Source organism: Candidatus Thorarchaeota archaeon (genome assembly GCA_021498125.1).
Lineage (GTDB): Archaea > Asgardarchaeota > Thorarchaeia > Thorarchaeales > Thorarchaeaceae > B65-G9.
The window spans coordinates 57672-115342 of the sequence record JAIZWL010000005.1; the positions used below are offsets into that span (position 1 = coordinate 57672).

General features: G+C 46.2%; 60 protein-coding genes and 1 pseudogene (2 of these 61 cut by a window edge). 33 read left to right on the top strand and 28 right to left on the bottom strand.

The features are described 5' to 3' along the window. The 9 genes from K9W43_11190 to K9W43_11230 all read left to right on the top strand — a co-directional run. Positions 1 to 394, top strand: the 3' portion of a protein-coding gene (locus K9W43_11190) for a N(G),N(G)-dimethylarginine dimethylaminohydrolase (GenBank protein ID MCF2137785.1). 362 nt of this gene lie to the left of the window's left edge; the window shows 394 of its 756 coding nt (coding positions 363–756); the start codon falls outside the window, past its left edge; the stop codon is at positions 392 to 394. 221 nt (positions 395 to 615) lie between these two features. Next, on the top strand, positions 616 to 2253 hold the full coding sequence (locus tag K9W43_11195; protein MCF2137786.1) for an ABC transporter substrate-binding protein: 1638 nt from the start codon (positions 616 to 618) through the stop codon (positions 2251 to 2253). Positions 2254 to 2358: 105 nt separating this feature from the next. After that, positions 2359 to 3369: an ABC transporter permease gene (locus K9W43_11200; protein MCF2137787.1), complete on the top strand. Its 1011-nt coding sequence runs from the start codon at positions 2359 to 2361 to the stop codon at positions 3367 to 3369. 15 nt (positions 3370 to 3384) lie between these two features. After that, positions 3385 to 4650, top strand: coding sequence for an ABC transporter permease (locus tag K9W43_11205; GenBank protein MCF2137788.1), 1266 nt, complete (start codon positions 3385 to 3387; stop codon positions 4648 to 4650). Between the two features lie 5 nt (positions 4651 to 4655). Next, complete coding sequence (locus tag K9W43_11210) at positions 4656 to 5672, top strand: ABC transporter ATP-binding protein (protein ID MCF2137789.1); 1017 nt, start codon at positions 4656 to 4658, stop codon at positions 5670 to 5672. Then, positions 5672 to 6661, top strand: a complete 990-nt coding sequence (locus tag K9W43_11215; protein ID MCF2137790.1) for an ABC transporter ATP-binding protein — start codon at positions 5672 to 5674, stop codon at positions 6659 to 6661. The genes K9W43_11210 and K9W43_11215 overlap by 1 nt, the downstream gene beginning before the upstream one ends. A gap of 274 nt (positions 6662 to 6935) precedes the next feature. Continuing rightward, the gene (locus K9W43_11220; GenBank protein MCF2137791.1) at positions 6936 to 7466 is read left to right on the top strand and encodes a hypothetical protein; all 531 of its coding nucleotides are present in this window, start codon (positions 6936 to 6938) and stop codon (positions 7464 to 7466) included. Positions 7467 to 7634: 168 nt separating this feature from the next. Beyond that, complete coding sequence (tsaA, locus tag K9W43_11225; GenBank protein MCF2137792.1) at positions 7635 to 8072, top strand: tRNA (N6-threonylcarbamoyladenosine(37)-N6)-methyltransferase TrmO; 438 nt, start codon at positions 7635 to 7637, stop codon at positions 8070 to 8072. 162 nt (positions 8073 to 8234) lie between these two features. Continuing rightward, on the top strand, positions 8235 to 10055 hold the full coding sequence (locus tag K9W43_11230) for a PAS domain-containing sensor histidine kinase (GenBank protein ID MCF2137793.1): 1821 nt from the start codon (positions 8235 to 8237) through the stop codon (positions 10053 to 10055). A 41-nt stretch (positions 10056 to 10096) separates the two neighbouring features. Here K9W43_11230 and K9W43_11235 read toward each other — a convergent pair whose 3' ends face one another. Beyond that, positions 10097 to 10336, bottom strand: coding sequence for a sulfurtransferase TusA family protein (locus K9W43_11235; protein MCF2137794.1), 240 nt, complete (start codon positions 10334 to 10336; stop codon positions 10097 to 10099). A gap of 190 nt (positions 10337 to 10526) precedes the next feature. Here K9W43_11235 and K9W43_11240 point away from each other — a divergent pair, with 190 nt between their 5' ends. Next, positions 10527 to 10922, top strand: a complete 396-nt coding sequence (locus K9W43_11240) for a hypothetical protein (GenBank protein ID MCF2137795.1) — start codon at positions 10527 to 10529, stop codon at positions 10920 to 10922. 15 nt (positions 10923 to 10937) lie between these two features. Beyond that, positions 10938 to 11300, top strand: coding sequence for a DsrE family protein (locus tag K9W43_11245; GenBank protein MCF2137796.1), 363 nt, complete (start codon positions 10938 to 10940; stop codon positions 11298 to 11300). A gap of 45 nt (positions 11301 to 11345) precedes the next feature. On the opposite strand, the gene tusB is transcribed toward K9W43_11245, so the two are convergent. From tusB to K9W43_11300, 11 genes are read right to left on the bottom strand one after another with little or no spacing between them, the layout of a single operon-like run. Further along, positions 11346 to 11681: a sulfurtransferase complex subunit TusB gene (gene tusB / locus K9W43_11250; protein MCF2137797.1), complete on the bottom strand. Its 336-nt coding sequence runs from the start codon at positions 11679 to 11681 to the stop codon at positions 11346 to 11348. 11 nt (positions 11682 to 11692) lie between these two features. Further along, positions 11693 to 12058: a DsrE family protein gene (locus tag K9W43_11255; protein MCF2137798.1), complete on the bottom strand. Its 366-nt coding sequence runs from the start codon at positions 12056 to 12058 to the stop codon at positions 11693 to 11695. A gap of 4 nt (positions 12059 to 12062) precedes the next feature. Beyond that, a complete protein-coding gene (locus K9W43_11260; GenBank protein ID MCF2137799.1) occupies positions 12063 to 12431 on the bottom strand; it encodes a DsrE family protein in 369 nt (122 codons plus the stop codon). Positions 12432 to 12453: 22 nt separating this feature from the next. Beyond that, complete coding sequence (locus tag K9W43_11265) at positions 12454 to 12684, bottom strand: sulfurtransferase TusA family protein (GenBank protein ID MCF2137800.1); 231 nt, start codon at positions 12682 to 12684, stop codon at positions 12454 to 12456. Positions 12685 to 12703: 19 nt separating this feature from the next. Then, positions 12704 to 13744, bottom strand: coding sequence for a Coenzyme F420 hydrogenase/dehydrogenase, beta subunit C-terminal domain (locus K9W43_11270; protein ID MCF2137801.1), 1041 nt, complete (start codon positions 13742 to 13744; stop codon positions 12704 to 12706). After that, positions 13725 to 14981 (bottom strand): hypothetical protein, encoded by a 1257-nt coding sequence (locus K9W43_11275; GenBank protein MCF2137802.1) that lies wholly within the window; start codon positions 14979 to 14981, stop codon positions 13725 to 13727. The genes K9W43_11270 and K9W43_11275 overlap by 20 nt, the downstream gene beginning before the upstream one ends. Next, positions 14978 to 15379: a hydrogenase iron-sulfur subunit gene (locus tag K9W43_11280; protein MCF2137803.1), complete on the bottom strand. Its 402-nt coding sequence runs from the start codon at positions 15377 to 15379 to the stop codon at positions 14978 to 14980. The genes K9W43_11275 and K9W43_11280 overlap by 4 nt, the downstream gene beginning before the upstream one ends. Then, positions 15376 to 17358, bottom strand: coding sequence for a CoB--CoM heterodisulfide reductase iron-sulfur subunit A family protein (locus tag K9W43_11285; GenBank protein ID MCF2137804.1), 1983 nt, complete (start codon positions 17356 to 17358; stop codon positions 15376 to 15378). The genes K9W43_11280 and K9W43_11285 overlap by 4 nt, the downstream gene beginning before the upstream one ends. Further along, entirely contained in the window at positions 17355 to 18239 is an 885-nt protein-coding gene (gene hdrB / locus K9W43_11290; protein ID MCF2137805.1) for a CoB--CoM heterodisulfide reductase subunit B, read from the bottom strand. Before hdrB ends, K9W43_11285 begins: the two co-directional genes overlap by 4 nt. Beyond that, complete coding sequence (gene hdrC, locus K9W43_11295) at positions 18239 to 18781, bottom strand: CoB--CoM heterodisulfide reductase subunit C (GenBank protein ID MCF2137806.1); 543 nt, start codon at positions 18779 to 18781, stop codon at positions 18239 to 18241. The genes hdrB and hdrC overlap by 1 nt, the downstream gene beginning before the upstream one ends. Positions 18782 to 18806: 25 nt before the next feature. Beyond that, on the bottom strand, positions 18807 to 19163 hold the full coding sequence (locus K9W43_11300) for a DsrE family protein (protein MCF2137807.1): 357 nt from the start codon (positions 19161 to 19163) through the stop codon (positions 18807 to 18809). Between the two features lie 204 nt (positions 19164 to 19367). Here K9W43_11300 and K9W43_11305 point away from each other — a divergent pair, with 204 nt between their 5' ends. From K9W43_11305 to K9W43_11315, 3 genes are all read left to right on the top strand, one after another. Beyond that, complete coding sequence (locus K9W43_11305) at positions 19368 to 19886, top strand: Lrp/AsnC family transcriptional regulator (GenBank protein ID MCF2137808.1); 519 nt, start codon at positions 19368 to 19370, stop codon at positions 19884 to 19886. Between the two features lie 125 nt (positions 19887 to 20011). Further along, on the top strand, positions 20012 to 21772 hold the full coding sequence (locus K9W43_11310) for an ATP-binding protein (GenBank protein MCF2137809.1): 1761 nt from the start codon (positions 20012 to 20014) through the stop codon (positions 21770 to 21772). 69 nt (positions 21773 to 21841) lie between these two features. Next, on the top strand, positions 21842 to 23293 hold the full coding sequence (locus K9W43_11315; protein MCF2137810.1) for an ethanolamine ammonia-lyase reactivating factor EutA: 1452 nt from the start codon (positions 21842 to 21844) through the stop codon (positions 23291 to 23293). A gap of 3 nt (positions 23294 to 23296) precedes the next feature. Here the strand turns inward: K9W43_11315 and K9W43_11320 are convergent, their stop codons facing one another. Beyond that, positions 23297 to 24562 carry a hypothetical protein gene (locus K9W43_11320; protein MCF2137811.1) on the bottom strand — a complete coding sequence of 422 codons (1266 nt, stop codon included), beginning with the start codon at positions 24560 to 24562 and terminating at the stop codon, positions 23297 to 23299. A gap of 287 nt (positions 24563 to 24849) precedes the next feature. Between K9W43_11320 and sfsA the strand changes: the two genes are divergently transcribed. The 4 genes from sfsA to K9W43_11340 all read left to right on the top strand — a co-directional run bounded on the left by sfsA (position 24850) and on the right by K9W43_11340 (position 30160). Next, positions 24850 to 25617, top strand: coding sequence for a DNA/RNA nuclease SfsA (gene sfsA / locus K9W43_11325; protein ID MCF2137812.1), 768 nt, complete (start codon positions 24850 to 24852; stop codon positions 25615 to 25617). Positions 25618 to 26827: 1210 nt separating this feature from the next. Beyond that, positions 26828 to 27688, top strand: a complete 861-nt coding sequence (locus tag K9W43_11330) for a hypothetical protein (GenBank protein MCF2137813.1) — start codon at positions 26828 to 26830, stop codon at positions 27686 to 27688. After that, on the top strand, positions 27663 to 28577 hold the full coding sequence (locus tag K9W43_11335; protein ID MCF2137814.1) for an ABC transporter ATP-binding protein: 915 nt from the start codon (positions 27663 to 27665) through the stop codon (positions 28575 to 28577). Before K9W43_11330 ends, K9W43_11335 begins: the two co-directional genes overlap by 26 nt. A gap of 8 nt (positions 28578 to 28585) precedes the next feature. Then, positions 28586 to 30160 carry a hypothetical protein gene (locus K9W43_11340; protein MCF2137815.1) on the top strand — a complete coding sequence of 525 codons (1575 nt, stop codon included), beginning with the start codon at positions 28586 to 28588 and terminating at the stop codon, positions 30158 to 30160. Between the two features lie 3 nt (positions 30161 to 30163). On the opposite strand, the gene K9W43_11345 is transcribed toward K9W43_11340, so the two are convergent. Together K9W43_11345 and K9W43_11350 are read right to left on the bottom strand one after the other, a co-directional pair. Continuing rightward, positions 30164 to 32071, bottom strand: a complete 1908-nt coding sequence (locus tag K9W43_11345) for a cation-translocating P-type ATPase (GenBank protein MCF2137816.1) — start codon at positions 32069 to 32071, stop codon at positions 30164 to 30166. After that, the gene (locus tag K9W43_11350) at positions 32058 to 32363 is read right to left on the bottom strand and encodes a metalloregulator ArsR/SmtB family transcription factor (protein ID MCF2137817.1); all 306 of its coding nucleotides are present in this window, start codon (positions 32361 to 32363) and stop codon (positions 32058 to 32060) included. Before K9W43_11350 ends, K9W43_11345 begins: the two co-directional genes overlap by 14 nt. Positions 32364 to 32751: 388 nt before the next feature. Here K9W43_11350 and K9W43_11355 point away from each other — a divergent pair, with 388 nt between their 5' ends. The 4 genes from K9W43_11355 to K9W43_11370 all read left to right on the top strand — a co-directional run bounded on the left by K9W43_11355 (position 32752) and on the right by K9W43_11370 (position 36444). Beyond that, the gene (locus K9W43_11355; protein MCF2137818.1) at positions 32752 to 34506 is read left to right on the top strand and encodes a PAS domain S-box protein; all 1755 of its coding nucleotides are present in this window, start codon (positions 32752 to 32754) and stop codon (positions 34504 to 34506) included. Positions 34507 to 34696: 190 nt separating this feature from the next. Next, entirely contained in the window at positions 34697 to 35011 is a 315-nt protein-coding gene (locus K9W43_11360; protein MCF2137819.1) for a hypothetical protein, read from the top strand. 107 nt (positions 35012 to 35118) lie between these two features. Next, positions 35119 to 35661 carry a PH domain-containing protein gene (locus K9W43_11365; GenBank protein MCF2137820.1) on the top strand — a complete coding sequence of 181 codons (543 nt, stop codon included), beginning with the start codon at positions 35119 to 35121 and terminating at the stop codon, positions 35659 to 35661. Positions 35662 to 35775: 114 nt separating this feature from the next. After that, positions 35776 to 36444 carry a leucine-rich repeat protein gene (locus K9W43_11370; GenBank protein MCF2137821.1) on the top strand — a complete coding sequence of 223 codons (669 nt, stop codon included), beginning with the start codon at positions 35776 to 35778 and terminating at the stop codon, positions 36442 to 36444. A 2-nt stretch (positions 36445 to 36446) separates the two neighbouring features. On the opposite strand, the gene K9W43_11375 is transcribed toward K9W43_11370, so the two are convergent. After that, a complete protein-coding gene (locus K9W43_11375; protein MCF2137822.1) occupies positions 36447 to 36746 on the bottom strand; it encodes a hypothetical protein in 300 nt (99 codons plus the stop codon). A 147-nt stretch (positions 36747 to 36893) separates the two neighbouring features. Between K9W43_11375 and K9W43_11380 the strand changes: the two genes are divergently transcribed. Next, on the top strand, positions 36894 to 37553 hold the full coding sequence (locus K9W43_11380) for a winged helix-turn-helix domain-containing protein (GenBank protein ID MCF2137823.1): 660 nt from the start codon (positions 36894 to 36896) through the stop codon (positions 37551 to 37553). Here the strand turns inward: K9W43_11380 and K9W43_11385 are convergent. Then, complete coding sequence (locus K9W43_11385; protein MCF2137824.1) at positions 37516 to 38403, bottom strand: hypothetical protein; 888 nt, start codon at positions 38401 to 38403, stop codon at positions 37516 to 37518. The two genes, K9W43_11380 and K9W43_11385, sit on opposite strands and share 38 nt — an antisense overlap. Before the next feature lie 98 nt (positions 38404 to 38501). Here K9W43_11385 and K9W43_11390 point away from each other — a divergent pair, with 98 nt between their 5' ends. The 3 genes from K9W43_11390 (at position 38502) to K9W43_11400 (ending at position 40806) form a co-directional block, all read left to right on the top strand. Beyond that, entirely contained in the window at positions 38502 to 39071 is a 570-nt protein-coding gene (locus tag K9W43_11390; protein MCF2137825.1) for a TlpA family protein disulfide reductase, read from the top strand. A gap of 4 nt (positions 39072 to 39075) precedes the next feature. Then, positions 39076 to 39774, top strand: coding sequence for a hypothetical protein (locus tag K9W43_11395; GenBank protein ID MCF2137826.1), 699 nt, complete (start codon positions 39076 to 39078; stop codon positions 39772 to 39774). A 579-nt stretch (positions 39775 to 40353) separates the two neighbouring features. Beyond that, entirely contained in the window at positions 40354 to 40806 is a 453-nt protein-coding gene (locus tag K9W43_11400; protein ID MCF2137827.1) for a hypothetical protein, read from the top strand. 55 nt (positions 40807 to 40861) lie between these two features. On the opposite strand, the gene cofE is transcribed toward K9W43_11400, so the two are convergent. Together cofE and K9W43_11410 are read right to left on the bottom strand one after the other, a co-directional pair. Then, positions 40862 to 41617 (bottom strand): coenzyme F420-0:L-glutamate ligase, encoded by a 756-nt coding sequence (gene cofE, locus K9W43_11405; GenBank protein MCF2137828.1) that lies wholly within the window; start codon positions 41615 to 41617, stop codon positions 40862 to 40864. A 33-nt stretch (positions 41618 to 41650) separates the two neighbouring features. Continuing rightward, entirely contained in the window at positions 41651 to 42310 is a 660-nt protein-coding gene (locus tag K9W43_11410) for a hypothetical protein (protein ID MCF2137829.1), read from the bottom strand. Between the two features lie 134 nt (positions 42311 to 42444). Here K9W43_11410 and ade point away from each other — a divergent pair, with 134 nt between their 5' ends. Next, the gene (ade, locus tag K9W43_11415; protein MCF2137830.1) at positions 42445 to 44190 is read left to right on the top strand and encodes an adenine deaminase; all 1746 of its coding nucleotides are present in this window, start codon (positions 42445 to 42447) and stop codon (positions 44188 to 44190) included. A gap of 33 nt (positions 44191 to 44223) precedes the next feature. On the opposite strand, the gene K9W43_11420 is transcribed toward ade, so the two are convergent. Further along, a complete protein-coding gene (locus K9W43_11420) occupies positions 44224 to 45078 on the bottom strand; it encodes a hypothetical protein (GenBank protein MCF2137831.1) in 855 nt (284 codons plus the stop codon). A gap of 2 nt (positions 45079 to 45080) precedes the next feature. Then, a complete protein-coding gene (locus tag K9W43_11425) occupies positions 45081 to 46532 on the bottom strand; it encodes a hypothetical protein (protein ID MCF2137832.1) in 1452 nt (483 codons plus the stop codon). Between the two features lie 287 nt (positions 46533 to 46819). On the opposite strand from K9W43_11425, the gene K9W43_11430 reads away from it, so the two are divergent. The 4 genes from K9W43_11430 (at position 46820) to K9W43_11445 (ending at position 49200) form a co-directional block, all read left to right on the top strand. Next, positions 46820 to 47410, top strand: a complete 591-nt coding sequence (locus K9W43_11430) for a hypothetical protein (GenBank protein ID MCF2137833.1) — start codon at positions 46820 to 46822, stop codon at positions 47408 to 47410. A gap of 221 nt (positions 47411 to 47631) precedes the next feature. Next, positions 47632 to 47832: a hypothetical protein gene (locus K9W43_11435; protein ID MCF2137834.1), complete on the top strand. Its 201-nt coding sequence runs from the start codon at positions 47632 to 47634 to the stop codon at positions 47830 to 47832. Between the two features lie 313 nt (positions 47833 to 48145). Beyond that, positions 48146 to 48298, top strand: a complete 153-nt coding sequence (locus K9W43_11440) for a hypothetical protein (protein ID MCF2137835.1) — start codon at positions 48146 to 48148, stop codon at positions 48296 to 48298. 173 nt (positions 48299 to 48471) lie between these two features. Next, complete coding sequence (locus tag K9W43_11445) at positions 48472 to 49200, top strand: hypothetical protein (GenBank protein ID MCF2137836.1); 729 nt, start codon at positions 48472 to 48474, stop codon at positions 49198 to 49200. Between the two features lie 67 nt (positions 49201 to 49267). On the opposite strand, the pseudogene K9W43_11450 reads toward K9W43_11445, so the two are convergent. The 4 genes and pseudogenes from K9W43_11450 to K9W43_11465 form a co-directional block, all read right to left on the bottom strand. Further along, positions 49268 to 50186 (bottom strand): annotated as a pseudogene (locus K9W43_11450) (LLM class flavin-dependent oxidoreductase). Between the two features lie 90 nt (positions 50187 to 50276). Beyond that, positions 50277 to 50597, bottom strand: a complete 321-nt coding sequence (locus tag K9W43_11455) for a hypothetical protein (GenBank protein ID MCF2137837.1) — start codon at positions 50595 to 50597, stop codon at positions 50277 to 50279. Further along, positions 50588 to 51319 (bottom strand): FprA family A-type flavoprotein, encoded by a 732-nt coding sequence (locus K9W43_11460; GenBank protein ID MCF2137838.1) that lies wholly within the window; start codon positions 51317 to 51319, stop codon positions 50588 to 50590. The genes K9W43_11455 and K9W43_11460 overlap by 10 nt, the downstream gene beginning before the upstream one ends. Before the next feature lie 54 nt (positions 51320 to 51373). After that, positions 51374 to 52630, bottom strand: coding sequence for a hypothetical protein (locus K9W43_11465; GenBank protein ID MCF2137839.1), 1257 nt, complete (start codon positions 52628 to 52630; stop codon positions 51374 to 51376). A gap of 195 nt (positions 52631 to 52825) precedes the next feature. On the opposite strand from K9W43_11465, the gene K9W43_11470 reads away from it, so the two are divergent. Both K9W43_11470 and K9W43_11475 read left to right on the top strand, forming a co-directional pair. Next, the gene (locus K9W43_11470; protein ID MCF2137840.1) at positions 52826 to 53584 is read left to right on the top strand and encodes a site-specific DNA-methyltransferase; all 759 of its coding nucleotides are present in this window, start codon (positions 52826 to 52828) and stop codon (positions 53582 to 53584) included. Position 53585: 1 nt separating this feature from the next. Then, positions 53586 to 54185: a restriction endonuclease gene (locus tag K9W43_11475; GenBank protein ID MCF2137841.1), complete on the top strand. Its 600-nt coding sequence runs from the start codon at positions 53586 to 53588 to the stop codon at positions 54183 to 54185. A gap of 25 nt (positions 54186 to 54210) precedes the next feature. On the opposite strand, the gene K9W43_11480 is transcribed toward K9W43_11475, so the two are convergent. The 3 genes from K9W43_11480 to K9W43_11490 form a co-directional block, all read right to left on the bottom strand. Beyond that, positions 54211 to 55164 carry an amidohydrolase gene (locus K9W43_11480; GenBank protein MCF2137842.1) on the bottom strand — a complete coding sequence of 318 codons (954 nt, stop codon included), beginning with the start codon at positions 55162 to 55164 and terminating at the stop codon, positions 54211 to 54213. Between the two features lie 82 nt (positions 55165 to 55246). Continuing rightward, positions 55247 to 56575, bottom strand: a complete 1329-nt coding sequence (locus K9W43_11485; GenBank protein MCF2137843.1) for an amidohydrolase family protein — start codon at positions 56573 to 56575, stop codon at positions 55247 to 55249. Positions 56576 to 56625: 50 nt separating this feature from the next. Next, positions 56626 to 57671 carry the 3' portion of a hypothetical protein gene (locus K9W43_11490; protein ID MCF2137844.1) on the bottom strand. 382 nt of this gene lie beyond the right edge of the window, so 1046 of the gene's 1428 nt are visible here — the last part of the coding sequence; the start codon falls outside the window, past its right edge; it ends in the stop codon at positions 56626 to 56628.

The window sequence follows — 57671 nt, forward strand, 5'->3', positions numbered from 1 at the left end:
CGCTCATCGTCTGATCTCGGGGCTCTCTCAACGTACAAATCAACAAGGTGTGATGCAGATGAGTTCATGGTTAGGCGTGCCTGTTGATACGATTGAGGCGCCTCAGATCATGCATTTGAAATCATATCTGACTGCCATTGATGACACGACCTTTGTGGGGACTGGCAGGTTTCTTGACCATCCAGTTGTTCAGGATGCGAAAGTGATCTACGTTCCTGATAGCGAACATTATGCTGCTAACACGTTGATGATTAATGGGCGAGTGCTTCTTCCAGCAGGGCATCCAATCACAGCGGAATCGATTACGCGAGCAGGATACGAGGTAATAGAATTAAACATGAGCGAGTTTCAGAAATGTGATGGTGCCCTAACATGTCTCTCCATAACTTTTTAATTGGAATAATCACTAACCAATAGGTTTTTTGAACGCAAAACTGGCTTGATATTTGTGAAAAAAATGAGTTATGGATTTAATTCTTTTCTTTCCCGATTACGTTTCTGCAACGACTTATATACTGCGAGTACATCACTGTTGATTCACACTTGTCTTCATGCAAGTGATAAAATGAACGCGTGGAGGAATGTAATCTGCCTAGTAAACAAATTACCGCCATCGTGGTCATTGTAATCATTGCCATTGCAGGCGTTGGTATTTGGTACGCTACTCAAATGCCCGCCCAGGCCAAGGACACTCTCATAATGGGAACAACAGATTCCGTTGAGGTTAACTTGGACAATGCACGATCATATGACTACTTTGGTTGGGAAATCATAACTGCCCTGAGTTCGGGGTTGGTTGAAATCAAACCGGGTTCAAGTGCTGGACCAAATGACATACAACCTGCTCTTGCAGAGAGTTGGGAACAGAGTTCTGATGGTCTGACTTGGACGTTCACGCTACGTCAGGGTGTAACCTTTGATGGAGCGCGTCCGTTCAATGCATCAGTTGTCAAGTACACCTTTGACCGGAACTGTAACCTCACAGGCAATGGTCTATGGGAGCCTGATGGTCCACAATTGAACATTGGTTATGACTCAATTATCTCCAGTGTTGAGGTAGTTAGTACCTACGTGGTCGCATTTCATCTCAAGATGAAGTTTGCACCATTTTTGCAGCTTATGTCTTGTGCAGCATCCTACATGGTGGATCCAAAGTATGCACCAATGGACCAACTTGTTAACTACAAATCAGGTGATGCACGTGCAAGTCATCCGCTAGGACTTGGTCCGTACATTCTCACCAACTGGACTAGAACTGGATCGCACGACTCAGAGATGAGACTTGAGGCGAACCCATACTACTGGAATAAAGATGCTGGTCTTCCAAAGACAAAGACGATCATCATTAAGATGTTCAGTGATTCAACTGCATTGGGCACTGCAATCTCTTCAGGCCAAATTGACATTGCCTACCGACAGCTGACAGCAGCACAGGTGAACAGCTTCAAGAACAACGCAAAACTGCGTGTGTGGGAAGGTATTGGCGCTCAGATCCAATACATGTGCTTCCAGCAGAGAATTGCACCCTTCAACAATACTGAGGTCAGGAGGGCAATCGCTGCTGCTCTGAACAGGACTCACGTCACTGAGACCGTGTTCTTGAATATGGCTTCGCCATTGTATAGCATCATTCCTGCTGGAATGGCATACCACAAAGATTCGTTCAAGATCTATGGTGATGCCAACTACAGCTACACCCAGACGACCTTGGCAAAGTATGGATATACCTCATCGCACAAGCTCGTGGTTGATCTTTGGTACGAATCTAGTGGTCACTATCCTGAGAGTGCTAAGCAGGCAGCTGTCTACAAGAGTGATCTTGAGGCCAGCGGCGTCATAGAGGTCAATCTCCATTCAGCAGAATGGGGGACCTACGCAGCTAACCGGCGCGCAGGGACGATGGCAGTCTACATCTATGGTTGGTACCCCGACTACATTGATGCAGACAACTATGCATTTCTGCCATTTGCCTCTTGGATTAACATGGGCTACAACAGCACATACCCTGCTGGTGGTGTCCAACAGTACAACTTGTGGATGCAAGGTCGCAGTGCAGCGACTGATGCTGCGCGACAGGATGCATACTATCAGTTGCAGGATCTTCAGGCACAAGAGTGCTCGGTGATTCCGCTCTGGCAGAGTCAGACTACCGCAGTCACATCGACCAGTGTACACGGTGTCGTTCTCGACATTACTGTGAACTGGAGACATTGGCTGCTGTACTGGGGTGCACCTGCTACTACTGGGCCATAAACTCAGAAACTGGGTCTTTTTGGGGAATTCTTGGTAATTCCCCTTCTAAGACCCTTTTATATTATTTAGAAAATTGATGATTAATATATGGAAGGTTGATATCAGATGACACTTAGATCATACGTTGTCGGAAGGGTACTGTTAACAATCCCGATGATTGTCTTATTGTTCACATTTGTATTTCTCATCTTACGATTATTGCCGGGAGATCCGGTACTTCTGCATTTCGAGAAACCACCCGATCCCGCAACAATCGAATTATACAGGCATCAATTGGGATTAGATAAACCGCTGTACCAACAATATATTGACTATTTGATCGGCATATTTCATGGTGATTTTGGCAAATCTATGACTGGTGATTTCGAGCCAGTCAGTTATCAGATACAGGCCCGTTTTCCTGCGACTCTCGAGTTAACTATCTACTCTATGATATTTGCAGTTGTTGTTGGCGTATTTCTTGGTGTGCGTTCAGCAAAGACTTATGGTTCATTGCAAGATAATACAATTCGTATTTTTGGAACCATCACTTATGCAATTCCAGTGTTCTTCTTGGGGATGATTTTGCAGTTTATCTTTGCGATTTGGCTTGGAGTGCTTCCGCCCCTTGGTCGATTTGATATTGGACAGGCACCGCCTCATGTCACAGGTCTCTATACCATAGATAGTATTCTAGCAGGCGATCTTTATTCGTTTGTTACCGCTGTGAGATATCTTATCCTTCCTACTATCACTCTAGGTACCGTTCTTTGTGGTATTTTTATTAGATTAACTCGAACTAATATGTTGGAAACACTGAAACTTGATTTTGTGGATGCTGCGAAAGCACGAGGGCTTTCGGATAATGCCATTACATACCGCTATGCTCTCAAGAATGCGTTCTTGCCGATTCTTACCATGATTGGTCTACAGTTCGCCGCGCTTCTTGCTGGTGCAGTACTTACAGAAATCACTTTTAGCTGGGAAGGCCTTGGATCATTTCTTTTTGAGAAGATCTCTCAACGAGACTACACTGCCATTCAAGGGACTGTTGTATTTTTTGGCATACTTGTGACAATGGTCACATTGGTACTTGATTTGTTGTACGCATATCTGGATCCACGGATCCGATTCTAAGGAGGTCTAAATCAAATGGCGAAAAAATTAGTCAGTGGAATATTTTATAGTCTTGATGCGGCAGAAGGTACTTTCGCTGAAAAGTCTCGTAAGTGGCAAATTTTGGTCGTTTTGGCCATAATATTTGCTCTGATCGTTTTTTCAGGACTGATCTATCTTGCCTCTTTCTCACACAGTGGAATTGGACTTCCTGTGGTTGGAGCAACATTTGGTGCAGGGATTCTCATCTACATATTTAGGCGCATGGACTCTTTCTTCTTGAAGATAGAGCGAATTACAGCCAAGAATCTCACATTCTTTTACCTTGGGCTATCAGGTCTATTCTTGTTATTAGTTGGAGTGGTTGCATTTCTAGTGCTTCCTGTTGAAGGGTCCACCCTTCCTCTTGCCCTCATAATAGGGTCTCTAATGATTACAGCATATTTGTTTTTAATATTCGAGGTTTACCCTATACTGCAAGATCGTGGGGCTCCCGGACTAATAACAATGGCTGGATTAATTATCGTGTTCGCAATCGTCTATATGACAGCGATCTCGAAGTACATTGTGCCATATGACCCATTTACGTTGAATGTCGGACCTACTACCAGTCCGCCAACTTCGGAATTTATTTTCGGTACAACCGAACTGGGTCAGGACATGCTTAGCCGTGTCATAGCTGGCGGAGCAAATATGTTGCAGGTTGCCGTTCTTTCTGTAACTGTTTGTTTTTCAATAGGTGTTCCTATCGGTCTTATTGCTTCATATTATGGTGGGATTATAGACCGTGGGACTTCGTTGGTCATGGATAGTATTTTTGCACTACCGGGTCTGATCCTTGCGATTGCTCTTGCTGCAATGTTGGGGCCGGGGATTGTCAATATGGCTATGGCTATCGCAGTGATTTACATACCCTCGTATTTCAGAGTTGTACGAAGCCAAGTCTTAACAGTCAAAGAATTACCCTACGTGGAAGCTGCGATTGTGCTGGGTGCAAGAAACAGAGACATTCTCATTCGCTATATCTTGCCCAATGTCCTTCCATCAGCTGTTGTTGTTATGACTATCAATTTTGCAGATGCAGTTCTTACGGCAGCAGGTCTGACCTTTGTCGGACTTGGTTTTGGTATAGATGTTCCAGACTGGGGCTATGACCTCTCCAGTGGCCGGCCAATTCTTCTGCAAGTTGGTGCTTGGTGGGTGATCACGTTTCCGGGTCTAATGATCGTTCTACTTGCGATAGGATTTACCCTGACCGGAGAAGGTCTCAACGAGTTGTTGACACCAAAGTTGCAGGAGTGATGATTATGGGTGACTTGGTAACAATCGAAAATCTTTCAGTAGAATACAAAACGAGACGCGGAATCGCGCGTGCAGTAGATAATATTTCTTTATCTATTGCAGAGAATACTACACTTGGACTTGCAGGTGAGAGCGGTTGCGGAAAATCCACCTTAGGGCGATCGATAATCGGACTCGTACCGTATCCGGGTGAGATTGTTGGCGGTCGGATATTCTTTGACGTCGCCGAGCCACATGCATATGAAGGTGGTGAGATTCCGGCCGGAAAGATTGATCTTGTTGGTCTTTCGCCCGAAGAGATGAATGTGCTTCGTGGTGAAGAGATTGCATACATCTTTCAAGACCCAATGACTTCACTCAACCCACTGATGACCATTGGTGCACATTTCACCGAATTGATCCGTACGCATCATCCTGAGATCTCAAAGGAGGATGCTTTGGAACGTGCCGCTGAGGTCCTAGACGCACTTGGGATACTTCCCGAGCGGATGAGTGATTATCCTCACCAGTTCAGTGGTGGAATGCGACAGCGGGTAATGATCGGTCTTGGTCTTGCTTTGAAACCAAAGCTGCTGATCGCAGATGAGCCAACAACGTCACTGGATGTTATCGTTGAGGCTCAGATCATGAAAGAGATGACTCAGTTGAAGGACAAATTCAACCTCACCATGGTTCTGATCACTCATAATCTTGGTGTGCTGGCCCAACATGCGGATAATATTGCTATTGTCTATGCTGGGAGGTTGATGGAACTGGCCTCGACTGATAGTCTATTTGAATCGCCACAGCATCCATACACGCAGGCGTTACTTCAAGCTGTTCCTGATGTTCGCAAGCCTGACAAGACGCTGGCATGGATTCCTGGAAGTCCCCCAGATCTCACCGAACCGATGACTGGATGCATGTTCCGTCCGCGTTGTCCACATGCAAAAGAGATCTGTAAGACAGTGCAGCCTCCTCTTATTGAGCGTGATGGTGGAGGATATGTAGCCTGTCATTTATACTCGGAGGGAACGCAATAATGACAGTACCATTAATTCGTGTAGAAAAACTCAAGAAGTATTTCCCTGTGCAGAAGGGGTTTTTGGACGCTCTACTGACAAGAAATAAGCAGTTTGTCCGGGCTGTCGATGATATTTCCTTTGAGATCCAAAAGGGTGAGGTGCTTGGACTTGCTGGTGAGTCTGGTTCTGGTAAGACAACGACCGGTCGTCTTTGCGTCCGTCTTATTGAACCAACTGATGGTCACATCTATTTCAAAGGACGTGACATAGCTCAGATCAAAGGCAGCGCCCTGCGAATGCTTCGGAGGAAGATCCAGTTTACCTTTCAGGATCCTACGTCGTCGCTTAATCCGCGAATGACAATTGGTCAAGCCATTGCTGATGCATTGCGCCTTCAAGGAATTGGAAGCCCTTCGGACAGGCGAACCGCAGTCGAGGAGGTTCTTGAACGAGTAGGTCTGGCACCAGCCTCTACGTATTATGATCGACTTCCACATCAATTGAGTGGGGGTCAGAAGCAGCGTGTTGTATTTGGGAGAGCCATTATTCTTGGACCCGAGTTTATTGTGACTGATGAACCTGTGGCCATGGTTGATGTGTCGATTAAGGCCCAGCTCCTAGAGCTGATGATGGACTTGAAAAAGGCGTACGACCTCACATACCTGTTCATCTCTCACGATCTCTCTACGGCTCGCCATGTCTGTGATCGGATTGCTATCATGTACCTTGGTAAGATCATCGAGCTTGCAAGTGCTGATGTGATCTATGAAGAGGCATTGCATCCTTACACAGTTGGTCTCATGGGTGCGATTCCTATTCCCGATCCTAAAGCCGAGATGCCTGAAGCAGTACCCCAGGGTGAGATCCCAAGTCCGATCAATCCTCCTTCGGGTTGTCGTTTTCATCCCCGGTGTCCTAAGGCCATGGATATCTGCTCTAAGGTCGAGCCTGAGCTTGTGGATGTGGGGAATGGCCACATGGTCGCGTGTCATCTCTACGACAAATGAGTTGATGTCTTTTGTTACTGGTCCCTTATGGGACCACCCATTTATTTTTACTTAAATTGCTTCTCGATCCGAGTGGGTAATGATCCGTGTCTTGGTGCTCCGTCCAATGCATACTATAATAAGGGAAGAAGTACCAATTGATGTTGCAGGCAACACAACCACAACGCGATTTCCGAGACAGAGTTTAGTGAGGGAGACTACCCAACAACCAACATCCGCCAAAGAACACGCTAGTTTTGGAGACCTGCATATTCGCATAGCGAGTGTATTCGAAATGAGTTACGACAGAGAGCCTGTTGAGGCTACAGTGGCCGAGTTGCGGCCGAGAATGAAGAACGTCACCATTAGTTTCAAAGTTGTTGAGCTAGGTGAGGAACGCGAGGTATCATCGCGTCGAGATATGGAAACACACCGCGTATTGGACGCAACAGTCGGTGATTCCACTGGCACTGTTCAAGTACCATTGTGGGACGACACTATCGATCAGGTTCAAGAAGGACAGACCTACACACTGACCAACGGTTACACCGGACTTTTCCGAGGCAACCTGCGACTCAATGTTGGTAGGTACGGCAAACTCGAAGAGGCTGAGAGCCCAATCGAGGAAGTCAATACTGAAGTGGATATGTCTGCTGAAGAGCATGAAGATGATCGTCGTCGACGCCGAGATTATGGCGGTGGTGGCGGTAGCTACGGTGGTCGCAGTGGCGGCTATGGTGGCGGTGGCTACGGTGGTCGCAGTGGCGGTGGTTACAGCCGAGGCGGTCAGCGAGGTCGCAGTAGCGGCCGAGGCCGACGTTACTAGACTAAGTATTCTAAACTATACTTGAAATCGGTGCGGGCTCTTGCCCGTCACCCGACTTTGTTTTTTTCCTCTCTCTTTAAACTAATAATTTTCCCGAATTATACTTTTATTATGACCATATTACTGATAAGACTCGACACGTTGTTGTGTTTGACAAGTGAGAACAAAATGACATTCGTATTGCACGAGATCGGTCTGGTCAGAAAAACGCAGGGGCGCCTTCCTCAGATAGTGATCCACCAGAGTTTTTGCGAGGCGCTTCTAAATGTTGACAGGTTCTCGCATATCATCGTCCTGTGGTGGATCTCAGGTCGTGACACAGATGATGATCGTTCGACTCTTGTTGTTACTCCGATAGGTGGTCGTATTCCTGAACGCTCTGGTGTCTTCTCGTGTAGGTCTCCATCACGTCCTAATCCGATCGGTCATTCGATCGTTCAAGTCGTGTCAGTAGATATGGCCGCGTGCACCATTGTCGTGGACCAGATCGATGCAAATGATGGCACCCCCATTTTAGACATTAAACCCTATCTTCCCTCCTCGGATCGAGTGGAGAATGCAGTTGTTGCGCCATGGTTTTCTGATTTAGAACATCGATATGAATAGGTCATTAAGTCGGGTATTTGATTGTGTAACCATATTTTATGTATTGCAGTTTTTGAGACAATTCCAAAGCTCTTAAATCCCCGATTATTCCAGATTAATTCGGGTTTAGGGAGTCCCGATAGTGCGGGAAAACAAACCATTGTTCCAAAGTGCGTGAGGCCAGTGAATCATCATACTAGAGAGGCATCCCCAGACAGTCGGCTCACATCAGACGAATCCAGAGGCGGTCTTGCAGTCGTAAATAGTGATACACTGAACCCTCCATTACTTCAGGCAGCTTTGAGAAGCATATTACGTCAAGTGCCCTGTGGAGTTGCGATCTTGGACGCAACCGGGAGATTCTCATATTATAATAAACATTTCATTAAAATTATGAAATTGACCCGCAAGTACGTGGAACAGGTGAATATTGGAGCACCACTTCGTTCCAAGAAAATGCTAATTATTAAAAATGCCTATATACTTGCAAAGAATCGGCGATCCTCCGAACCTTCTCTGATTGAGATTCCTCTGAAGCGGACTCGTTTACGGTTCGTAACACGCGCCTTATTTGCCGAACAAGAGTTTCTTGGATTCATTCTAGTTGAGGATCAACGGTCTATGCGCACACTTGATCTTGCAACGTTCATTAAGAACGCCGCGACAAACGCGCTAGTCATCCATACAGTACAAGGAATCATTACTCAATGTAATAGTTCTCTCATATCTTCTCTTGGATATCATACAGTGCATATTATCGGCAAACCCATCTATGAACTAGAATACGATGTTAACGAAGCCAGTTTTAAGGAGCGGGTTGAGAAATTAAAAATAAAACGAGTTCTACAATTCACGACCAAGTACCGCAGCTGGGATGGTATTATTGTCCCTGCCAAGGTGCGATCGATCATTCTTGAAGATGGCGGCGCGGGTTATATTGTAAATTTAATTGAGTTTGATCAGAAAGCACTAGGAAAGGTCAGTGTTCATAGTCTCGATCAGTACTCTCATATTTTCGAGAGCATTCCAGTAGCGGCCCTGTTATGGTCACAATTAGATTCTAAATATATTCTGATTTCGTATAATGATGCTGCTGATATAGTGACTGGAGGTCGGATTAGGGCATTCATTGGGAAAACCGCCCGGGACATCTTTGAGGGTATGCCTGAGGTCGAGGCGGCCCTTGATGAGGCTTTGCTGTCAGGAGGAGTGATCCGTGGTGAGATTCCATGTCACTGTACAGCTATTGGTCTGAATGGTATCTTTCTACTCTCATTTTCGAGAGTTATGGGTCGCTCGATCATCATGACCATCACTGATGTCACAAAGCACGTGAATATGCAAAAGAAATTAAATAAGCAGACTGAGGAACTCAGTGCTTTCGCTCACGAGATGAGTCACGATATTAAGGGCCTCTTGCATAATCTGATGCTTACCCTTGAGTTACTTGAGGAAGAGGTGCGTCATCAGCGAATTGATGACATCCGTAATATTGTTGCGCACATTGACCAAATGCTGACTGAGTCTATTTTGCTTGCCGAAGCAGGCGAAACCATTGGCCATTTCCAGTGTTGTGATCTGAATCAGGTCATTGACAGTATTGTACACATGATCGCTCCCTCGACGGTTTCTGTGAGTGTTTCGTCTCTACCTATGGTGCGGTGTGATAATCACAAAGTGATCCAGATGTTTTTGAACATCATTCGAAATGCTATTGAACATGGGAAGGCTACAAAGATAGAGATCGAGTGTGTCAAAGACGAGAAATATTATAACATTATATTCCGCAATAATGGTCTGCCGATCCCTCCCAAGATTCGTAAGACCCTCTTTCGTAAACGGGTCTCATCAAAGCCGCATGGCGGTCGAGGCCTTCTCATTGTCAGGAGGCTAGTGGACGCTCATGGTTGGGGAATTGATCTTGTTCCCACCGAAAATCCGGCGTTTCGGATAAAAATACCGCTTGATTATGAGTGTACAGTTCAAGATTGTGCGGAACGATAGAAATGAGTCTCGCTCCGCATATATGATGTTTTTTCTTTGTTTTATTTATTCCGTTTAACAAACCAGATGAGTTTGTCGCCCTCTTCTCGCAGTTCGAGGATCTCATTTCCTGTTCGTTCTGCCCACGATGGAAAGTCCTTTTTCGACCCGACATCGGTCGCAATAACTTTGAGGATCTGACCAACTTCGATTTTTTGGATCTCTTTCTTTAGTTTCAAAACGGGCATCGGGCAACGTAGTCCTGATGCATCAAACTCTCGTGCAACTTCATAGTCAGTCATTTGAACTCACAGGCTGCGCAGCCGAATTTTCACTTATCAGTCTTCTCAACACGGAAGCCACATACTATCAAAATGCTTCTCATGTGGCCTCATAGAGTTACGGATTGAAATGTTGAAGCCTGCGAATTTATGCTGTTTCGGCATCTTTATTTGTTACACCGTGAAACTTTGCGCCTATAGGTGAATCTTCATGGCACTGTTTCAATTACTACTATTCATTCTGGCAGGCCTGGCAATTTCTGCCATGTTTTCGGGTTTTCTCTTAGCCCGCAGAATGGGAATGTATCTGATGATGCAAGTCATGATGCTCATGTTTGCGATGTTCGTCTCTTTGGGAATACTGGCTTTTGGAATGTTCAGTGCCTCGGCGACAGCAGCTCAATTCGACATCATGCATCTACTCATCATTGTGGATCTAGTACTGGTTCTCTTAGCAGTATTAATGGAATTTGTTCAAGTACTGCCTATTCTGATGAAGACTATGCAGGGCGCACCCATGCACAGCTCGCATATTACGAACCTTCTCGTGCTGTTCTTCTACCTACTAGGGCTTGTCCTGTTCTATGTAGATCTCGCAGCTATGTAAGGAGTTGATATCAAAATGCCTTCACTATACATAATTGGTCAATGGGGTCCAGAGGCTGCTGAACGCTGCTATGGACCATTCGTGACAGGGACTACCGCTCAGGCTCAGGACATCGATGTGACGATCTTTCTTATGATGGACGCTGTCTGGTTGGTCAAAAAAGGGATTCCTGAGAAGATCAAGGCTCCGGGATTTCCACCACTTCCCGAGCTTATCAACATGTTTCTAGAAGAGGGTGGAAAGATCCAAGTATGTTCCAATTCGGCGGAGTTTAGAGGACTCTCCGAGAAAGACTTCATGGACGAGAGAATCGAGATTGCTGGAGCAGCCACCATGATTGATGGTATCTTCAAGCACGACAGATATATTGAATTTTAAAAAATAGATGTAGGGGGAATTTATACCCCCTCTCATTTTTATTTATTATAACCATGAACACAGAGTGCCGCTCTCGACCACAAGTTCGATGAGTCGGTCATAGTCGATGCGTGTCACTTCGTTGCTGAGTGGCAAATCAGATAGTCCTCTCGCATCAAGATCTTCTCCTAAGACATAGATTTGAACGCCCATGCTAATGAGTGATTGAAGTGCGTCTGGCATTATGTTCTTAGGGGCGGTAGCCACAACAGCGTCTTGAAGAAGAATGATTGAGACCTCATGACCTAGCTTTGCTTGATGCTTGATCACATCGCTGAGGCGTTCTAGAGTGGTTCTCTGCTGTGGGGAAAAACCGTAGAGATAGAGTATCTTTGAGCTCATTAGTATCTCTCCTACATCCTGACCACAGTCGAATACTCGGTCATCATTTGAGCCAGCTTCTCCATTGTTATGACATGGAGATTTGGATATTCGACAAGATCGTCCGTTGTGAGACCTCTCTCCTGCAATGCCTCCTCCACGAGATAGATCTCGGCATCCACAAGATCGAGTAGTTCTAGCGGTTCATCAAGAGAGTCCACATTGAGACCTGAGGTATTCTGATTGTTCTTCAAGAAGTAGACCGCATCCCTGTCAAAGACTATGTCACAGGGGATAGTAGGTCCAAGACCAAGGAATCCCCCTGCGAGTCTGATCGCCTCAACAGTAATGTTCGTGCCATATGGCCCCTTATCACAATAGATCAGAATTGAGTCCATGCTGTCACACTCCTGGGCCAAAAAAGATGAGTTTGTCCGCCTCACAAACCAGTTCAGTCAAGGAGCCGAGACCCTCTTCTTGAACGGAGTCTATCCGATCCTCTTTCCAGACACCGCCCATTGATAACCATGCAGTACATCCAATGAGTGCGATGCCTTTGTCTGCTATTTCTTCTTTGAGTCTCTGGGGAATGTTGCGGACATTATTACCTGGGTCTACATGGCCATGCAGGGCATGGACACCGGAGCCAAAAAAGAAGACCCCAAGTATCTCGTGTCCCGCCCGTTCGGCTGCGCGGACCATGTTCAGGAGAGTGTCAATGGCCTCAAACTTGTATGGTTCTGTCTGAACGAGAAATGCAAGTTTGGCCATAGTCGTTCGCCCTGTTTTTTCTCTATTTCACGCATTCAAAGTAGAGGGCCCATTCATCGTCTTCCTCTTCTACTTCGAGAAACTTGCTCTTGGTCTTTGCGATCTCGCGCTTGACCGAATCCACAGCTGGTGGGTGATCAATGAGCACTTTGAGTATAGTGCCCGGTTTCATCTTCATCAGTGCTTTTTTGGTCTTTAGCGCGGGGTATGGGCAGACTTGCCCACGCACATCAAGTTCTTCATCATAGTCCATTTTGTATGTACCTCCTTTTTTACTGAATCACAGTCCACTTGAGTGAATAGGGGTCTGTTGGATTCTCTTGGCATTCTATCTCTCCAAGCTGCTGGAGCACCAACAGATGGTAGTGGACCAGAGCACTATCAGCATTGAGATCTTCAGCCAATGTCAATGTATCGGCCGAGCCCTTCTCTGATAAGTGTTCCAAGACCTTTTCACGGAGTGGCTTTTCGATCTCTGCTGGAACACGCTTGGCCTTTCTTGCCTGTGCTGCCTCTACCTTTGTGAAGTCGGGTTCTCCAACCTCAAAGATGCCAGCATCAAGCGCTTTCTGAAGGGCCTCTTTTCCTTTCTCGGTCAGGGCGATGACAGTCGTGAATCCCTTTGGACTTCCTGCGAAGCCACAGGAGATGTCAGCATGGACCCCGATGAAATCAGTGCAGTGATCACATGACCCCATCTTGCTCGTCTTTCCGTCTTCACCCTTCCGCATATTGTTCGTGCAGAAGAGTCCGATCTTGAGGACCTTCGTACTTAGTTTCTTTTCCCACAATGACACACCACGGAGTTCACATGGAAGGCCGATGACTGCCATATTGGCTCGTGTCTTCTTAGCGTATTCGAGGAACTTTGTCATGACTCCTGTGGGAGAATATTTTGTTCCAGCCGTCTTGATCATCTCATCAGGGTCGGTGACAATGACCGCCTCATGTTCGTACTTCTCGCCGACAACTGCCGGAACGGCTTTTATGTCGCCCTCTTTGAGAAGGAATGCGAGAAACGCCGGCACAAAACCACCATTCGTCACTCCCTCGAGAAACTTCTTGTCTTTAGCTCTCAGCGAAGTGATGACCAGAGGCTTCTCGATCTTTGCTGGTACCTTCTCCGGGTGTGCTTGCGGACAGATGTCATAGCACCGTCCACAGTTATCTGCGCCTCGTGTGAGAATACATTTCCCAACGAGTTTTGGCGTCCCGTTCTCCATAACAATTGACTTGCAAGTACCTGCGCAGAGACCACAGCCCTCACACAGGCCCTTGTCTATGACTTGCTCTTTAAGCAGATCGAAGCTCATATGTCCACTCCCTGATAATTCCTTCATCATCTGTAGTGAAGCTGACCTTGCTGAACTCGTCCTCAGCAGAGGCCTTCACCGCTTTTATCTCAAACTCACTACTGATCTGATACGTGTCAAAGCTCACCTGTGCAGCCTTGGCCGGGGTCTTGAACCCTCCAAAGTAGACGTTGGAAAGGACTTCATTCCCTCCGATTCCGCGGATGTCTGCAATGATCTCTTTGATGCCCTCAGCAGTAGGTGATTTGAGGGTCTCAAGTAATTTCTTCTGAATATTCCGTAATTCTGTTCGAAGGTCCTTGGTTTCCTTGGACACCTTGATTCCAGCAGCATCCTCGTATGCCTCTATGAGATTCAATGCCACTGAGATCCCATGGCGACCAAAGATGGTTGCTGAGATCTGTGGGGCCTCTTCAATCGCACGGGCAATCATGATATCTGATAATTGGTCTCCCGAGGACGGGTTCTTACCGGAGTATGCAAAGTGTGAAGCAAGATGGAACCGGAAAAAGGTGCCAACCACATCCACGAGACCCCGGGTCAGATCATCCGGCCTGTCACCAAGAGTATCAGTTGTCCATGTGGTCGAAGTAGTGTCAACTTCTATCTGAGCCGCAAGTGATCCAAAGTAACCAATCATTCTTCCCGGTGGGTCATCGGTCAGTGCAACACAGCCTCGACAGGGTGTGCCAAAGTCGATACATCTCTGAGCACAGGTTGCTGCGATCACTCCATTACAGGGGAGTCCTTGATTGTTAAAACAGGTCTCCTGGTTGTTCCAGTTCGGAACGCGGATGATACTGGTGATCTTCTCTTCGGAGATTGCTCGTGAGCATTCTTTGCATAGGGGTTTACGCTCGATCTCCTTGCCTGCTATGAGGGTGAGAAGTTCCTCTGGGTCCGGTGGGCAACCCAAGACCGCACCACTGGTTTCGATGAGTTTTGGCACTGGAATGACCTCGCCCGTGATCTTTTGATTTGCGAGGCCAAAGATTCCTCCGCTATATGGACAAGTGCCATAGAGAATGATCTTTTTGCCCTCGTATTTCTTGAGACGTTCTGCATCGGACTTGAGGGCGTGGCCTGTCAAAACTATAACATCCGCCTCTCCAGAACCTTTGAGGAAAGGATGTTCCACGATTTCAATGTTGGCATTGTCCGCCAGCGAGATCAGTTGCCATGCACACCTGTCACAGCCATTGAGGTGAACGACACTGACCTTGATCTTTGCCATCATGCCTCACCTCCCGGACAGGTCGTGTCTTCGGCATGAGCCCTTCGTTCGATGATGTCATCAAAATCTCCGACAACAGTGTCGCCCTCGGCAGCACGTGCTGTATACATTGTCACACAGTGATTACCATAGCCCATCTCCGCGAGGAATTTCTTGACAATCTTTACTCTTCGAAGAGTGATGAGGTTGGCATCATTGTAGTGGCATGCTCCAAAACAACAGCCGATGACTGTTACCGCCTCAGCACCTGCATTAAAGGCATGGAGGATCTCACGAGCCCCCACACGACCTGCACAGGGGACTCGCACGATATTGATCTCGTCACTATACTTCATTCGCAGGACACCAGCAGTGTTCGCGGCGCCCTGACCACAGTTTTCACAGAGATATCCTACAATCATTCGTTGCTCCCTCCTGCCTTCGCAGCTGAGAGTAGCGCTGAGACCTCCGCATTCAGTTGCCGGTCTCTAAAGTTGCGTATCTGGATGGCTCCTGTGGGACATGCTGGGACGCACGCGCCACAACTCTTGCATGCTGCATCATTGACCACTGGTTGTCCCGCCTCGCCTACGACTATTGCACCGATCGGGCAGGTGGCGATACACGCCATGCATGAAGTACAGAGATCCTTGTCAATGACCGCAGTGTCCATCCGTTTCTCAAGGTATCCACGCACAAGAGGTTGAGCTGCTGCTGAGGCAGCACCACCAGCATGTCCAACAGACTGAGTAATATCCTTTGGACCTTGGATCGCACCCGCAAGAAAGATTCCATCACGACTGCTCTTGACTGGTCCCATCTTGATGTGGTACTCCTTTGCGAAGCCCTCCTTCGCCCTGAGGAGCCCGAGTTTGCCGCCCAATTTGCCAAATCCTTTTGGTGGGACCATGCCCGCACTCAGAATGACCAGATCGGCCATGATCTCATAGGGGGTATGAGTGAGCGTGTCTTCCACATCAACGATCAACTTGTCAGAGAGCGGGTCGGGTTCAATTGAGGATGGCCTTCCGCGAATGAAGCGAATTCCCGTCTTCTGAGCTCGCTTATAGTATTCTTCGTAGTGAAGACCTGGTGTTCGAATATCGATATAGCAGAAGAAGACTTCTGTGTCAGGCAAGTGTTCCTTAATGAATCGGCTATTCTTGATGCCATACATACAACACACACCTGTACAGTATTCGTTTCCGACCTGATCATTACGCGAGCCGACACACTGGACAACAACTACCGTCTTGGGCACTTGGCCATTGGAGGGTCTCACGATCTTGCCCTTTGTGAGCGTGGTCGGAGAGAACATGCGTTCTGCCTGCATCTGTGTGATGACATCAGGATGCTCGTAGTGGTACGCCGTGATCTCTGTTGGGTCGTACTCTTCGTATCCGGTTGCTACAACAATTGTTCCAACCTTGAAAGTGCGTTTTTCTTTCTTCATGCTAAAGTCAATGGCTTCGACAGGACATGCTATAACGCATGACCCACAATCGATACAATGTCTCATGTCAATCGTAAAGACCGAGGGTAGTGCCTGCGGGAAGGGCTTGTATGCAGCCTTCCGCATTCCGAAACCATGATCCCATTCATTCTTTACCTCAACAGGACAGACCTCAGCACAGCGCCCACATGACGTACAATTGTCATGGACATAGCGGGGTTTGGTCGTGACTTCTACCTCGAAGTTGCCCATTGATCCTTCAAGATTTGTCACCTCGCTCAGAGTGAGCACCTCGATATTGGGATGTGACATCACTCCGTTGAGCAGAGGACTGAGCGTACACATAGGGCACTCATCTGTTGGAAATGTCTTGTTGAGCATGGTCATGTGACCACCGATGGAGGTCTCCTTCTCAACAAGAACGACTGGAATACCCAGTTCGGCAAGATCCATCGCGGCCCGTAGTCCGGCAACCCCACCACCAATCACCATTGATCTCTTTGTGATGGGAAGCTTTTCGGTTCCGACTTCTTCTTTTTGTGCTGCACGGGCCACTCCTGCGGCTACCATTCTCTTAGCCTTGGCCGTTGCTGCTTCTCTGTCATCTGTGACCCAAGAGTCCCACTCACGGATATTGACCTGAGTGTGCATGTGTGGATTCATGCCAAGATCACTGATGGCCTTTGCAAACGTGGGCCAGTGCTGTTCATGCGAACATGAAGCCACAACGGTTCTGTCAAGATTGTGTTCTTTGACCGCATCCTGGATAAGTTGAATGCCCTGTTTGGAACACATAAACATGTAGTCAGTGGAGAACTCTACATTCGGAAGTGTGCGAGCATATTCTGCGACGCTCTTCACATCGACCATTGCTGCAATGTTCTCTCCACAGTGACAGACAAACACTCCAATACGTGGCTTCTTTTTAGTATCTTCTTTTTTGCTCATAGTGGTCTGCCCTCCAGCTTGAAGTCAGGGGCTGTCGCCTGATATTTCATGCCAATATCATCCATGCCCATCGCAAATGCTGTTATCTGAGAGATATGGATGATCGGTATGTCAAAGTCAGTGCCGCGTTGTTTGTTAAGCGTCTGTTGTCCACCATCAAATTGTAGATGACAGAATGGACAGATGTCAAGAAGTGCCTGAGCTGGAACTTGTTTGACCGCAGCCATTTTCTCGTAGAGCATATCCATTGATGCCTCTATGTGCGCAGCACGTACTCCACCACCTGCACCACAGCAGGCATGTTTTCGTCGATAATCAAGTAGTTCGATGCCAAGTCCGTCAATGAAATAGTCTTCTAGAATGGTCGGGTCTTCTGGATCATCGATCTGTTTGAGCGTAAAGGGCCTCAAAAAGTGACACCCGTAGTGAATGACTCCCGTCAGAGCGACTTCTCGCTTAATATAGTCGCGAATCTCTGTTGGTCCAATGTCAAACCCCAAGACCTGTGCGATGTGCTTCACTTCGCCACTGGCCTCGACATGGTATCCGAGATCTTTCAGACGTGCATTGACCTTTTTCTTGAGTTCATCATCATGCTTGAGGGCATGATTGACCTCGAAGAGCGTTCCAAAGCACCCATTACAGACCGTCAGGATGTCCGCTCCATTGCTCTCGGCAATGGCTATATTCCTCGCCGCTGCGACCATCCAGTCTGGTTTGTTGAATGATCGAAAGACACCAGGCGCGGGGCAACACCCTGCTTTCTCCATCTCTTTGACTTCGATTCCGAGTTTGTCTAGGACAAATCGTGTTGTTGATTCTATAGCCGGGTATCTATTGGGCATGATACAGCCCAAGAAAAATGAATATTCTGTTGACACTATTGTGTGTCCTCCTCGTCCTCATGTTTAGGTGGCAGTATAAAGAGCATCTGCGCCATCTTACGTACTTCTTCGGGGTATGCAAAAGCTGTTGGTGGGATCTCTGGAAGGCCGAGCTCTTTTCGTATCGCCTTGATCTTATCATTAATTGGAACAGCGTGGCCCGTCTTGTGTAAGATATCGACGGTCTTTCGATGCTTGTCTGCTATGAACCCACGTTCGGATGCAATGTTTCTCAGAACAATGATCGCATCGGTCACTTTGAGGTCTCGTGGACATCTGTCATAGCAGGCATAACACGTTGTGCAAAGCCAAATGTCCGGGTCTGATAGTACTGACTCGTCCCCGAAGGCGGCCTTGCGCATGATTTCTCTGGTACGCATTGCAGTCCACCTTCCGGAGAGGCAGCTTGCTGTACACGTACCGCACTGCATGCAGAGATTCGGATCGAATCCTGCCTTTATGAGGGCCTCCTCTATTTCTGGATCCTTCTCCAAAGGAGTACGGACTGAGGGAGGGGCCTTGTATCTTGTCCCTGACAAAACGGGTCACCTCGTTCTGATGTATTTATGCTCCAAAGAAGACAGTCTGATTGCTGTCTTTCATTGCGTGGACAACACTATGAATGTCAACAACTTTTGCGCCATCAATAAGGTTCTCTTCTGGGATGCCACGCTCTTTGATACAAAGACCACACACAAGGAGCGTTCCTCCAGCCTCAAGAAAGTCCTGAAGCACCTCGAGAACTTGGAAGAATTGAGTAGAGTGCTGACCTTTGACTCCGCAATACACACCATCTTCCATCAGGATAATTGTAGTGTCGATCTCTTCCATGACTGCCGTTAATCCGATTCTGACTGCTGTAAAAGCACCGGTCTTGTCATATGGAGGAGTTGCGACCATGAATGTGAATTTCTTTGTCATTTACTTTCACCAATGTCAGTAGTATTCAAAGACCAGAGTATCAAGTAAATAAATGTATGGCCATAACCCCTTATAGTAAACGAATGTTTAGAAAAACCCTTGTTATGAATAGATTTATGAACAGAGCAATAAAAGCCAAAGTTGTTATTGATAACGCACGATTCATATGGCCGTATTAAAACTATAGTTGTGGAGATTAATCGCGTGAAAAAACACTGGCCTGAAATGCACAAGAGAAGCATTGATGAGATCAAGGCTCTCTTAGATCAAATGGACAATCTTGATGAGCTAGATATCAAGATAATTACACTGCTTCAGTTCGATGGCCGTGCGTCTTTTAACAAGATCGCGGATGTTTTGGGGACTACCGTGGCGACCATCAGCAAACGTGTGAAGAAATTAGAACAGCGCGGCATCATTCAAGGGTATGCTGCAATAGTGGCCTGTGATAAACTTGGTTTCCGCGAAAATCTTTGGCTGATGATCCATACAAAGCCAGGGACCGATGCGGAAGAGATAGGGAAGCAACTGTCCGATATGATAGGTGTCAAGTGCGTGTATGTTATCTACAGTGATTTTGACTTGCTTGTTCACATTTCCTGTGCAACTACTGACGAAATCAATAGGACAGTGCAGTCAATAGGACAGATCAAGGATGTGGTCCGCGTGACCAAGATGACCGTCAGTACTAAGGTCAAAGAGGACTTTCGGGCAATTCTCTAATAATTTCTATACAAATGCGATTAACTGTACGTATATTAGTACTAACGTTTCATAAAAGACCCGATATCGTACCTTATAGTATACTCATCACTATCTAGGTCACAGCACGGCAAGAAGATGGAATAATGTCAAAGAATGTTTCCGTACTAATTGCATTGGTCCACAACGATCTGGTCGCACTCGTACGCGATGTATTCCAAGAGATTGACTTAGTTGGTGATATCGATAATATTTCTACTATGCAGGAGTCATATGATAGCACGGTCATGGCTAATTACGATATCGTTGTGATTGATGACTCGTCAGTCATTTCTGTACTTTCTCAGAAGTCATTACCCTCGATGCCGTGTCATCCACAGAGTAATATAATATTAATTACTGACCTTGCAAATATACCCGATTCCTCATCACCGTATCAGGTTCAGAATCTGATATGGCTACAGAATCCCCTTGAGAGTTCAGAAGAGCTGGCTGCATTTAGGTCACAGGCGGAAGATATCGTTCAGGTGATCGCCGAACGCAAGAATCTCTTGTACCGAAAGTTATTGGACCTGATCGAGGCCTCGCCTATACCGGCGGGTATCTGGGTTAAGAACCACAAGGGGCGGATCTATCTCGAACGCTTTAACGACCCGCTAATTTTCCGGGCAAACGAGTTGGGATACTCTCTTGATGATTCTTCTCTCAAAAAGATGGCGCAGATAGGTCTCGAAAAGATCGGTGAGGCTATCCGTCTATCTCTTTCAGATGGGGTTCCACGATTTTTGGAGGAGCATCACGAATATCCACAACATGACGACGTGCTCACGTATTGGGAGATTATACCCGTCGGATTGAATATGGTTCTGGTGATGACTCATTATCTTACTTCAGCGGAGGCATTGCCTAGCACACGGGGTCTTCGGTACGTGTTCAATGCATTTCCAAATCCCTCCTTTCTCTTCGTGTATACTCAGAACGAATTTATTCTGCTCCGGATAAATCCGGCCGCGGTCGTTCAACGTGGTTTCTCCGATCCCGAGGCGATGGTCGGCAAGACCCTTCATGATGTCTATAGTAAAATGGATCGAATTGTAGAGATGGTCACGAGTACGTATCAGACGGGTATTTCGAATAAGGTTGAACTCGTACATCCATCCTATTTTGATTCTACAGTGACTCATACAAGTTTTCAGACCGTCCGTATTGGACTTGACGCAGTTCTTGTCATTGAGACCGATATGACTCCGATCAGAACAGTCCACCAGCAGTTAGCCCGTCAGAGAGATGAGATGATCTCGTTCCTTAACCAATTTGATCATGACCTGCGCAACTCGTTGCAGGTGATCGCTTCATATGTGGAACTATTGTCTGACGGCTCAGACTCGGAGATTGCTACAGGAATATCTTCCGCCCTTGAAAAAATCCAGCACACCCTTGAGAACTCCCGAGAGCTTGCTCAGTCCGGATTGGTCATCGGCGTCAAGAAGTTTGTGGACATTGAAGCGATCATCCGTTCTGTTGGCGAATACTGTATCCCTCCTGAGGTCTCATTCACGGTGGAGAGCATTCCACTGGTGAATTGCGATCAGATGAAAGTTTCTCAAGCAATAGAAAATATTCTTATGAATGCCATAGAACATGGGAATGCGACACGTATCCGTGTATCCAGCGAATCTACTGATGACGGGATAATTATCATAATATCTAATAATGGAACACGAATTGATCCAAAGCAGATTGACGACATTCTCTCAGGTACCTACTCATCCAAGGGCGGCACTGGTGGTCGGGGAATTACGATCACACAGCGGATCATAAAGGCGCATGGTTGGAGATTAGTCGTTGACACCGACCCTGAAACCGCCTTTAAGATCATCATTCCGCAGACGGAGACCGTCACCTGAAACTGAAATTGTTCCAAACAAAATTGCCAAAGCCTCTACAAAATAAAACAAATTTGAGTTGAACCACTGATGTTCGTGAGGACCGAGCGCAAGGAATTGACCAGTGTTGGTGTTGATATTGGCACCGCGACGTTTCATATCATTTTCAGCAAGCTTCTCCTTGAGAAGAGTCCGACAAAGAGGACCGAGAAGTTTGAGATCACAAAGCGGGAGGTCGTGTATGAAGGTCCTATTCATCTGACACCCATGATTAATGAGTCCACGATCGATTTTGAAAGCCTGAGAGATTTTCTCTTGGATGACTATGCATCAGCCGGTTTCTCTCTTGAGGACATTGATACTGGTGCTGTGATCATTACAGGCGAGAGTGCGCGACGAGAGAACGCTGAAGAGATAGTTCGCTCGTTGGCCGGTGAGGCTGGTAAGTTTGTTGCAGCCACTGCCGGGCCCAATTTCGAATCGGTTCTTGCAGCCTATGGTGCAGGTGTCGTTGAGAGATCTCGAACGTCTTGCAAAGTGATCATGAATGTGGATATCGGTGGAGGCTCTGCGAACATTGCGATCTGTAGTGATGGCCATGTGATAGACACCGCTGCGATCAATGTAGGTGGCCGGCTCTTAGCGCATGATGGCTCTGGGACTATCGTTCGTTTAGAGAATGCCTGTCGATCGACCGCTAAGACACTTGGTCTGAATCTGGCCAAGGGCGAGCATATAGATTCTGATCATCTCGAAAAAATAGCTGGGGCTCTTGCGGATGCACTTATGGAATTCATGACTGGGCAGGTGTCAACAGACCTCACTCGTGTACTCATGATGACACCACCACTTCGTTACAGTGACAAGGTTGATGAAGTCACTTTTTCTGGAGGCGTGGCCGAATTCATCTATGACCGTGAGACTAGGGACTTCAATGATCTCGGCCGATTTCTCGCAAGAGCAATCTTGGATCGGATGAACTCAGCAGGGCTCCATCTAGCAGTACCTAACCATCTGATCCGTGCAACAGTCATTGGTGCGGGTCAGAGCAGTCTACATGTTAGTGGCTCAACCACATTTCTGTCTCCGGGAATAGATCTCCCCATCCGGAACATTCCCGTTGTCGAACCACATCTGGTCATAGAGGAGTCGGTTGCGACCAGTGTGCGAAGATCGGTTCAAGAGGCCCTAAAACGATTTAATCTACATGAGGGCGAAGACGAGTTTATTCTGACGTTCAATGGCGCAGTGAAGCCTTCGTACACGTTCCTTGCTGATTTTGGAAAAGGGCTGGTCGAGGCACTTCCAAACACGATTCGGCAGAAGCGTCCCATATTATTATGTTTTAATGAGGATGTGGGGAATAGTGTCGGAAACGTGATGAAGCGTGAGACCAAGATCGACAGTGATGTTCTCTCCATTGACGAGTTGCATCTTCACGAAGGAGATTTTGTTGACATTGGCAAGCCCGTTGTAGAAGGTGTTGTCATTCCGGTCATAGTAAAGACTCTGGTCTTTGGGGATGCCTCTGCAAAATCATGATGCTCATACAATGATGTTTTGAAGCAAGTTCTGATACTTTGCCTCACATGATTTTCGTGCGTTGCGAAGTAGATTCTCAGCGGTTTCCGAGCTAATCAGTTCTGACAAGTTATTTGAGACCTCTTGAACCATATACTCGATTGCATCAGTGATCCCGTCGATATCATTTGGTGTGAGACCGGGGACTCGGGGATAGATGATATGATTGTCACTGGTCAGCTTCAAGAAGGCAATCCACGGGAATTGGGAAATGCCTTCTTTGACAATGCTGTCGAATAGGGAGGCTGCATTATCATTCCCAATATGTTCACTGATGGTCTTGAAGAAATGCGAACCGATGCATTCTGCAATTAATGCGAATCGTTCTTCTACAGATATCCGTTGTAGGAGTCCCTTGTTAAGAAGATAACCAAGCTCTAATAGAATGCTCTCGTCCCCTTGAATCCCAAGTTCACGTATTAGTTGGATTAGGGGGATACGACCATCCAAGGCCCCTACCACACGAAGTGTATTGTACGATATTCCTGTTGGATTTGACGGATTGAAGATGACCGTGAGCGCCTCAGCAGAGGGCATGAGCACATCATAATCACTGGGGACATGAAGCAGGGAGATGGCCCCTCCCCAATATGCTTGCGATACTATTTCGATGGTTTCATCCAAATCAATCCCCTGATTGACTGCCGCTTCGGCTACCGACTGCCAATCAACCGCATTTTCTAAAAACTTGACGATCTTAAATTTAATACTGGGCAGGGTGGGCCGGAATGCGCTTGGATCCTCGGTCACCTTGTAAATAAGAGTCCGTTCTGAGATTCGGTCTGCGGTGAACACACGACGCACGAAATTATCAAACTCGGCAAAGAGAGAGCCCTCTAGCTCTGCGGCATCCCGAAGAAATTGGAAGGTTTCCTCGAACTCGGCGACCACTTTTTTGAGTTTACTTCGGGTCTCAATAGTGTCGCGTGCTACTGAGATCACTCCCGAGGCCCACGTCCCATTCTCCACGATCATTGTCGAATCAGGCCCGTAGACGGTCTTCCATTGAGGGGCCTGTTGTCCTGTCATCTCACTCATGTAATTACTCAGGGCGGATATGAACCCCGACATGATCTGTGAATCTCTTCGTGAGGGTATGAATTCATGAGTGTATGGTGCAAGACCAATCTCTCTGTTGAGGATGAACAAAATTCTTTCATTTACAAGGGTCTCGTAAGCATCAATCTCTTTGAATTTCTCAAGTAGACCCAATGGACTGTCTTCGGACATTACTTTATTCCCCTGTCAAATACTTGCCATATGCTATTGGTCGCGGTCTAGTCTGTTCTCTGTCCCCTTAGAGATCAGTCGCAGCAACGAACCCCTTTACTTTGGTCTATATGATTGTTTTCCCGATTATGGCTCTGTGTGAAAAGTCGGTAACAGAGTGCGTATGAGGCGAATGAACACTAGGTTATGTCCGGATCCAAGAGCCTTCAGGAACCATTCTGACTTGAACGATCTATGTCTGTGGACTTTTCACACAGCTCCCCCGATTAGTATATTTCTTGTTGCCAGTGACAATATGTATTTTATTCAAACTTGGCACTGTGGTCCTGAGCGAGTTCATTATGGATCAATCAATTTTGACTGCAACATTTCTTCGCAGGCCAAACCGATTCCTTGGAGTGGTGGAACTTGATGGCGTGGAGACCTATGCGTACATTCCTAATCCTGGACGAATGAACGAGCTCATGATCCATGGCAGAACAGTCTATCTCCGGCCTGTAGATGATGAAACGCGGAAGACATCTTATGATATGTTGGCTATTGATCATAATGGTCTACTGGTTTCACTTGATGCCAATCTTCCGAACCGTTTTATTAAGCGAATGCTTCAGCAGCACGCTCTCCCACAATTCCATGATTATGATCGGGTCATTCCTGAACCTCCACTCTACGGCGGACGAGCTGATTTCAGGCTTGAAGGTAATGGTCTCACGACGATGATAGAGGTCAAATCGTGTACACTTGTGGAAGATCGCATCGCCATGTTTCCCGATGCAGTCACAGAACGTGGAGCTCGGCATATGCATCATCTTGCAAGAGCACTGAGAGAGGGATTAGTCGACAAGGCCTCCGTCATTTTCGTCATTCAGCGTCCTGACGCAGATGTTTTCACTCCTAATGAGCGAACTGATCCCAAGTTTGCAAGAGAGCTGGTTCTTGCACATCAAGGCGGTGTGAGCATATTTCCGCTTCTTACCGAACTTGATGAGTGGAAGTTGCGATTTATTAAAGAAATACCATTTTATTTTAATGATCCAGTAGATGGTGCACGATGACCTTTATCTTCTGGAGATCTGCCCAACAGGCCTCTTGTTTTTTCGTAAAGCGACATTTCATACTTTCTGTACTTGTTTCTTTTGTCTACCAACTGGAACCGATACTAATACTGATCCTTTTGGTGGGAGATAATACTGTGCTTTACATTGTACCATTGCCTCTTGTGCAAATGGTCATGCTACTTCTTTTGAAATTCGGTGTTTCTGGATCCGTTAAGACCGAGTCCGAATTTATTGAGCTTGGGATAGATAATATAATTATAACCGTGCCCACAGAAATATTCGTAGAAGTGTCGTTGAGGTATCGCTTATTATCTAAGATTAAAAAAATTCGAATCCAACGATATGGCCTTAGATGATAGATCCTAACGATAGGGGAATCTAAGATGCACAGAGCAATCAAGAACCGGAATAAGTAACAGACTCGCGAGCTAAATATTTTATATGACTTGGGAATGAGTCTTCGTAAAGCCTTCTAAGGATGGGAAATATAGTGAACTATGATATAGTCGAACCTTGAAGATAGATACTTGCTTTTATCGGTTTTTTAAATCCGGGATCTGTGTGAAAAGTCCACAGACATAGATCGTTCAAGTCAGAATGGATTCCGAAAAGTTTTGGATTCGATCGCAAAATGGTGTTCATACTTCTCATAATCACTATTTCACTGACTTTTCACACAGAGCCTTAAATCCGGAAAGCTGAAAAGCAATTTGAGTAATCAAGCGAGTGATTGACATGGGGGATATTCAGACGATCACTGATTGGACTTGTGCCGGACTGAGAAAGTATTCTGGCTTTGACCAGGTAGGCTCCGAACTATTGGGCGAATCACGTATTGTCGGTGAAATAGAGTTCTGCTACTGGGCACTCGAAAATCACATAGGTGATTGACTTGGCAATAATTCATGGAGTTACCCCCAGAAGAAACGGCGATATCAATATCCTAGCCGATGTACTGCTCAAGGCTTTATTATTATTAATGGTTCCAATAATGGCGAGTGTCTCCAATATCCTTGAGGTGGATGGACAATCGCAATTAAGAGTGGTAGGCCTGTTTTATACAATAGTGAATTCACGTGTCGTCTTTACTTCAAATCCCCTGCTAGTGATCTTTACGCTTTTTGCAATATCTCCAGTGGCCTATTATAAATATAAGATAAACATCCGCGGTCGAAAATTGGGTTCATTGAATCTTGTCTATCGATGTTTGGTAACAACGTTCATACTGGTCTTCGTTCTGGCCATTTTTAGTAGTAATTTTGGCGATTTTGGTTACGTCGTCCTCGCGGATCTATATATTTCAGGAAGTGGCTTAATCGGTTCATACGTGACCTTACTCGTGCTTTTTATGGTGGTCTATCCGGAAATATATTATCAATTTAATGCGATTGTCTTGTCTCGCAAGTTGAAAAAAAGCAGTGTACGACCCAGTGAGATCATATCCTTGGAAGATTCGGAGTCTTCAATATATATGCGACTAAAGACTGGCCTCTCAGGTCTCTTGATCATAGCGGCAATGGCTTTTATCCCACTAATTTTTATCGATCAGTTTCAGGTCAATGATTCTATTATTCAATCGCATGTTGGATTATTCATGCCCTTTATTTTTATTAGATATTCTGTTCTAACAGCAACCTTTGATATTGTGGCGTGGTCCGTCCTTCAGTTTCTGATTGTCGCTGTTGAGATGTCAGGTGATTTTCTCTTTGTACGCCAATTTATTAAATATTTGTTGAACGAGTCCACAAAGTTACGTCTACTATTGGTCACGATTATCTCTTATTGGGTGACGATAGCACAGATAGGATTTTCATTTGCAACAGCATCGTCAACTTCAGGTCCATTCTCAACGTACTCGTTTCTTGCACCTCTAGTACAGGTGGTCGGTTTTCTCCTTTTGCAGACCGGGATTCTGAAGAGAGCTGATTTCAAGATCGAACCAGATGTTGCACCCGAGACCGTGCCACCTACATCTACAACTGAGATCCTTGTGAGAGTTCCCATAACCTACTTGATCAAATCAAAAATATGGAGCTGGAAATATGGAAGACACAAAAGATCTGATTGAGAGTATGCCTCTGCCTGAGGTGTATCGATTAGCAGGAATGCTGAAAGTTCCACTGACTCAGCGGGTACTACGTCGTTCGATACTTATCGATAAAGTCGTCAGTGCGATAGACGAGTTGGACTTGTTCACTGAACGGCCGTCACTGAAAGATCCAGCTATTGAGATCACGAACTTGAAAAAGAAATTCGGAAAGACAATGGCAGTCCGAAACTTGGATCTTGTTGTCCATCCCGGAGAGATAGTCGGACTCGTGGGGCCTAATGGGGCGGGGAAGACCACATCACTGAGAATACTTGCGGGAATCATTCGGCCGACATCTGGTGCCGTAAAGGTAAATGGTATTCCCATGTCGGATAATGCAATTGATGCTAAGCGTGACATTGGCTATATCCCCGAGCGACCATCATGCTACGAGAGCCTACGAGTACGTGAGTACCTCTCATTTATTGCTAAGATCTATGGTGTCCCGCCAATCGAGGCGGCTATTCGTGTCTACGAATTTTCACACATGCTCCAGCTCTATCAGTATATTGACTCCTATATTGGTACGCTCTCAAAAGGGAATCTTCAGCGTACGTTGTTAGCTGGTATTTTTGTGCGGCCTGAACCGTATATTCTTGCATTTGACGAGCCCATTTATGGTCTGGACCCACGAGGTGCATGGAGCCTCAAACAGCATATTCGCCGTCTGAGAAATAGGGGGTCCGCCATCCTGATCTCCACGCATATTCTTGAGGTCGCTGAGGATCTCTGTGATCGGTTTGTCATTATGCATGAGGGACGAGTTGTTGGGCAAGGAACGTATGACGAGCTTCATGAACAGTTTCCCGACACTCAAAATCTAGAGGAGATATTTTTAGAATTAACTGGCGGCATACCACAGGAGTGATTGCAATCATGACGGCCCCCTGTCGTACAACTACTCTTCTACTTAACGAGATCCGTCTGATGTGGAATCAGTTCAAGCGAAGCTTGACCACTCCCAGTATGTTGATGTTCTATTCGATCATGCTGGTAGGGGCATTTTTCATTAGTTGGACGCTCTCGTTTCTTGGTACGGCTGTTTATTTAGAGGGGCATCTGGTGACCCTGCTGGTTGACCTGATAAGCGTAGAAAACGTACTGAGCATTTTGGGTTTCTTCACGGCTGGTGCAGTCATTGGTGGCTATCTCGGACTGGGGCCCGCGGCTGTGCTACAACCTCCTGATGAGTACATTCTCATGCCCGCCCCTCTCAGACCTCATCAGGTGTTTATGTCACGATATGTTCGTCGAGTCATCAGAAAGATCGTATATCTTGTTGTTGCATTGCTCATTCTTCAGCCAGTTCTGACAAGTCTTCAGGTCTCGTCCTTGTCATTCATTGCATTGTTTGGCACAGTCATAATATATCTCGAGACTAATTATATGCTAAGTGGAGTGGCATTCTATCTTCGAAGACTAAGCTATCGCATTCCTCAGCGGCCGCTTCGCTATGTACTTCTAGGTCTCCTGCCGCTTGTCTTGATTATAGCGACGCAGCCAATGTTCAATACAAACTCCGCGTCAATAATGCTGGTCTTTAGCAGTCTTATTGGTTTACTTCTCCTGCACATGTTAGGTCTGATCACAATTAATCCAATACAGGGAGTTGCACTCGGAGTTGGTATCTGGTTCATCAGTTTCTATCTGCTAGTGGCCACTTTCTCAACACAGGACTACTATGAGGCATTTACATCACGACAGACAAAGAATATTTCCGAGAGCCGTATCTGGCGGATCATTCATGGAGAGGTCGATTTCTCCAAGACACGATTTAATGATCCCATGATGTGGGTCTTTCTCAAAGACTTCTGGAGCCGGATGCGTATGTCAACGCAGTTTTGGAAGTATGTGACTGCACTTGTTGGCACGATCGGTGCGATTCTTCTCTGGATGGCCCCCATCGATATCTTGCCTTCCCTTAATGTGAACCCTGCCAGTATTGCACCAGCCTTCATGATCATTCTTCTTCTTATAATTCAGTTGGCAAGTCTCTCGGCTCTTCTCTCCTTTGTTGATGAGAAGGACAATATCTATCTCTTGAAGGCCAGCCCGTTTAAGCGAACAGATATTGTCTTGGCCAAATATGTCGGCAGTGTTCTTGACTCTGCAATCTCTCTGACTCCTTTACTTCTCTTCATCGAGTATATGTTCAGAGAATTTTCGATCGAACCGCTGCTGGTGCTTGTCGGTCCATTACTCCTGGTCTTTTGTGCCTCTGGTGTGATGATCGGGGCGTATGTTCCAGTTCTTACTAATGAGCCTCAGAATCCTCCTGTCCCGCTTGTATTTTCATACCCCACTCTTAATCTTGTAATCGGAGGAGCTTTTGTCTTGTTTGTGATCAGTAATCCCGGAGCAATACTTCTCTGGGTCATACCTCTCTTTACCATTGGCTTCGTATTCCTGTTCATGATGCTCGCAACACATGCTCTACAATCATTCAAATGATCACTAATCACGTCCCGCGAGTCGAAGTGCATTCGCAACTACGATGAAGGTCACGCCCATATCTCCAGCCGCGATCGCTAACCACAACGGTGCAAGTCCCAAGACTGCGAGGATTGCAACAATCCCTTTTGCTCCAAGGGAGAAGGCAACATTTGTACGAATGATCCTCATTGTTCTTCGTGCTTTCTTGACAAGCTGTGGCACTCGTGAGATGTCGTCTTTCATCAGTGCGACATCAGCAGCCTCAATGGCTGCGTCACTTGATGCAGCCCCCATCGCTACAGAGACATCCGCTCGTGCAAGTGCAGGCGCATCATTGATGCCATCTCCTAACATCATTACCGTTCCAGATTTAGACAGCTCTTCAACTATTCTCACTTTGTCAGCAGGCATGAGGTTGGCCCTAACCTCATCGATCCCAAGCTGTGACGCCACCTCTTCTGCAGTCTGCTGATTATCACCTGTTACCATGATGGATCTAAGACCCATGTCCTTTAGTCTCTTGATCGTTGCCGCACTGTCACGTCGTGTCGTATCACCCAATGAGATGGTCCCGAGATGCCTGTCGCCCCGAAAGACATAGACCAGTGATCCATTTCCACAGTGATGGCCTTCTTTGATCGCGACACGTACCTTTTCGGTCGAGAGCAGTTTTAGGTTGCCTGCTCGATGGGTCGTGCCACTTATGTTTCCTGCAACACCCATCCCCGGCATGACTCGAAATTCGTCAACATCTGATAGTTCCAATCCCCGCACCTGAGCCTCCGCTAATATGGCCATTGCGATCGGGTGTTCAGATCTCTGTTCGAGCGAGGCTGCAACCCGTAGAATCTCATCTCCATCAAATTCTGAATGTAAGCATACGTTCTGAACCTGAAGCCGCCCTTCTGTGAGAGTCCCTGTCTTGTCGAAGGCTACTGTCGTGACCTTACTCAGGGTTTCAATATGACGGGAGCCTTTTACCAGTATTCCGTTCTTCGCAAAGCCGGTGATCGCCGACACCATGCTTACGGGAATAGCAATTGCAAAGGCACAGGGACAAGAAGTCACCAGTAATGTGAGACCCCGATAGAGCGCTTGTTGAGGTGTTGCTCCGGCAATAAATGAAAACAGTGCGAGTAAGAGTGAGGCTGCCACAACTATTGGAGTATACCTGTGCGAGAATCGTGAGACCATGCTCTCCGTTCGTGACTTGTTCTTCTGTGCTTGCTCAACCAACTCTATTATCTTCGAGAGCACTGTGTCTGAGGCCCTCTTAGTAACTCGCACACGGATGTACCCCGCCTGATTAATTGTTCCTGCAAATACGTGATCTCCGGTGCCTTTTGAGACAGGTACTGACTCTCCTGTAATGGTTGCTTCATCGATGTGAGTGGTCCCGTCAACGATCTCTCCATCCAATCCGATACGCTCTCCCGGTCTGATCACAATGATCTCATCAACCTGCACGCTCTCGACCGCTACCGGGTATTCGAGACCGTTCTTGACCAAGGTCACATTGTGAGGTTGGAGTGCAGCAAGAGATGCGATCTCGGTCTTGACACGATGATTCGCTCGGGACTCTAGCAATTCCGCGATCGAGAACAGAAGCATGACAAGAGCACCCTCTGCTGCTGCGTCAATGATTATGGCAGAGATCGCTGCAAATGTCATTAGAAAATTAATATCAAGATGGATTCGTGCCGCGCCCCTTATTCCACGGGGAATTATTTCACGACCTGCAATTCCTGTGACGGCAACAAATATTATTTTCGCGGAGAGATGTTCTGCGAGGAGCAGATCGAGAAACAGCGCTATGCCAAAGAGCAATACTGCTATTGACGTTAGAATATATTCTCTGGTGAAGTCTTCATTTTCATTTTCTTCATCGATTCCGCATACTGTGCATACGGGTGTCTCAGTTTGTGACATGATATCGCGCTCTCCGCATAATGTCTCGTACGCACTCGTCCTTCAGGAAATGATACACTTGTTTGCCTTTTCGTGTGTGCCCCACAAAACCCATGTCGCTTAACTTACTCAAATGATGACTGACATTACTCCGTTCTAACCCGATCTTTTCGGCAATCTCAGTAACACTCAATTCTTCTCCTGAATCCAAGATCTCAAGTATTTTCAGACGTGATCTATCAGCCAGTGCCCGAAATAAGACCACCATTTGATGTAGTTCATCATCTTTTATCGTCTGTCGCTTCTGTCGCATTCGGGAAAAGACCATATTATCACTTCATTTGTACATGTGAACATATGTTCAAATGTTCAAGTCGCCTATATATATATTGTGATGGGTGATATTTTGTTGAAGGTGTGGCGCAAACCGAAGATTGATGAGGGAGACCCGCCGGCGTTTTTATTAAATTGGCGAAAACGAGTCGTGTTCTAGTTGAATTCGGAACTGGTATGGTGAATATTAGTTAATTTATTGCAATAGCTATTCTTTTTTTTGGATTTGTGTCATACATGTTTATCATAACAAGGGTTATTTTACGCCAAAACACAACTCCTCAAGGATTAAGTTATCTTTGGATAAAACATAGAGGATCGAATGATAAAGAGAGAATGTGGTTATTTCCTTCTGGAGCTGTCCTAGAATGAAACCAGATGAAGTAGACCAAACAAAGTGTCATACTCTTAACGAGATCCATACGGCCCTGATGAATACAATTAGTGATGGAGTTGCAATCATCAAAGATGGTAAGATAATCAATGCTAATCCTGCGTTGATGAAAATTCTTGGAAACGATGTTGAAGGGCGGAATATTTCTAATATTATCTCACCAGTTGAAACATTTGAAACAAAGTTTCTTCCAGATGTTTCAGACTCTCAATTTCAGATAGTCTCTTTAAGACGGCGTTCGGGCGAATCCCTGCTGGTAGAATATACGTCGGAGTCAATTACGTATGATGGAGAGCCAGCCGAACTCTATGTATTCAGGGATTTGACTCCTCAATTTGAGATGGCTCGTGCGGCTGAGAAGTGCGAGCTCCGATATACTGAGATCTTCACCAAGTCGCCTATTGCATTCATTACAATTAGTCCGCGGGGGATCATTCAGGATATTAATAGGGCCGCAGCAGAACTGTTAGGCTATACACCTGAACAGCTTTTGAAGCGACCAGGTACTGCTCTATTCGGGAGGGACGAACGAAGCAAACGTGCAGGCTCCGACCTCATCACTGCAGCCATTAGCGGTAAGAATGTGACTGATGTCGAAGTCGAGTTTGTCAAGGTAGATGGAACAACAACATGGGTGAGTGTTACTTCATACCCTATTATCGTGGATGGCCGTATTGATTCAGTAATGTTGATGGCGATAGATATCAATCGTCGTCGGTTAGCAGAGATCCGTGAGACTGCTGAACGGAACAGAGCGAATCTCTATCTTGAGGTGATGACTCACGACCTGAACAACATCAATCAGGAGCTTGTCTTTGCTCTTGGTTTGCTCACCGAGTCACTTGACATTCCGGAAACCATACAGTCGCTTATTGATCAGACAATATGGAACATCCGTCGCTCTGCAAGAATGATCCGGAATATGCGAAGCCTGTTGCGGTTACAGACCGAGCCTCCTACAACAGAACGCACCGAACTAAAAGATGTCTTCTCCACGGCAGTCACTTCAGTCCAAGAAGACCTCTCGTGGAAGAGTATTCATATCAATTACGACCCCGACGAACTGTCAATATCAGTTGCTGGTAACGAGTATGTGCAAGATGTTTTCTTTAACATCATACACAATGCAGCCTTTTATGATCCGTCACAGGATGTTTCCATTGATGTGTCTGTAAAAGATGATGCTGTGGCTCATCGTGTAAAGGTGATCATAGAGGATAACGGTCCGGGGATTCCTGATCCTCTAAAAGAGGCTGTATTTAGAAGAACCGAAGAGAATGCCCGCAAAAAAGCTGGCAGGGGTCTTGGACTTACACTCATCAATGCGATCATGCAGAGTATTGGGGGAACTGTCTGGGTAGAGGACCGCATCAAAAATGGTGAGGTATGCGGTACCCGTGTGAACTTGGAATTCGAGGCGTGGACAGAGGCTGTAGAACTGCCATGTGGTCGCAAGACTTGTATCACGTTCTACAAGTCGGATCATTGTCTCTTCTGCGAACCCTCAAAGGAGGTTCTCCTCCAGTCCATGCAGGCCTTGGGCATAGCAATGAAGCATCTGGAAATAATTAATGTTGATGATCCGACTGCGGAGGTCCACGATATCGACATTTCGATGCTACCTGTTGTGCGTATTTGTGATACTGAACTGTATGGTTTCTTCGAAGGCGATGCCGTACAGGGTGCCCTGCTCAATTTGATGCTGAAACCATGTTTTCCAGATACATGATTCTCTTGAAACTTGGTCGCTCCGGAGTTCTGGGTCGCAAACGGTACCTCACCTGTTTATCCACAATTTCCTTTTAAATGGCCAATTAGATGGGATTATGAGGTTCGTTACCATGGGAATAATCGACCACGTTGCTAACCTACTTGATCAAATAGACATCAAATACACTCGAGATGAAAGTGGGCTTTTGATGAGATGGAAGACAGATCACTTTGAAGATCTCAAAGTCAAGATCATTGCCAATAATGATGAGAGCTGGCTCTATATTGTTGCTCCCTTTTCAAACTTTTATCAGGTTGATGAGGATAAGCGAAACAAACTCGCATACGATATGCTCCGAGAATCATGGAAAGCAAATGGTGTCAAGTTCGCTATCGATGACGATGATGATATGATAGTTATTGCAGAGACCAATGATACCGATCTGACCCCCCAGGAGATTCGCACGCTAGTGAGTCATGTGGTTCATGCTTGCGACAAGCTCTGGGAGATTTATCCATCATAAGTTAAGGCTCTTTTTTTTCACCGGTAGCGCCGCAAGCTCTACCGGCCATCTTTCTCTTTATGCGACACTTTGATAAGCCAGTTTCTTGTTTCTCCTCTTGATGCCCTATGAGCGGAACTGCGCTTAGAGTCCCTGTGGCTCCGGAAGAGCGAGAGAAATTGGTGTTGATCATTTTTCCGAAGCGAGTCGGGTTTCTCTTCTACTACGTCTTTGGTGCAGTATTGATACTCATTGGATTTCTCTATAACGTGGCGACTGCTGGTGGCTGGATCTTCTATAATGAGTTGTCATGGATCATAGGCCTATGTACGATTTTTGTGGGCGCCGTCATAATGGCCGCAGTTGAAACTCGTCGGAGATTTATTCTATATATCATTACAACGTGGAATGTGCGAATCCGGAGAGGGATAATCAAGCGGCACACAACACGAGTGTTTTATGATGATATCGAATACATGGAGACGACGGCAAGTCCGGAGGAGAAAATTGCAGGGATGGGCAACCTGTTCATCTACTCACGGAAGGTCTCAACTGGAGAGCCAGCACTGGTCTTTAGAGATATCTATAACCCTGAAGGGATACGCGAAATTATCCAGCGGTTCGTAGATACGTTATCCGATCCGGTCCCCTGGTCTCATATCGAGCATTGAATTTACATCTCTCTTTCCAAATAAGTAAAAACACAAGATTTGTTTAGGTTCATGTATTACTAATTAGCAGAGAGATGAGAGAAAATGTGGGAACGAACGGTGATACGGTATGAAATGACGTCAGGAGAGATGCTCGAATCGATAATTACCCGAAGAGTTCCGGAATTGGACCTCTCACACAGGGATATCTCCAACATCGATCTTGCCCCGCTCTGTGACATTAAAGGTCTTGTCGCAATCGACTTGTCTAATAATGAGATACAAACGATCGACCTTAGCCCTCTCAGCAAATGTCTCTCTCTCAAAGTCATCAATCTCTCTCATAATGCCTTGAAGGAGGTCTCGCTGACCCCTCTTGTACATCTTCATCATTTAGAGACCATAGACCTCTCCCATAATGATCTGACTCACCTCGAATTGAGCCCGTTCAAGGAGCATTCGAACCTGCGAAGATTCTATGTGAGCCATAATCAATTGCGATCGATAGACCTCGAAGCGTTCACTGGGTGTGAGAACTTTCAATTCCTCATCATGACAAATAACAACCTAACACAATTGGCTCTAAAACCACTCGTATATTGTCCTCAGATGAAGTATCTGATGGTCTCCGGCAATCCCCTCTCCGAACTTGATATATCTCCACTATTCCATCTGTACGATCTGGAGGTCTTTACAGTCGATGACTCAACTCAATTAGTGGCGAATGCGAGGCTCAAGAGCGCAGGTACGATCCCACTGTCCTTAGTTGACAAGATTCATAGAGTCAAATGGATCGAGTCATAGGCCTACGGCGGTGGTGGAGGAACATAGTCGGGCTTCTTCTCTTCGCGAATTCCCAAGGCGATCTTCAAGATGTTCCCATCCTGAAACCCAAGAATATAGGCGACCTCATTTAGTGCTTTTTTTGCCTCAATTCCTACTACTTGGTCGCGTCCCATTTCTATGATCTCCTTGACTATCGTCTTGATCTCAGAGATGCCCCGCTCGGCTTTCCGTCGCATATCCGGATCGTTCTCCTGAAGTCCTGCTTCGATCAAGAGTCGTACCGCTGCTCGAACACGTGGTAGATAGTTCTCAAGTGCCATATCCAATCCTCCTGTGAGGCATGACGAATTTGCAGAAAAACATTATCACCCCTCATTATGTACCTCTAATGTTCAAGACCGTGTCTTACCTGCACAATACTAGCCCTCATCTCTTGGTTGTTAAGATATTATGCGGTGGTCTACTTAATGACTGGTTCAGAAGAAATAGCCGCCAGAATGACACTCAAGCTTGCAGGAGAGCTCCAACAGATTAGAGATGTCTGGGTCAGACGACTTGAGAATTACTTTACTCAGCTTGAGTCTCTTGTTGAAGGGCAATGGTTGGATACATCCGACTTGAAGGGACTCATTCGCGAGTCACAATCCGCAGCACGTGAAGCATTAGATGGTCTTGGTGGCGACCTTAGTGCAGTACTAGTTCATGAATCGGGAGGATTATTCGCTCGTTTCGAGAGCGAACGGCAATCGCTGTCCGACGAGATCAATACACTGCGTAGCGAGCTGGCACAGGTCCTCTCGGGTAATGAGAATGCCATTCGTATTGAGAATCAGACACTGCGTGCGGCCCTCTTCAAGATACCCGAGTTTAAGCTTCTTAAGATTATCAAAGAGAGCGGGCGTGCTTCTTACAAGGCATTGAGCAAGAGTTATGGCGGAAAAGCAACCGCAGTCAGAAAACTTGTGAAGTCCTTGGAAAAGATGGGGTATGTGGCCATAGACAAAAAGTCCCGGCCACACACTGTTGTCTTTCTCTCGGCTCCATGGTATTCAGGTACTAACGATGAGCCGCTTGCTCAGACGCTTGATCTTACGAGTCTACAAGAATCTCAAGTTGAACATCCTTAGCACCAAGCGATCTTGCCAATTTGTGGACTATAGGCGACAGTCTGCTAAGTAGGATCTCATTTAGCAGAATAGCGGGCATGACAAATGCCATCATCAATAATGGCAGCCCCACCGTCCAAAAGATACTGGTGAACACTGACAGGTTGGTCATGTCAATTCCTAAGATCACGAATGGCCTGTAAAAGTGCATGAAGAATGCCGATATTGGATACCCTAGTAGTGAGAAGCCTCCCAAAAAGTTTGAGACCCATCGGCCCACACCCATCGTATCGGGGCATCGTCGTATCTCGAGTTCTGAGGGTTTGAGGTTATAGACGATTCCGGAGTCATTTAACAGCCAAGTTGGGGTGTAGAGAAACAATGCAACGTTGAGCACGACAAGTGATCCGAGAATAGTATAGAACGGTGCAAAGAGAGGTAAAATCGGTTGAGGAATCGATGCTGGCTCATGGATGATAAAATCGGGGATAAGGTTCAGGATCGTCTGCCCAAATGTCAGTGCGAATAGTGCTGGGCTCGCCGCCCTGTAGAGGATCTTCTTGGTCGTGAATCTTTTTCCGGTCTCGATGATTCCTAGATGGTATGCTCCGATCTTGACAAACTTGTTCCCGATGAGATATGCAAAAGTGACGGGAATTGAGAAGACCAGAAAGATAATTAGTGTCAGCGGAATAATTATTCGAAGTAAGAGTACTGCATCATTTGAAGCCGCTCCTGGTAAGAGAGGCATAGGATCATAGGACAGCAGTACTCCGTGAATTATATCTGTCAAGAGCATAGTCAGATAATACGTTACTAGTATTCCAACTACACAAAAGACAAGTGGTACGATAAATCGGCTTTTTTCCATGTTGTCACCTCGTATGGCAAGTTGGTTCTAGTAAAACATACCACAATATTAATAGAGGGTTGTGCAAAAACACGGCACACCCGCAGGTGAAACATGAAATGGACACGATCAAAGGTGTGATCATTGGTGTCGTCCTTGTTATTGCCTTAACAGGGATTGTCATCGGTGCTTCAATGGCCTCTTATAACAGTGGAGGCGGTTCCAACACTCATACTACCGTCGCATCTTTAGCTCCTGATGTTGATCTGATCGATCAGAAGCGTCAAGTGCCAAGCACGTGGGAATTTGACATGTCCGATGGGAGCACGATGAAGATAGATGACTATAGCGGATACTATCTCATTGTCGATCTTATGGGTACGAGCTGTCCTGCCTGCGAGAGTGAAAATTCCGAATTACAAGACATCTACGATAACCACAACGATACTATCAAGATCGTGAGCCTTTGTGTTGACCTGAGCGCCACAACAGACGCAATGGCGACATACAAGTCGGATCATAGTCTTCCATGGGCACACGGTGTAGATGATGGCTACTTTACGCAGTATTTCCATCTGCGGTACACTCCAACTCTGGTCATCATAGACCCTAATGGATACATTCGAATGTACCATGAAGGCATATGGACATCATCAGATATCGTTGAATCGATTGCATTAATGAAGTAACCAGGTGATTGAAGTGCAGGGCGTCGCAGAGATACTCTTCCAACTCGGGGCAAGTTTCGGAGTTGGATTTTACACAGCCATCTCGCCGTGTCTCTTTCCTCTGCTACCGCTCATGCTTCTGAGAACACTGCAATCGGAAAACTCACGACGCAGAAGCGTCGCTATCACGATGACTCTGGTGTTGGGGATTCTGAGCTCGCTGGGGGTATTTGCTATTATCTCCGGCCTGATCGGGATCTTTCTGCTCCAGAATCATAACTTACTCCAAGCGGGGCTCGGAACACTCCTAATCTTTTTGGGATTTGTGACCATGTCTGAGCGCCTGAGAAATACACTCCACCTTTCAACTCTGAGTCTGACCAACCCACCTGAAACTCCTACCAGCCTGCTGAACGTCTATTTGATCGGACTCGGTTATTCCCTTCTCGCAGCGCCCTGCTCCGGCCCCGCACTTTTAGGAGCATTCGTTCTCTTCGGTTCAAGTGGCAATGTCATGATCCTCATTCTGATGTTTATTGCGGTTTCTGTGGGTGTGACTATCCCCTATCTCGTACTAGGTCTGGCAAGCGGTGAGGCGCGTGACAAGATCACCACGAGTCTAACACATTCGGCACACAAGGTAGAGATCATCGTGGGTGTCCTTCTCATTATCATAGGCATTATTCTTGCCCTGCCTTACTTTGGGATATTCCTTCCAATTTAGATGAAGACGGTGTGCCAGTGCTGGCTCGGGAAAAAATGTTTTGTCTAAATTTATGTGAGTCAAGTTACCTTAGAACATAATCTTAAATCCGTTCTAGTGAAATGTATAAGTGTGGCAATTATATGAAAGAAGTGACAATCAAGGATGTTGATATTTATTCTATTTTGCGCTTTTTTCTCATGAACTATTCGAACTTGTCTAAGGAGAAGTGGCGATGTGGCAATCAATTACATGCGATATTCGTCCATATTAATAACTATGTTTCATGTTCTTATAGTCCACAGACCTTTGTCATTTATGTAGAATATGATCTGGAACGCAATATCGGACGGATTAAGATTCAATCGTCAGGCCGGAGACAAGGACGAATTATGAGGTGGAAATGTGGTACGGCTGATAGTGCAGAAGAAATCATATATAAAAAATTAGTCAAAGCGGTCCACAGGTTGCACGGGGAGATCACTCTTACGAATTAGTGCGATTCGAACTTGTTCCTACGGCGATCATTCGCACGATTCTCATGTTATGAAACAGTTATAATGAGCCATGTATGATAACTTCTAGATTGGAGTTAAAAGAATGGCCGGTTCGAGAAAAAGTGCGATGCTGTTTCTCACTTCTGCGATATTATTGTTCATTCAGAGTGGGATCAGTGCATTTGGTTTTGAAAACGGAATCGGTGCGATGGCTGCGGGAGCCCTTGCATTTACAATGATCGTGGCAATGTGGTTTGCAACCAAGGGCCGTTTTGCAGCGGTGATGGACTATTCCTATACTGACTCACCAAACTATGATGGCACATATACGCGGACTTCTACTTACCGGGACACAGGGGAACGCATTCAGATGACCCCTTGCTGTGGGATTGGTGGTGGCATAGTCATTATTGCAATTGCGATACTGTTTGCTGGTGAATTAGCAAGTGATATGACCATCTTTCTAAGTCCGGCGTTCCTTGCAGGGATCCTTGCATTCATTGCAGGAATCATTTTTGTTATCGAATACAAAGGGTCATGGACTGCGCATACCTAATGCACAGGTCTCTCGGTTTACATGTGACGTTCCCAACAGATCACACAAAATTATATCAAAGAAATAAATCAGATTCGGGGTCTCGCAGAATATCCTTCAGAGACGAATCAGTAGAGACCTCATAGTCTATTCCTCGGACTAGCACTACCGGAATTTGTTCGTTCGCCTGACCCATAAGGAGTTCCGCAGCAGCAGCAATCTCATCAGCCACACATACTAATGATGACTTTAAGGTTCGGCCGTAGAGATCCGTCATCCCGGCATTCTTGGTGAACGGGCGCATACCGTAGAGCCCGATACAGGTGTTTACGGCATGTCTGCGCCAGGGTCGCCCCTGTGTATCCGAGATCAGTACAGGCACATGAATTCCAAAGGTCTCGTGAATGGACTCACTGATCTTTCTTGCTGATGCATCAGGGTCTCGCGGAAGAGCGATCACATGACCGGGAGGCGCATTACTTGAATCCACTCCGGACATGTCAGTGATGATCCCACTCTTTGTGCGAGTGATGAGTACGGGTCGCTCCCTGATGATCTCCACAGCCTCCAGAAGGGCAACTTCGACGAGTCGTTCATCCCTTTCAATTGCATGTGCTATTCGCCGTGCTTTGTCTGAGACCTTGACCTCATCAAGAGCATACATGGCTCCCTCGGCCAATGAGACGATCTTGTGAGTCACCACAAGAATATCTCCAGCCTTTGGTCTGATGGACTCTTGAAGTGCGGAAGATATGATCCGAGGGAGATTATCCCCTTCTGCAATGGGCGGTATCCCTTTGATAGGAATCAGCGAATAGGTCTCGCTTGTCACTTTATGTTGCCTCATGAGGATGCTTCTGTCTTACTAGTCAGGCATGGTTTCAGATGAATCATCTTGTTCAAGTTCGCGGATCTGCATCTCTTCGATACTCTGGCCTTCGCCGAGACCGGCCTGCAATGCGAGATCCTCGGGGATCGCACGAAAGAGAATGAGACCTCCAATGATGTTGATGGTTGCTTGTAGAATGTTCCATGGAATCAGAATGATCCCAATGTGGACAGCGAGATCAACAGGCAGTCCATATGCGACCGGAAGCAGAAGTGCGTTCACGCCCAGCATGCCTATCGCTCGAAAGACCGCCCCCACGATGAGACCTGAAACTATGCGGACTCTCTCTGACCGAAATCGATTCGGAATGATTGCTCGACCTAAAAAGAATCCTAGAACAGTGAGTGCTTCAGCCGTGACTTTGAATGTCGCCCCGATCGGGTTCCGATACCCAATAGCAATTCCCATGATTCCGATTGAGACGAATGAATAGACGAGACCCAGACCATAGAGCACAAAGATGATGGGGATACCAGTCCAATCAATTGTGAAGCTGGGCACCTCTGGAACAAGTTTGAGATCGGTGATGCCCACTATCGGAAATATCTCGAGAGCCGCGACCATTGCAGAAAAGACGGATAGTAGGGCTATGCTTTTCGAATCATGGCGTACATGAATTCGTCTTATGATAGGCATGGCAGTTTGGTTGCCGTTCCGCTCTAAAAAGATGACGCCCATGGGTCAGGGGGATAATGTGAGGGAAACGTCCCTGTAGGAAACCTTTTCACCGACTGATGTATTGAACATGGAAATTGAAATGGTGATTGATAATGTTTCTATCAAGGTCAGAGACTTATCCCCTCGATCAGATGATTGATGTTGCATCTGGAAGAACGAGGGCTGACCTCGTTCTAAAAAACGCCTCAGTTGTAAATGTATTCACGGGCGAGATTGACGAGGGAGATGTTGCAATATATGGTAATTATGTAGCAGGTGTTGGAAAGTATGAGGGCAATGAAGTTATCGACTTGAAGGGCAAGTTTGTTGTTCCTTCATTTATTGACGGTCATGTACATGTTGAATCATCAATGGTGATGCCCATTCAATATGCTCGTGCAGTTGTACCGCACGGTACAGGAGCTGTCGTTGCTGATCCACATGAGATCGCAAACGTTCTCGGGATTGAAGGAATCCTCTACATGAGTAAGAGCATGCGCGGTGGGCCACTGGAGTTCTATATCATGGTCCCATCATGTGTCCCGTCAACCGATCTCGAGACCAATGGCGTAGCTCTTGATTTTCTGGACATCAAGCCGTTACTCACAGAACACTATGTCTTGGGACTTGCAGAGGCTATGAACTATCCTGGAGTCATATATCGAGACCCCGTCATCTTGGACAAGATCGCTCTTGCACTGCATATGGAGAAGCGAATTGACGGTCATGCCCCAGGTATTGATGGTTACGATCTTAATGCCTATGCTGCCGCACGGATCTCATCAGAGCACGAATGCACCACCTTTGAGGAGGCCAAGCGCAAGCTCGCTGTTGGAATGCATATTCATATCCGTGAGGGATCGACTGCGAAGAATCTTCGCGCACTTGCTAAGATCATAACCCCTGACACGGCAATGTTCTGTAGTTTTGTGACCGATGACCGTAACACGCTGGACCTGATCGCAAAGGGGCACATTGATTCAATGATACGCGACGCCATTGCTCTTGGAATCGATCCCATTCTTGCTATCAAGGTGGCGACCATCTCTACAGCGAATCACTATGGGCTTCAATATATTGGGGCTGTTGCTCCGGGATACCATGCGGATCTTACCGTTCTTGGTTCACTAGAGAAGGTCGATGTGAAGATGGTCTTCAAGCAGGGAACCCTGGTTGCAAAGGACGGTGAGATGGTTCGTGAGTTTGGATCTCAGGAAGCCCCCCGCCTCAGACGTTCTGTTAACATTCACTGGCTCGAACCCGAAGACTTCCAAGTCAAAGCACGCGGTGACCACATGAACGTGATTGGCATGATTCCGCATCAATTGATCACTGACCGACTGATCGAGGAGACCCGAGTTGTTGATGGCCTCGCAGTCCCCGATATCGATAGGGATTTGGCAAAGATCGCCGTCATTGAACGTCATAATGCCACCGCACCACGCGCGATCGGGTTTGTGAAAGGTACGGGGATAAAGGAGGGAGCAATGGTCTCATCGATCGCGCACGACAGTCACAATATTGTGGCAATTGCCACGAACGACCATGACCTGATCGAGGCTGCGATCCAGATCGTACGAATGCAGGGCGGGATTGCGATCGTCCGTGATGGCCAAGTTCTTGCATCTCTGCCGCTCCCAATTGCCGGGTTGATGTCTGACCGCCCTATTGAAGAGGTGAGCGAGAAGATCAAAGCACTAAAAGAGGCAGCACACAAGATCGGTACCACTCTTGACGATCCCTTCATGGCAATGGCATTCATGTCGCTTCCAGTGATTCCGAAATTGAAGATCACAGACCGTGGCCTAGTCGATGTTGAACGGTTCAGGCTCATTGATCTGTTTGATGTCTCTGAGTGAGGCGATGCGGAGCAGCTCCACACCTCTTGCGGATCACGCGGATGTGACGAGCTGCTCACTCTTTCTCTTTTTTATCTCTTCTTCAGCGAACTTGAACTGTTTGTATTTCTTGTAGCCCACTTTGATGGCCATGATAGATCCTGCAAGGACTAGAATCATCGCAGTGAGAAAGCCTCCAAGAAATATGGCGATCAGAGTAGTATTTGTGAAGGAGAGAAGATTGAAGAATAGACCTCTGAATACCAAGTATGCGACTTCTACGAACAGCAGTACAAGCAGGATTATTCCTGAACTCAGTTGTCGTTCGTGAATGTACACTTGTAATGCGACTTGCATTATTATTGCGGAGAGAAGGTTCCCAATGATGCTGAGGATGATCATCAGGTCTCCGGGGAAGAAATAGTATGGAATGTTACCAGCTTGGCCCCATGGAGTGAAATACTGGATATAGAATAGTGATAGGATGAACATGAGCTCTAGGAGCATAAAGATGATCCCTCCCAGACCTGTCACCCTGAGAATCACATTGTCAATATGATCCGCCCAGTCCATATTGGTGAGCCGCTGATATTCTTCGTCTAATGGTCGTGCCCATTCGCTGGCCTTCACGCATGCAGGTTTTCTGCAATTGACTATGGTGAGCAATTTGCCACCGTAATCTCCCACTCGACGTTCCATGCACTCTTCGCAAATGAGATCGCCACAGACATGGCAAACGCCCTTTGCAAGCCTGCCCGGGTGATTCACACAATCACGACTCTGGCTCGGGCCCAAGACTGGACTGCCACAATACTCGCAGCGATTCACTTTGTCTTCATATTGGATGGTGACCTGTCCTCCACAGACCGGACACATGATCGTTCGTGGATGAGTCCCTGCCTCTGTCATGATCATGTCCTCCTTACATAGTTGTCATACTGGTTAAAGAGACCATCCTCACGTATCCGCAGTGCGGGATTTTCCGGTCTTGATTTCGCACGTGCCTCCCACGAGCGGTGTCCTGTTCTCATAGGTGTAGCAGGAGCACGAACAGGCTTGCGGATTGCGATGCCACGCTCACGTGCCTCGGCAAGACTTACAAAGTCCGTATGCCGTATGATCCGAACCGCCTGAATGGTCACGCTAATGAGACCTGCATAGAACAAGAGCGGAATGATGACGATCCCTGCAAGAAGCATAAGAACGGCTACTGCTACGGGAATTGCAACTATGATAAGTATGAGAATTAATAGGGCCGATGCCGCATCATCATTTCCGCCGCCCCTTGATGAACCCTTTGCCATGCTCGCTGCTATGCGAAAGCCGAATTCCAATACGTATCTCATGGACTTTGCATAGCCCTCTAAGAACCTCTTGTAGATCGAACCGATCTTACTGAATCTGCCGCCTGCTTGCGTGAAGAGTTCATCTATTGGGATCACGAGAGACGCGGTTGTGACAGCAGGTCGATAACGCCCGTTGAAACAGGTCTCACAGAGAAAGATTGTGGACCCTTTCCATCGATCATCCACAGGTGGCTCTTGGGCGGTCAAGCACCTGCGACAAAACGGTTTACCACATACTGCGCAGGTTGTAGCTGCAAGATACTCGGGATGGTTCGTGCAAGGCACAAAGACACTACTTACGCCAAGCGTGACTCCACAGTATTGGCATTTGACAGTATTATCAGGCCCAATTTCTGAAATGGGAGTTGCACCACCACAGTTCGAACAGAGAATTGCCATTCCCTCTTTGGTCTTCATCGTTCGAACTTCTAAGACACGTTTTTCATCCTCTGGCGACAGTGGCTGTCCATCAGGGCCTAGAATTCTTGGCTCAAGCGGAGATGGTAAGATTCCCCGTTCGATCATTAACGCCTTGCGCTTGTCGCGTACGATCTTGACACCTGGCGGTGGTACTACTTTGTTCCAGCGAATTATGAGATAGAGCGCAAATGTGAGTTCAATGAGAAGGATCCCCAACGCAAGATTGCCCACAAAGATATCGAGCGTGTACCCAAAGAACGGGAACGTCCAGTGATACCCGATTCCTCTCCAGTAGAGAAAATAGCCACTCAGTATCACTGCCATTAGGCTGTATAGTATCTGAGCAATGACCGCGTTTCGTCGGAGATCGTCCACATAGTTTCCAATGACTAATCCAGGGACTGCGATTCCAAAGAACAACAAGAGAACATATGCTAGACCCAAGTCTGCTAGCTGTGGAAGCCCGTTGATATATGCTGCCAAAAGTCCGATGCTTGCAAAAAGACCCAATAATCCAAAGAGCATCTGTGTGAGTCCGATGAATCTTAAGCCTCGTGGACGATCAAGGATTGTATCGATCTTACCATCCGTCTCCAAATTTCTCCACTCTTAAGTACGACGTAACCTGATTGTGTCCTGTATGACCACGTTTGCTATTTTACTTTTATGTATTGTAAACATCCATCTCTGTATAAATCGCATACTCGTGATTCAAATAATTATAACTTTTGAGACTCGGTATTCGGTTCACGACCAACGGCCTTATATTGGTTAAGCGATGAGTCACGATTAGCATCTAGAATAATGAGGTAACGAGCCCTTTGAATCAGTCTAGTGACGATTCCCGAACTGACGCCCATCATATCGGATGGGTGGCAAATATTATGCGAGCCCTTGAGCTTACTCATGGAGTCGAGATCGCCCGGCGCTATTTGGCCATGAATGCCTTTGACGGTGCTTTGACCATGCTTGGCCTTATTATGGGTGGGCTCTTGACTATCAATGCTTCTAATCCCACACCGGGATTCAATGCTATTCTTTTGGCAGCGGCAGGGACCAGTATTGCCATGGCAGTCTCAGGACTCAGCGGATCGTATCTTGCTGAGACCGCTGAACGCGAGCGTGAGGTTGAAGAGATCGGCAAAGCGATGTTAACAGACATGAGCCACTCGATGTACGCAAAGGCATCCCGGACGACTTCGATCGTCGTCGCACTTGTAGATGGTCTCTCCCCGGCCGTCGCAGCAATGATCATCATTCTCCCGTTATTCTTTGTGCCCATGGGAATCTTAGAATGGCAGATGTCCTTTTACATCGCAATAATAATCTCTATGCTCTTGCTCTTTGTGTTAGGTCTCTTTCTGGGATCCGTATCGAAAAAGAGTATTTGGGGCTATGGTGCCAAGACTCTCTTTGCAGGAATCCTCACAGCCATACTACTATTCCTCGTGTCATTTCTGACCAATGCTGGATAATTAAACCAAATAATTTGCGAGGATCTGCTGTTCATCGCATCACAGAGAACTATAAGTTCAAATCCAGAATGGATATTGTAGTATGTGGGGGTAATGCGAACATGCGAACCGTGTCACTTTCTGATATAGATATAAATAAAGTAACAAGTTTTTGTTCATCACACTATGGTAGAATAATTCGAAAAAACTGGCGTTTTGGCTCAAATATCGTTTCACTCTTTGTGAGCGACGAATATGTGCTGCGTACTAATAGCAATCAGACTATTGTCATTGTCGTAGAGTATGATCTTGAGCGCAATACGGGACTTGTCACGATTTCTGCGAGTGGGGGGAAGAAAGGCCTTCTAGGACTTGACTGGGGATCAGAACGCGCGGCGGAAAAGACCGCCGAGAAAAGAATCCGCGAGCTCATCGGTTCGTAACAAGGTCGTCGTTACCCCCGCAGTTATCCCCGTAAGGGGGGACGTTAAGAGTGGAATCGATATCCTATAAGACACAGATGTTTTGATATTGATAATGCGTGTATTTTATCATACACTCATGTATTGGTATAGACGCAGGAAATGATGATAAGTCACGAACCCCAAGTTCACCTGCTGCGGAGGTGTTTCTCTGACAATAGAACGGTTTGAAGTTGACTCGCATGCAAAACTTGTATCGACCGGAGAAACGATCGATTCCTTAGATACCAGTAAAGTCCTTGTCTTCATTGATCATGAGAACAAGATCATCTATTTGTGGCGTGGTCAAAAAGCCGATGTTGTGAAAAAACTTGTTGGCACACGAGTTGCTGCAAAACTGAGTCATACTTATCCGGACTATCGTATTCGACCAATTGCTGAGGGTACAGAACCTGCCGCATTCAAGGCTTTGTTTGATGCCCCTTAAAGCAGTGCATATTTTCAAATATTAAATCGCGTGATCGGTTTTGTATTGAGAAATACAGTCTTGTTCAACCATTCAATCATTGATGAGTGAACACAAGATATCCAGCGAACATTAATAGTAGGAAACTACTTCACATAGATTTAGGAATATGACCCAGTATATCGGTGATATTTATGGTTAATCCGGCGGATACGCCCAACATTTTCATCGACCGAGAACTCCGGAGGATAGAGCTCACCTTGGAGAGTGGTCGTTATGTCTATCCGCTGAACGTGATTCCCGACGTGGTCTTTCAATCGCATCTTAGAATCCCCGAACTTGTTAAAGACCCTGAAACTACTCTGTATAAACTGTATCTGACATCAGTCGTTAGCACAATCATCTGTTCATTAAATCCAATTCTCCCGTTTCCGATTAATTGTGCACCCAAGCTTGTCTTTTTGACCTTAAAAGACGAGATAATCGAAAAGAAAATTGATGACATTGAAGGCAAATTGCTCTCATTTCAGGGTCGCCCTTTTGATGACACCATAGTTGAACGTTTTGAATTCTTTCGTGATCTACATCTTGATGAATCTTCAATAGATCGTAATAGACTGGGCGCAATTGAAATCTATGGCGATAAGACCTATCTGAACTTGCTCAGAGAACCAAGGGTGTCATTAGTGACCAAGTGGAGTGAGCCTGGGGACTCGCCTCGTTCCCGGCAAGTGAATTGCATCACTGAGATAGTGCCACGAGGAACCCTGTTCTATAGATATATGTTGGCTATTAGAATACTCTTTTCGAGATGCTATCTTGATCTCCTTGGTCGAAAATATGCATGTGCCTACAAATTTTGGATCTGCGAAAGTCTCACTAAAGATCTTACAGACCCTGAAGGTTTTTTTATGCCGCGTTGAGTCTTTGATTCTGTGGTGAGTCAATTACGCTTATTTTGTGGTCAAGACATCGCATCTGTGAGCAATCTTATCTGTTCGATTCTTGATCGCGTGGCAACATCAGGATTGCATGGGATACTCCTAGAGATTCATACCTTCTTAATTTGTCAACAACATCGTCAACAGTTCCCCACAACGATGATTCTACTCTCTTGCGATAGTCCTCAATAGGAATTGCACGTTGTCTTGCGCCCTCAATTATCTGTTGTTCCATCTCCGTCCGCGTCTGAAATATTCTTGTCCAAAATCCAACAGATCGTTTCACATCTTGTGGTCTTCGTCCATACTTTTTGATGAGCGTATCAAGCTCGCTGAAGATGTGTTTACAGTCCTCAATTGAGAAACTCCACGCAACATTCAGTCCGTCGCCCCATTGAGCGGCAATGCTGAGCATCCAAGACCGCGCTCTCATGGTTCCAACCCAGATAGTCGGATGCGGTCTCTGAACAGGCTTTGGTAACGAGATCAAATTCTCTACGGAGTAGTGCTTTCCATGGAATGAAAATCGTTTGTTCGTCCACGTTCCACAAATGATCTGTATCGCTTCTGCCAGTTGTTCGATCCGGACCTTTGCCGAGGGGAATCTATAACCATAGGCCTTGTATTCGAGCTCGTTCCAGCCTGCGCCGATCCCAAATTCGAGACGACCATTCGAGAGCACGTCAAGGGTCCCGGACGGTCGCTCCCATCTTGGCATGAAGCGCTGGTTGTCTATATGAATTGCAAAAGACAAGACCACCTACGCGGATGTCTTCAACCTCACGGACCAATGCCGACATCATTAGCCAAGGATCGAGAAGTATCTTGTCAGTAGCTGTCTCGTTTAGTATGAAATGATCCGAGAACCAGAGAGTTGTGAAACCTCCGTCACGAGCAGCCAGGGCGATAGTCTTGACATCATCAAATGAAAAACCAAACTGCGGTTCTATCTGGACACCAATGTTCAACGAGTATACCTCCCGAAGATGACTAGAGATATACTCGTTGTCTTGGATATTACTTGTGGTATCACCGTAGCAACGGCAAAACCGTCCGAGTTATTTACGTCTGAAGAGCCTTCGAAAACGTGAAGTGATCCGTTTCTTGCGTTGTATCTTGTCAGGGATTGGTACTCCATGACGCTTTGCCAAGACCATTACTGTCATTCGAGCAGCAATGTTCTGTTGAGCATAGTTCACAAGAAAGTCGTTGAGTGCTCGTTCTTTATCATCTGCAAGCCAGTCTGTTGTATCATCATCGAGCAAGGCAATACCTGCTGACTCACAGATTTTTGCCATGCGCTCTCGTCCATAGATTCCGAGACCCCGCGCAACAAGGGTTCCAATTAGTTGTTGCATAGTTTCCTCACTTACTCCCATACACCCACCTCCAGATTACGCAGGGTTTCTATGGCCTCTTTTACTTTGTCACGTGGTATGATCGATCCGTGCTGAGGACAGATCATGTCGATGTCGAGCGGGTCGATCTTACGCAGGAAATTGACCACATGTCGATGGTCCGACAGGTACGGTTGAGAAAATACCTTCATTGCTTCGAGATAATACTCGTTCGCATATAGTGACCAATCTACAGAAAAGCCTGCAAAGATGTCCGAACTAAAGAGGATCTTGTACTTCTCGTCGTACGTCACCATTGCTCCGGGGAAGTGCAGGTAAGGGGAAGTGATGAATTCAAGCACATGATCCTTCCCGATTTCTATTGTGGTACCATCTTCCACAGCAGTGACTTCTGTCTTGACATCGTAGTAAGGAATGAAGAGGGCAGTTCGTTCTGTAGTGACGATCTCGAAATTATTGACGCCCACGACTTGTTCAATGAGTGGAATTGCCGCACAGAGGTCCGGGTCCTGATGATGGACGATGACCATTGTAATGGCATCAAGTGGTACTACAGATTCTACTTTCTTTTTCACCCAGTTCCAATGTTTGTCGAGGCGCGAGCCCGGGTCGATAAGTATTACTTGGTCTTCTTCAACAATCAGATAGGGGTTGTTGGAGAAGCCCGCATCATAGTCCGGCCAGCCGACCCACCAGAGACCGGGCTTGATTTCTACAGCTTCTTCAGGATTGATTTCTGTCATTTTAGCTCGCTACATCAGAATGAATGATGGATTATTTAGGTTATGTGGACATACTCATGAGGAGAATGCGAGCAGTTCCTCCAAGAAGAACGAGATCTCGTCGAATCCGGCCATCTCTTTCTCAGAGTATTTTGAGAAAAAGTCTTCCTGAACACTGTCCGCGAGTGCTTTGATGAAATTGGTCTTCTTGTGGTCCGGTAGTCCACGGATGAACCGTCTAATTAGTTCAAGCCATGCCGTGTGTAGATCCGATACCTGTCGCGGTGTCAGACCTTCATACATCTCAAAACTATAGTTGATATCGATTTGACTATTCCATATCCTGATCTCTGACATGATTTCGGGTTTCTCTAACTGTTGCCCAGCCGCTCGTAGTGCTGCTATGATCTTTTCGGATTTGTAGAACTTAAGCGAACGTTGGATTGCCAGATCCAGTATCTCTTTTGACCAGAGAATTCGTTTCTTTTCGGGACTGAGGACCTCAACAGCTCCTTTTTCAAACAAGTAATCAAGAAGCCGATAGACTCGTGGTTGAAACTGATCAATGAGGTTCTTTACCGAAGTGCGCCCATCAAGATGCGATACGACTTCTGGAAGGAGTCTTGCCAATTCCTCAGAGTACGAGAGCAATTCTTTTTGTTCAGGTGAGTTTGTCTTAATATATTTGTAAAGATTACGAGTCGAGATCAAAATGTCAGTTGGCTCCAGAAGATTTCGAAAGACTATGTCCCCGCTGGTCCACATGTGAGTGATGACTTTTAGGACCTTATCTGAGGGGATATCACTGTTCTGTACTATTAGATTGATGTCATTCTTTCCGTTAATCAGGCTTCGCAGGTTTTCGGTCAGCCACGATGCCGCGTTTTGACTTGTAAATTCAGGTACCCAATTTTCAGATATGTTTTGAATTCCTACTTGTTCCACTATTATCTGTCGGAACTCATCAAACTGCGACAGATTGTCAACCACTCCCGAAATTGTTCGATCACTGGACTCATAATATCTTTTTTCGAACTCTGCTTGAAGCTCTCGCAAAATCTCTACAATTTCTGACGTGACCTTATCACTGAACGCGGAAAAAATAGTATATTTCCCAGTGACTAGTGTCATCAGTCGCTTTCCATAATCGACTTGAAATTCGCCTGCTTGTTGATCGACAATCTCTTTTGAGAAACTCTGAAGGGCACCAAGAAATCCTGCGACAAGTACTGGATCGATGTCTGTGAGTCGCGGGTCAAGGCGCTGATACAGAAGAGGAAGTCCAGAACCTTTCTCAATAATTAAAATGCCTCTAATTCCAACGCCTTTCATCAGAAGACCTCTATCAAGTATTCATATTTTAAAGTCTACACGACTTGCGAAAAGCAATTAAGAGAAACATACTGTGATTATTAAGATTGCTTATGTAGTACCACTCAAATTTCAATATGTGAAAAACATCCGGGATTAAAAAGGGCTGTAAGGACGATAGTTTGATAAGAGTTTATTACGGATTGACAACGGACAATGATGGATCAATCACGACTGTCTGATTTTGATGTGAGTGGGGATGCTGATGTAGATAGTGCGGGAAAAAGAAAACAGCCCGAAGGTTTTACAACATCCGATTTGATTTTTAGTGCTTTTGTAGGCAATAACGAAGACATTTTCCCTGATATTCTGAAACTGCATGTGCCTAAAGGTAGTATTATCGCAGATGTGACATATGGAAAAGGGGTATTTTGGAAAAAAGTGCCTAAGGATTGGTACAAGCTACTTCCATCCGATATTAAAACGGGTATTGATTGCAGGAAATTACCATATGAAAATAATAGTATTGATTGTGTAGTTCTTGATCCACCATATATGGAAGGTTTCTATCGACGTAGTAAAAAGCATTTGGCAGGTAATGGTTCCTACGCCACTTTTAGAGAATCGTACTCTGATGGCTCTGCTCGTAAGATCAAAACTGGACCAAAATATCATGCAGCAGTCTTGGATATGTATTTCAAGGCAGGTAGTGAAGCATATCGTGTATTACGAGAAAATGGTGTTCTTATAGTCAAATGTCAGGACGAAGTGAGTGCTAACCGACAAAACTTGACACACGTCGAGATTATTAATGAATATGAGTCAATCGGATTTTATACAAAAGATTTGTTTATTGTAGTAAGAACTAATCGTCCTGCTGTCAGCAGAATAAAAAAACAGGTACATGCGAGAAAAAATCATTCGTATTTTATCGTTTTTGTTAAAACTAAAAAAACACGAAGTACTGGTGTGTAGTATGGCTACTACGATATTTGATGAGTGGCAAGTGACACTCAGGGATATTGACGAAATAATCATAAATAATCCTAGTTTGCGGGGTTTTCTCTTTGGCTATGTTGCTGAATATAAACTTCGGGAGATTTGGTTTTCTCCAACAATCTTTCATGATGTAGGCAAACATGATAATCATGATCGCCATAAGAAAGGTGATTTGTTTTTTACCTATGACGGTGTGAATATTCTCATTGAATCAAAGTCGCTGCAAACAAGTACGGTCAGAAAACTTGAAGATGGGACTTATATCGCTAAAGCACAGGTTGATGCTAGTGATAGTCGTGAAATAACCTTACCCAGTGGGGAAAAAATAAAAACTACCTGTTTACTTGTCGGAGAATTTGATTTACTAGCAGTTAATCTTTTTCCATTCCAGAAGAAATGGGAATGGGCTTTTGCAAAAAATTCGGATTTACCTCGCACTAAATATTTCAGATATAGTGAAGACCAACGGCAATACCTTCTTGCAACTACTGTTACAGTCACATGGCCACTCCAAGATCCTTTTAGGCCAGAACCCTTCGAATTAATTAAGGAAATAGTAAAGGATCGAAAGAGATGAGGGAACTCGGCAATCTAACAGTTAACTAATCCGAAATAGTAGTAATATTTATAATATTCGTTATATTTTGCCAATAAATCTTATCAATCACATCTTGAGGTAGCGAAAGTCCATTTATGATTGTTCCACCTGAAAGAATTGTATCAGTATCAACAAAGGGCAATGGCACTTGTGTAACATCAGTCTCCATGAGCAAGCGTTCTGATAGATAGCGACCTTCGTAGTAACTAACATCATTTGTACGGGAAACGCAATCCGTACCAAAGATAATACGATCTGCATATCGGATTAGGAATTCGCGGGCGCGTTTAGTATCCCTGCCCAGTTCACGAACCATCCATCGTGCCGACCCTGTGTCTACGGATAAGGTCGGATTATCACGGAACCAACGTCCAAGATTATCAAGTCTATGGATCTCTGGCTGAGCACCAAAATGAGCAACTTGGTAACGAACTCTAGGACTGCGTTTCATGCGATTCTCGAACTGTTGTAGATGATCTTCTTTAGAGCCAAATTCTTCTGCGGGGTATTTTGTAGCGTAATATGTGTCAGGATCACTAATGTGGATGAGCACCGGAATATCAAGGTCACGAAACACGTCGAACAAAGGGTCTAGTGAAGGATCATCGACGGCGATGACCGAAGGTCTCTTCAGACGGGTCTTCCAAAAGGGGGCAAAATGCAGCTTTGCTACGGAATAACCTTCCTCTTGCATTTTCTTGGCTTCTCTGATCGCGGTATCAATCTCGCCACCCATCAGCAGCCGACCCGAGAAATATTTTGCATAGACAAACAAACGGGGATAGCGTCGCTCAATAGGTTCGATCGAATCCCCATGTACAATGAGTAATGCCTTTTTCACGCCGTACTTTTTTCCAATTCGCACCTGAAGATCAAGATGGTCAAGGTCAACTGCATGAGTATGAGCATCGAAGATTGGACCTGTGTAAGTTAATGCCGGATCTAATGAAGTCATCATTTTGACCTTCTCCACGCGAAGGAAAAAGGTTGTCTAAACGGCATTGCGTCAGTGATTGTTCTCATCACCTCTGGCGCAGTATTCATCCCAATCGTTTCCATAGGGCTTGAGCGCTCTTACGGGAGAGTGTGATTATTTTATCAGGATCTATTTTAGTGAGGTGATGGTCATGAACCACCTCTGTCCCTCGTACAAGAACATCTCGGACATCGCGATTACCAACACTATTGAGAAGATGACCAATTGCAGTATGTGCGTTAAGAGGGGTTGGCAGTCTCGATCCATCAATGACCACAATATCTGCGTCCTTTCCGACCTCAACGCTCCCAAGCCGATCTGCAACACCGTAACATCTGGCACCGTCAATTGTTGCCATCTTCAGGATTGCATCAGGCCCTATGGCACTTGGATTCCCACTTGCCAATCTATGGATGGTCAGGGCTGTTCTCATGTTCTCGAACGGGTCGAAGATCCAGCCGTCATTTCCCAGCCCGACACGAATCCCTCTCTCAAGCATTTCCAAAATTGGAGCCACTCCTACTGCGTTGAGCATGTTGCTCATGGGATTATGAACAACAGCGACATCCCTCTCTGTCATGATGTCCAACTCGTTCTCGTTGACATGGACACAATGTGCCAAGACCGTCTGTGGGCCGAGCGCTCCCAGTCGATCCAATCGTTCAATAGTACGTTCCCCGTAGCGTTCGAGATTATGATAGAGATCAACAAGTCCTTCCGAGGCGTGGATGGTGAGCGGGACATCCAGCCTGTTTGCAATGGCTGCTGCTTTTTCGATGAGACCGTCACTGACGGTGAATGAGGCATGAACACTGATCATCATGGAAACCAGATGTGACTTGATGAGATCGGATCTGGCGAACTGTAAGGCTTCTTCGAGACCTGCCTCTGCCTCCTCCGGAGAATGCCTCTCGGTCACTTCAAATGCAATGACTCCACGAATACCAAGTTCTTCCGTGGCCCGTGCGATCGCCTCAAGACTGCCCTCGATCGAGTTCGGACCGGAATAGGTATCCGCATAGAATGTAGAACCGCTTCTAAGCATCTCAGCACCGGCCGAGAGGGCACTCGCATAGGCATCGTCAACGGTCAAGGCCTCATCTACGGGCCACCAGACGCGCTGAAGAACCTGTGCAAAGTCTTGTGGAGGTTGAATGTTGAGTGTAGCTCCTCGTAACAGGATTCCATAGAGATGAGTGTGTGCAGTGATGATTCCGGGTGCCACAATGCACCTATTTGCATCAATAATGGTATCGGCGGACTGTGAAGGTTCACCCTCAGCGATCTCATCAATTTTCCCGTCCTTTATGTAGACGTAACCACGGTCGATCACACTCTGTGAAGAGTCAACAGTCACGATGGTTCCATCTCTGATCAGGGTGGTCTTGCTCATATCAACACCTCAGACTCAGTCATTGACTTCGTAGCTAATCAGTCTTCGGATTAGAGGTCCATCTCAACATAGCTGACAGTACCTCTCCCGGACTGATAGATGATCCCTTCTCGTTCGAGATCTGAGAGCGCCTTGTCAAACTCGGCATCGGCGATCCCCTCAGCCGCCAGTTCTTTGCGAAGAGCGTCAAGAGGTACATCTTTTCCGATCCCGTCTGAGAGTTTTTTGATCACCTCTACGATCATATCTTGTGTTGTCTGGTGGGTCTCACTCTTGAGAAATTTTTTGGCAAGGGTGGCTGTTGACTTGTCTTCAGACGCAGCAGCGCGAGCGCCCTTGAGAGCAGCAAGTAGCGCCGAGGCAGTAGGTGATTGTGGACTGCCTTGTTCTTTATCCGGAGTATCCTCAAAATCCTCAAGGCTCACTCCTTCTAAGCCCTCTTCGGAGACATCTTCAATATACGGGATCGTCGCATCGGCTTGGATCTCAACACCCAACCATGACGAATCAATGTCCTTATTGAGAGGTGCCGCACGGAGTAATTGTTTGCGGTATTTTTTTTGGATTCGTTTTCGTTGGGTTTCAAGATCCGAATCCGCACATAGTTCGACCCCAAGACGAAGGATCAGACGTTCAGCAGCACCCCGAACACGAGCGTGGGAGTCTGTTGCAACGTAACTGAGTACTTTCATTACCGCCGGGAACTTACTCTCCTTGAGATTAACGCTTTCAAGTAGGGCCTGTTTCACCCGCCAATCCGTATCTGCAAGAATGTCTAGTACTATCCCTGTACTGGATACGATTCCAAGCTCAGCCATACGGGTGGCCACAAGTACCCGTTCTCTCCAGTTGCCATTTTTCAAAAATATTTCCGCGTAACGGATAGTTGCACTGTCAAGAATGTCCAAGATATACGGGATGAGCTCACGCTTACGTTCCAACGACTTTCGTATCAATATAGGGATCAATCGTTTGCGTGTGGCCTCTGGAAAGAATGTCAGCCGCTGTATCGCACCGTATGACACGGTCTCAATGTGGTTCTTAATCTTATCAGTCACCCATTTTGTGCCTAATCGCCCCAGATACGCCATGATCC

What these genes read in the sequence shown, in the direction of transcription:
- K9W43_11200 (MCF2137787.1), top strand. Translation starts at nt 2,359, where the DNA reads ATGACACTTAGATCATACGTTGTCGGAAGGGTACTGTTAACAATCCCG.
- K9W43_11205 (MCF2137788.1), top strand. Translation starts at nt 3,385, where the DNA reads ATGGCGAAAAAATTAGTCAGTGGAATATTTTATAGTCTTGATGCGGCA.
- K9W43_11210 (MCF2137789.1), top strand. Translation starts at nt 4,656, where the DNA reads ATGGGTGACTTGGTAACAATCGAAAATCTTTCAGTAGAATACAAAACG.
- K9W43_11215 (MCF2137790.1), top strand. Translation starts at nt 5,672, where the DNA reads ATGACAGTACCATTAATTCGTGTAGAAAAACTCAAGAAGTATTTCCCT.
- K9W43_11220 (MCF2137791.1), top strand. Translation starts at nt 6,936, where the DNA reads ATGAGTTACGACAGAGAGCCTGTTGAGGCTACAGTGGCCGAGTTGCGG.
- tsaA (MCF2137792.1), top strand. Translation starts at nt 7,635, where the DNA reads ATGACATTCGTATTGCACGAGATCGGTCTGGTCAGAAAAACGCAGGGG.
- K9W43_11235 (MCF2137794.1), bottom strand. Translation starts at nt 10,336, where the DNA reads ATGACTGACTATGAAGTTGCACGAGAGTTTGATGCATCAGGACTACGT.
- K9W43_11240 (MCF2137795.1), top strand. Translation starts at nt 10,527, where the DNA reads ATGGCACTGTTTCAATTACTACTATTCATTCTGGCAGGCCTGGCAATT.
- K9W43_11245 (MCF2137796.1), top strand. Translation starts at nt 10,938, where the DNA reads ATGCCTTCACTATACATAATTGGTCAATGGGGTCCAGAGGCTGCTGAA.
- tusB (MCF2137797.1), bottom strand. Translation starts at nt 11,681, where the DNA reads ATGAGCTCAAAGATACTCTATCTCTACGGTTTTTCCCCACAGCAGAGA.
- K9W43_11255 (MCF2137798.1), bottom strand. Translation starts at nt 12,058, where the DNA reads ATGGACTCAATTCTGATCTATTGTGATAAGGGGCCATATGGCACGAAC.
- K9W43_11260 (MCF2137799.1), bottom strand. Translation starts at nt 12,431, where the DNA reads ATGGCCAAACTTGCATTTCTCGTTCAGACAGAACCATACAAGTTTGAG.
- K9W43_11265 (MCF2137800.1), bottom strand. Translation starts at nt 12,684, where the DNA reads ATGGACTATGATGAAGAACTTGATGTGCGTGGGCAAGTCTGCCCATAC.
- K9W43_11270 (MCF2137801.1), bottom strand. Translation starts at nt 13,744, where the DNA reads ATGAGCTTCGATCTGCTTAAAGAGCAAGTCATAGACAAGGGCCTGTGT.
- K9W43_11275 (MCF2137802.1), bottom strand. Translation starts at nt 14,981, where the DNA reads ATGATGGCAAAGATCAAGGTCAGTGTCGTTCACCTCAATGGCTGTGAC.
- K9W43_11280 (MCF2137803.1), bottom strand. Translation starts at nt 15,379, where the DNA reads ATGATTGTAGGATATCTCTGTGAAAACTGTGGTCAGGGCGCCGCGAAC.
- K9W43_11285 (MCF2137804.1), bottom strand. Translation starts at nt 17,358, where the DNA reads ATGAGCAAAAAAGAAGATACTAAAAAGAAGCCACGTATTGGAGTGTTT.
- K9W43_11300 (MCF2137807.1), bottom strand. Translation starts at nt 19,163, where the DNA reads ATGACAAAGAAATTCACATTCATGGTCGCAACTCCTCCATATGACAAG.
- K9W43_11310 (MCF2137809.1), top strand. Translation starts at nt 20,012, where the DNA reads ATGTCAAAGAATGTTTCCGTACTAATTGCATTGGTCCACAACGATCTG.
- K9W43_11315 (MCF2137810.1), top strand. Translation starts at nt 21,842, where the DNA reads ATGTTCGTGAGGACCGAGCGCAAGGAATTGACCAGTGTTGGTGTTGAT.
- K9W43_11320 (MCF2137811.1), bottom strand. Translation starts at nt 24,562, where the DNA reads ATGTCCGAAGACAGTCCATTGGGTCTACTTGAGAAATTCAAAGAGATT.
- K9W43_11335 (MCF2137814.1), top strand. Translation starts at nt 27,663, where the DNA reads ATGGAAGACACAAAAGATCTGATTGAGAGTATGCCTCTGCCTGAGGTG.
- K9W43_11340 (MCF2137815.1), top strand. Translation starts at nt 28,586, where the DNA reads ATGACGGCCCCCTGTCGTACAACTACTCTTCTACTTAACGAGATCCGT.
- K9W43_11345 (MCF2137816.1), bottom strand. Translation starts at nt 32,071, where the DNA reads ATGTCACAAACTGAGACACCCGTATGCACAGTATGCGGAATCGATGAA.
- K9W43_11350 (MCF2137817.1), bottom strand. Translation starts at nt 32,363, where the DNA reads ATGCGACAGAAGCGACAGACGATAAAAGATGATGAACTACATCAAATG.
- K9W43_11355 (MCF2137818.1), top strand. Translation starts at nt 32,752, where the DNA reads ATGAAACCAGATGAAGTAGACCAAACAAAGTGTCATACTCTTAACGAG.
- K9W43_11360 (MCF2137819.1), top strand. Translation starts at nt 34,697, where the DNA reads ATGAGATGGAAGACAGATCACTTTGAAGATCTCAAAGTCAAGATCATT.
- K9W43_11365 (MCF2137820.1), top strand. Translation starts at nt 35,119, where the DNA reads ATGAGCGGAACTGCGCTTAGAGTCCCTGTGGCTCCGGAAGAGCGAGAG.
- K9W43_11370 (MCF2137821.1), top strand. Translation starts at nt 35,776, where the DNA reads ATGACGTCAGGAGAGATGCTCGAATCGATAATTACCCGAAGAGTTCCG.
- K9W43_11375 (MCF2137822.1), bottom strand. Translation starts at nt 36,746, where the DNA reads ATGGCACTTGAGAACTATCTACCACGTGTTCGAGCAGCGGTACGACTC.
- K9W43_11380 (MCF2137823.1), top strand. Translation starts at nt 36,894, where the DNA reads ATGACTGGTTCAGAAGAAATAGCCGCCAGAATGACACTCAAGCTTGCA.
- K9W43_11385 (MCF2137824.1), bottom strand. Translation starts at nt 38,403, where the DNA reads ATGGAAAAAAGCCGATTTATCGTACCACTTGTCTTTTGTGTAGTTGGA.
- K9W43_11390 (MCF2137825.1), top strand. Translation starts at nt 38,502, where the DNA reads ATGGACACGATCAAAGGTGTGATCATTGGTGTCGTCCTTGTTATTGCC.
- K9W43_11400 (MCF2137827.1), top strand. Translation starts at nt 40,354, where the DNA reads ATGGCCGGTTCGAGAAAAAGTGCGATGCTGTTTCTCACTTCTGCGATA.
- K9W43_11410 (MCF2137829.1), bottom strand. Translation starts at nt 42,310, where the DNA reads ATGCCTATCATAAGACGAATTCATGTACGCCATGATTCGAAAAGCATA.
- ade (MCF2137830.1), top strand. Translation starts at nt 42,445, where the DNA reads ATGTTTCTATCAAGGTCAGAGACTTATCCCCTCGATCAGATGATTGAT.
- K9W43_11420 (MCF2137831.1), bottom strand. Translation starts at nt 45,078, where the DNA reads ATGACAGAGGCAGGGACTCATCCACGAACGATCATGTGTCCGGTCTGT.
- K9W43_11430 (MCF2137833.1), top strand. Translation starts at nt 46,820, where the DNA reads ATGCGAGCCCTTGAGCTTACTCATGGAGTCGAGATCGCCCGGCGCTAT.
- K9W43_11445 (MCF2137836.1), top strand. Translation starts at nt 48,472, where the DNA reads ATGGTTAATCCGGCGGATACGCCCAACATTTTCATCGACCGAGAACTC.
- K9W43_11455 (MCF2137837.1), bottom strand. Translation starts at nt 50,597, where the DNA reads ATGGGAGTAAGTGAGGAAACTATGCAACAACTAATTGGAACCCTTGTT.
- K9W43_11460 (MCF2137838.1), bottom strand. Translation starts at nt 51,319, where the DNA reads ATGACAGAAATCAATCCTGAAGAAGCTGTAGAAATCAAGCCCGGTCTC.
- K9W43_11465 (MCF2137839.1), bottom strand. Translation starts at nt 52,630, where the DNA reads ATGAAAGGCGTTGGAATTAGAGGCATTTTAATTATTGAGAAAGGTTCT.
- K9W43_11470 (MCF2137840.1), top strand. Translation starts at nt 52,826, where the DNA reads ATGATGGATCAATCACGACTGTCTGATTTTGATGTGAGTGGGGATGCT.
- K9W43_11475 (MCF2137841.1), top strand. Translation starts at nt 53,586, where the DNA reads ATGGCTACTACGATATTTGATGAGTGGCAAGTGACACTCAGGGATATT.
- K9W43_11480 (MCF2137842.1), bottom strand. Translation starts at nt 55,164, where the DNA reads ATGATGACTTCATTAGATCCGGCATTAACTTACACAGGTCCAATCTTC.
- K9W43_11485 (MCF2137843.1), bottom strand. Translation starts at nt 56,575, where the DNA reads ATGAGCAAGACCACCCTGATCAGAGATGGAACCATCGTGACTGTTGAC.